This window comes from uncultured Phascolarctobacterium sp., from assembly GCF_934190775.1.
In the GTDB taxonomy this organism is placed as follows: domain Bacteria; phylum Bacillota; class Negativicutes; order Acidaminococcales; family Acidaminococcaceae; genus Phascolarctobacterium_A.
On the sequence record NZ_CAKPTG010000001.1, the window covers coordinates 115343 to 173013 of the forward strand.

56 protein-coding genes, 1 pseudogene and 1 riboswitch (2 of these 58 running past the window's edge) are annotated in these 57671 nt (G+C 46.4%); of the genes and pseudogenes, 12 read left to right on the forward strand and 45 right to left on the reverse strand.

Annotation, left to right across the window (positions count from 1 at the left end; all coding sequences use genetic code 11):
• A protein-coding gene (locus Q0G26_RS00450; RefSeq protein WP_293827520.1) for a MurR/RpiR family transcriptional regulator crosses the window boundary here: on the forward strand, positions 1-188 show its 3' portion. The gene continues 658 nt to the left of window position 1, outside the view; 188 of the gene's 846 nt are visible here — the last part of the coding sequence; the start codon falls outside the window, past its left edge; its stop codon occupies positions 186-188.
• A 75-nt stretch (positions 189-263) separates the two neighbouring features.
• Here Q0G26_RS00450 and Q0G26_RS00455 read toward each other — a convergent pair whose 3' ends face one another.
• The 3 genes from Q0G26_RS00455 to Q0G26_RS00465 form a co-directional block, all read right to left on the reverse strand.
• Positions 264-1172: an exonuclease domain-containing protein gene (locus Q0G26_RS00455; RefSeq protein WP_293827522.1), complete on the reverse strand. Its 909-nt coding sequence runs from the start codon at positions 1170-1172 to the stop codon at positions 264-266.
• A gap of 49 nt (positions 1173-1221) precedes the next feature.
• Complete coding sequence (locus Q0G26_RS00460; protein ID WP_293827524.1) at positions 1222-1842, reverse strand: hypothetical protein; 621 nt, start codon at positions 1840-1842, stop codon at positions 1222-1224.
• A 224-nt stretch (positions 1843-2066) separates the two neighbouring features.
• Positions 2067-3245 (reverse strand): phosphoribosylaminoimidazolecarboxamide formyltransferase, encoded by a 1179-nt coding sequence (locus tag Q0G26_RS00465; protein ID WP_040564796.1) that lies wholly within the window; start codon positions 3243-3245, stop codon positions 2067-2069.
• A gap of 70 nt (positions 3246-3315) precedes the next feature.
• Positions 3316-3394: riboswitch (ZMP/ZTP riboswitch) on the reverse strand.
• Positions 3395-3588: 194 nt separating this feature from the next.
• Here Q0G26_RS00465 and Q0G26_RS00470 point away from each other — a divergent pair.
• Positions 3589-4485, forward strand: coding sequence for a radical SAM protein (locus tag Q0G26_RS00470; RefSeq protein ID WP_293827526.1), 897 nt, complete (start codon positions 3589-3591; stop codon positions 4483-4485).
• Between the two features lie 121 nt (positions 4486-4606).
• Here Q0G26_RS00470 and Q0G26_RS00475 read toward each other — a convergent pair whose 3' ends face one another.
• Complete coding sequence (locus Q0G26_RS00475; RefSeq protein ID WP_293827528.1) at positions 4607-5836, reverse strand: M20 family metallo-hydrolase; 1230 nt, start codon at positions 5834-5836, stop codon at positions 4607-4609.
• Positions 5837-6053: 217 nt separating this feature from the next.
• Between Q0G26_RS00475 and uraA the strand changes: the two genes are divergently transcribed.
• Positions 6054-7301, forward strand: a complete 1248-nt coding sequence (gene uraA, locus Q0G26_RS00480) for a uracil permease (RefSeq protein ID WP_210684027.1) — start codon at positions 6054-6056, stop codon at positions 7299-7301.
• Positions 7302-7370: 69 nt separating this feature from the next.
• Here uraA and Q0G26_RS00485 read toward each other — a convergent pair whose 3' ends face one another.
• The 8 genes and pseudogenes from Q0G26_RS00485 to Q0G26_RS00515 all read right to left on the reverse strand — a co-directional run bounded on the left by Q0G26_RS00485 (position 7371) and on the right by Q0G26_RS00515 (position 13974).
• Positions 7371-7628, reverse strand: a complete 258-nt coding sequence (locus Q0G26_RS00485) for a JAB domain-containing protein (protein ID WP_293827531.1) — start codon at positions 7626-7628, stop codon at positions 7371-7373.
• 54 nt (positions 7629-7682) lie between these two features.
• The gene (locus Q0G26_RS00490; protein WP_293827697.1) at positions 7683-8051 is read right to left on the reverse strand and encodes a hemagglutinin repeat-containing protein; all 369 of its coding nucleotides are present in this window, start codon (positions 8049-8051) and stop codon (positions 7683-7685) included.
• 19 nt (positions 8052-8070) lie between these two features.
• The gene (locus Q0G26_RS00495) at positions 8071-8520 is read right to left on the reverse strand and encodes a hypothetical protein (protein WP_293827533.1); all 450 of its coding nucleotides are present in this window, start codon (positions 8518-8520) and stop codon (positions 8071-8073) included.
• 8 nt (positions 8521-8528) lie between these two features.
• Complete coding sequence (locus tag Q0G26_RS00500) at positions 8529-9833, reverse strand: hypothetical protein (RefSeq protein WP_366517708.1); 1305 nt, start codon at positions 9831-9833, stop codon at positions 8529-8531.
• 345 nt (positions 9834-10178) lie between these two features.
• Positions 10179-10502: pseudogene (locus tag Q0G26_RS11435) on the reverse strand (hemagglutinin repeat-containing protein); the annotation flags it as partial.
• A gap of 584 nt (positions 10503-11086) precedes the next feature.
• Complete coding sequence (locus Q0G26_RS00505) at positions 11087-11812, reverse strand: hypothetical protein (protein ID WP_293827535.1); 726 nt, start codon at positions 11810-11812, stop codon at positions 11087-11089.
• 427 nt (positions 11813-12239) lie between these two features.
• Positions 12240-13655: a [FeFe] hydrogenase H-cluster radical SAM maturase HydG gene (gene hydG / locus Q0G26_RS00510; RefSeq protein ID WP_021720037.1), complete on the reverse strand. Its 1416-nt coding sequence runs from the start codon at positions 13653-13655 to the stop codon at positions 12240-12242.
• A gap of 61 nt (positions 13656-13716) precedes the next feature.
• Positions 13717-13974 (reverse strand): TM1266 family iron-only hydrogenase system putative regulator, encoded by a 258-nt coding sequence (locus Q0G26_RS00515; RefSeq protein WP_293827540.1) that lies wholly within the window; start codon positions 13972-13974, stop codon positions 13717-13719.
• Between the two features lie 160 nt (positions 13975-14134).
• Between Q0G26_RS00515 and Q0G26_RS00520 the strand changes: the two genes are divergently transcribed.
• Positions 14135-14335 carry a hypothetical protein gene (locus Q0G26_RS00520; protein ID WP_009144888.1) on the forward strand — a complete coding sequence of 67 codons (201 nt, stop codon included), beginning with the start codon at positions 14135-14137 and terminating at the stop codon, positions 14333-14335.
• A 188-nt stretch (positions 14336-14523) separates the two neighbouring features.
• Here the strand turns inward: Q0G26_RS00520 and rbr are convergent, their stop codons facing one another.
• From rbr to tnpA, 9 genes are all read right to left on the reverse strand, one after another.
• Positions 14524-15063 (reverse strand): rubrerythrin, encoded by a 540-nt coding sequence (gene rbr / locus Q0G26_RS00525; RefSeq protein ID WP_293827543.1) that lies wholly within the window; start codon positions 15061-15063, stop codon positions 14524-14526.
• A 66-nt stretch (positions 15064-15129) separates the two neighbouring features.
• A complete protein-coding gene (locus Q0G26_RS00530; RefSeq protein ID WP_246869331.1) occupies positions 15130-15564 on the reverse strand; it encodes a transcriptional repressor in 435 nt (144 codons plus the stop codon).
• 281 nt (positions 15565-15845) lie between these two features.
• On the reverse strand, positions 15846-16910 hold the full coding sequence (locus tag Q0G26_RS00535; protein WP_293827544.1) for a hypothetical protein: 1065 nt from the start codon (positions 16908-16910) through the stop codon (positions 15846-15848).
• Between the two features lie 93 nt (positions 16911-17003).
• Positions 17004-17648 carry a fructose-6-phosphate aldolase gene (fsa, locus tag Q0G26_RS00540; RefSeq protein WP_293827545.1) on the reverse strand — a complete coding sequence of 215 codons (645 nt, stop codon included), beginning with the start codon at positions 17646-17648 and terminating at the stop codon, positions 17004-17006.
• 344 nt (positions 17649-17992) lie between these two features.
• On the reverse strand, positions 17993-18610 hold the full coding sequence (locus Q0G26_RS00545; protein WP_293827547.1) for a hypothetical protein: 618 nt from the start codon (positions 18608-18610) through the stop codon (positions 17993-17995).
• 89 nt (positions 18611-18699) lie between these two features.
• The gene (locus tag Q0G26_RS00550) at positions 18700-20001 is read right to left on the reverse strand and encodes an amidohydrolase (RefSeq protein WP_293827549.1); all 1302 of its coding nucleotides are present in this window, start codon (positions 19999-20001) and stop codon (positions 18700-18702) included.
• Positions 20002-20014: 13 nt separating this feature from the next.
• A complete protein-coding gene (locus Q0G26_RS00555; protein ID WP_293827552.1) occupies positions 20015-20209 on the reverse strand; it encodes a hypothetical protein in 195 nt (64 codons plus the stop codon).
• Positions 20210-20417: 208 nt separating this feature from the next.
• Positions 20418-21521 carry an RNA-guided endonuclease TnpB family protein gene (locus tag Q0G26_RS00560; protein WP_293827553.1) on the reverse strand — a complete coding sequence of 368 codons (1104 nt, stop codon included), beginning with the start codon at positions 21519-21521 and terminating at the stop codon, positions 20418-20420.
• 14 nt (positions 21522-21535) lie between these two features.
• Positions 21536-21904, reverse strand: a complete 369-nt coding sequence (gene tnpA, locus Q0G26_RS00565) for an IS200/IS605 family transposase (RefSeq protein ID WP_293827700.1) — start codon at positions 21902-21904, stop codon at positions 21536-21538.
• Between the two features lie 264 nt (positions 21905-22168).
• Here tnpA and Q0G26_RS00570 point away from each other — a divergent pair, with 264 nt between their 5' ends.
• The gene (locus tag Q0G26_RS00570; RefSeq protein WP_293827554.1) at positions 22169-22882 is read left to right on the forward strand and encodes an SIMPL domain-containing protein; all 714 of its coding nucleotides are present in this window, start codon (positions 22169-22171) and stop codon (positions 22880-22882) included.
• A gap of 89 nt (positions 22883-22971) precedes the next feature.
• Here the strand turns inward: Q0G26_RS00570 and Q0G26_RS00575 are convergent, their stop codons facing one another.
• Complete coding sequence (locus Q0G26_RS00575) at positions 22972-23274, reverse strand: hypothetical protein (RefSeq protein WP_293827557.1); 303 nt, start codon at positions 23272-23274, stop codon at positions 22972-22974.
• Positions 23275-23642: 368 nt separating this feature from the next.
• Here Q0G26_RS00575 and Q0G26_RS00580 point away from each other — a divergent pair, with 368 nt between their 5' ends.
• The 4 genes from Q0G26_RS00580 (at position 23643) to trpS (ending at position 27358) form a co-directional block, all read left to right on the forward strand.
• Complete coding sequence (locus tag Q0G26_RS00580; protein WP_293827559.1) at positions 23643-24005, forward strand: helix-turn-helix transcriptional regulator; 363 nt, start codon at positions 23643-23645, stop codon at positions 24003-24005.
• 273 nt (positions 24006-24278) lie between these two features.
• Complete coding sequence (locus Q0G26_RS00585; protein ID WP_293827562.1) at positions 24279-24713, forward strand: DUF3887 domain-containing protein; 435 nt, start codon at positions 24279-24281, stop codon at positions 24711-24713.
• Between the two features lie 119 nt (positions 24714-24832).
• Positions 24833-26203 (forward strand): sodium-dependent transporter, encoded by a 1371-nt coding sequence (locus Q0G26_RS00590; protein ID WP_293827564.1) that lies wholly within the window; start codon positions 24833-24835, stop codon positions 26201-26203.
• A 72-nt stretch (positions 26204-26275) separates the two neighbouring features.
• Positions 26276-27358 (forward strand): tryptophan--tRNA ligase, encoded by a 1083-nt coding sequence (trpS, locus tag Q0G26_RS00595; RefSeq protein ID WP_293827566.1) that lies wholly within the window; start codon positions 26276-26278, stop codon positions 27356-27358.
• 131 nt (positions 27359-27489) lie between these two features.
• On the opposite strand, the gene rnc is transcribed toward trpS, so the two are convergent.
• The 12 genes from rnc to Q0G26_RS00655 all read right to left on the reverse strand — a co-directional run bounded on the left by rnc (position 27490) and on the right by Q0G26_RS00655 (position 37532).
• Complete coding sequence (gene rnc, locus Q0G26_RS00600) at positions 27490-28209, reverse strand: ribonuclease III (protein ID WP_293827568.1); 720 nt, start codon at positions 28207-28209, stop codon at positions 27490-27492.
• An 18-nt stretch (positions 28210-28227) separates the two neighbouring features.
• Positions 28228-29487, reverse strand: a complete 1260-nt coding sequence (fabF, locus tag Q0G26_RS00605) for a beta-ketoacyl-ACP synthase II (RefSeq protein ID WP_293827571.1) — start codon at positions 29485-29487, stop codon at positions 28228-28230.
• Positions 29488-29504: 17 nt separating this feature from the next.
• Entirely contained in the window at positions 29505-30455 is a 951-nt protein-coding gene (locus Q0G26_RS00610) for a nitronate monooxygenase (protein ID WP_293827574.1), read from the reverse strand.
• A gap of 86 nt (positions 30456-30541) precedes the next feature.
• On the reverse strand, positions 30542-30772 hold the full coding sequence (locus tag Q0G26_RS00615) for an acyl carrier protein (protein WP_021720057.1): 231 nt from the start codon (positions 30770-30772) through the stop codon (positions 30542-30544).
• Between the two features lie 56 nt (positions 30773-30828).
• On the reverse strand, positions 30829-31572 hold the full coding sequence (fabG, locus tag Q0G26_RS00620; protein WP_021720058.1) for a 3-oxoacyl-[acyl-carrier-protein] reductase: 744 nt from the start codon (positions 31570-31572) through the stop codon (positions 30829-30831).
• A gap of 108 nt (positions 31573-31680) precedes the next feature.
• Positions 31681-32622 carry an ACP S-malonyltransferase gene (gene fabD, locus Q0G26_RS00625; RefSeq protein ID WP_293827576.1) on the reverse strand — a complete coding sequence of 314 codons (942 nt, stop codon included), beginning with the start codon at positions 32620-32622 and terminating at the stop codon, positions 31681-31683.
• Between the two features lie 64 nt (positions 32623-32686).
• Complete coding sequence (locus tag Q0G26_RS00630; RefSeq protein WP_293827579.1) at positions 32687-33676, reverse strand: beta-ketoacyl-ACP synthase III; 990 nt, start codon at positions 33674-33676, stop codon at positions 32687-32689.
• A 4-nt stretch (positions 33677-33680) separates the two neighbouring features.
• Entirely contained in the window at positions 33681-34694 is a 1014-nt protein-coding gene (gene plsX, locus Q0G26_RS00635) for a phosphate acyltransferase PlsX (RefSeq protein ID WP_293827583.1), read from the reverse strand.
• Positions 34691-35278, reverse strand: coding sequence for a transcription factor FapR (gene fapR, locus Q0G26_RS00640; protein ID WP_210684007.1), 588 nt, complete (start codon positions 35276-35278; stop codon positions 34691-34693). The genes plsX and fapR overlap by 4 nt, the downstream gene beginning before the upstream one ends.
• A 220-nt stretch (positions 35279-35498) precedes the next feature.
• Positions 35499-35678, reverse strand: coding sequence for a 50S ribosomal protein L32 (gene rpmF, locus Q0G26_RS00645; RefSeq protein WP_021720064.1), 180 nt, complete (start codon positions 35676-35678; stop codon positions 35499-35501).
• Between the two features lie 35 nt (positions 35679-35713).
• Positions 35714-36217, reverse strand: a complete 504-nt coding sequence (locus Q0G26_RS00650; protein ID WP_293827586.1) for a DUF177 domain-containing protein — start codon at positions 36215-36217, stop codon at positions 35714-35716.
• 106 nt (positions 36218-36323) lie between these two features.
• The gene (locus Q0G26_RS00655; RefSeq protein WP_021720066.1) at positions 36324-37532 is read right to left on the reverse strand and encodes an acetate kinase; all 1209 of its coding nucleotides are present in this window, start codon (positions 37530-37532) and stop codon (positions 36324-36326) included.
• A gap of 159 nt (positions 37533-37691) precedes the next feature.
• Between Q0G26_RS00655 and Q0G26_RS00660 the strand changes: the two genes are divergently transcribed.
• Positions 37692-38870, forward strand: a complete 1179-nt coding sequence (locus Q0G26_RS00660) for a nucleotidyltransferase family protein (RefSeq protein WP_293827589.1) — start codon at positions 37692-37694, stop codon at positions 38868-38870.
• A 104-nt stretch (positions 38871-38974) separates the two neighbouring features.
• On the opposite strand, the gene Q0G26_RS00665 is transcribed toward Q0G26_RS00660, so the two are convergent.
• The 3 genes from Q0G26_RS00665 to rsmD form a co-directional block, all read right to left on the reverse strand.
• Entirely contained in the window at positions 38975-39574 is a 600-nt protein-coding gene (locus Q0G26_RS00665; RefSeq protein WP_293827592.1) for a hypothetical protein, read from the reverse strand.
• A 20-nt stretch (positions 39575-39594) separates the two neighbouring features.
• Entirely contained in the window at positions 39595-40086 is a 492-nt protein-coding gene (gene coaD / locus Q0G26_RS00670) for a pantetheine-phosphate adenylyltransferase (protein ID WP_293827594.1), read from the reverse strand.
• Between the two features lie 119 nt (positions 40087-40205).
• The gene (gene rsmD, locus Q0G26_RS00675) at positions 40206-40763 is read right to left on the reverse strand and encodes a 16S rRNA (guanine(966)-N(2))-methyltransferase RsmD (RefSeq protein WP_293827598.1); all 558 of its coding nucleotides are present in this window, start codon (positions 40761-40763) and stop codon (positions 40206-40208) included.
• 219 nt (positions 40764-40982) lie between these two features.
• Between rsmD and Q0G26_RS00680 the strand changes: the two genes are divergently transcribed.
• Positions 40983-42641 (forward strand): DUF4127 family protein, encoded by a 1659-nt coding sequence (locus tag Q0G26_RS00680; RefSeq protein ID WP_293827601.1) that lies wholly within the window; start codon positions 40983-40985, stop codon positions 42639-42641.
• 92 nt (positions 42642-42733) lie between these two features.
• On the opposite strand, the gene thrS is transcribed toward Q0G26_RS00680, so the two are convergent.
• On the reverse strand, positions 42734-44644 hold the full coding sequence (thrS, locus tag Q0G26_RS00685) for a threonine--tRNA ligase (protein WP_293808027.1): 1911 nt from the start codon (positions 44642-44644) through the stop codon (positions 42734-42736).
• Between the two features lie 531 nt (positions 44645-45175).
• On the opposite strand from thrS, the gene Q0G26_RS00690 reads away from it, so the two are divergent.
• Positions 45176-46750, forward strand: coding sequence for a DUF4127 family protein (locus tag Q0G26_RS00690; protein ID WP_293827602.1), 1575 nt, complete (start codon positions 45176-45178; stop codon positions 46748-46750).
• Between the two features lie 213 nt (positions 46751-46963).
• Here Q0G26_RS00690 and Q0G26_RS00695 read toward each other — a convergent pair whose 3' ends face one another.
• From Q0G26_RS00695 to Q0G26_RS00725, 7 genes are all read right to left on the reverse strand, one after another.
• Positions 46964-48238, reverse strand: a complete 1275-nt coding sequence (locus Q0G26_RS00695) for an SLC13 family permease (RefSeq protein ID WP_293811003.1) — start codon at positions 48236-48238, stop codon at positions 46964-46966.
• A gap of 428 nt (positions 48239-48666) precedes the next feature.
• A complete protein-coding gene (locus tag Q0G26_RS00700) occupies positions 48667-49941 on the reverse strand; it encodes an SLC13 family permease (protein ID WP_210683997.1) in 1275 nt (424 codons plus the stop codon).
• 383 nt (positions 49942-50324) lie between these two features.
• Positions 50325-51593, reverse strand: a complete 1269-nt coding sequence (locus tag Q0G26_RS00705; protein WP_293827604.1) for an SLC13 family permease — start codon at positions 51591-51593, stop codon at positions 50325-50327.
• A gap of 521 nt (positions 51594-52114) precedes the next feature.
• A complete protein-coding gene (locus tag Q0G26_RS00710; protein ID WP_293827609.1) occupies positions 52115-52801 on the reverse strand; it encodes a Crp/Fnr family transcriptional regulator in 687 nt (228 codons plus the stop codon).
• Between the two features lie 508 nt (positions 52802-53309).
• Positions 53310-54677 carry a DNA repair protein RadA gene (radA, locus tag Q0G26_RS00715; RefSeq protein WP_293827610.1) on the reverse strand — a complete coding sequence of 456 codons (1368 nt, stop codon included), beginning with the start codon at positions 54675-54677 and terminating at the stop codon, positions 53310-53312.
• Positions 54664-57396, reverse strand: coding sequence for an ATP-dependent Clp protease ATP-binding subunit (locus tag Q0G26_RS00720; RefSeq protein ID WP_293827612.1), 2733 nt, complete (start codon positions 57394-57396; stop codon positions 54664-54666). The genes radA and Q0G26_RS00720 overlap by 14 nt, the downstream gene beginning before the upstream one ends.
• A 4-nt stretch (positions 57397-57400) precedes the next feature.
• Positions 57401-57671 carry the 3' portion of a CtsR family transcriptional regulator gene (locus Q0G26_RS00725; RefSeq protein ID WP_293827614.1) on the reverse strand. It continues 143 nt past the right edge of the window, so 271 of the gene's 414 nt are visible here — the last part of the coding sequence; its start codon lies beyond the right edge, outside the window; it ends in the stop codon at positions 57401-57403.

A 57671-nucleotide genomic window follows, 5' to 3' on the forward strand; every position in this document is an offset into this window, starting at 1 on the left:
CTTTAGCAGCTTATGCAGACTTCATCGTCACCACTAACGTAACAGGCTTGAGCTTTACTAACTCTTATGTTGTGCCACTGTGTTTGGCTGAAGCTTTAGCTGTGATAATCAGCAAGAAAGTAGAAAATATTTCTACTGAACGCTTGGAGCTGCTGGATGAAAATATTTATAAAGCAAACCTATACTAGCTTTTAGTAATGGCAAAAAGCCCAGACACCTGTCCGGGCTTTTTTATTTGTTTCAAAGCTTTTGCGTTTGTTTAATTAATTATCCACACCCCTCAGCCAGCCTTTGGCCAGCAACGATTGGCAAAATACATCCTCTTTAAGAATATAGATATTCCTGCCCGTACTTTTCATACTGATGGCAAGCTGCAAATCAGCACCGTCACACACGGAAGCATCCGCTGTGCCAACAATAACCATATCAGCACTGGCTGTAACGTGCTGTGCAACGCTTGCACCAAGCGCAGTCAGTATCTCCCGAACATTTTTAACATAAAGACTATCAAAAGAGCCTAATAAAACTATCTGCTTATCGGCCAGCGGTTTTAAGCTGCTGGCACTCTGCGCAAGCACAAGCTCTCTTTGCTGCGGTGGCAGACGGTAATCAGCCACTGCCAGCTCCTTCAGCTTCTGGTAGCAGCCATTGCAAATATTGCAGTCAACCAGCGCCCTATGCGCACCTGCTGTAGCAATATTAAAGTATTCGGCGACCGCAGTCTGCTTATACCTGCCTAAAAACGGCAATTCATTCTGCGCCAGCTTCATTACATCAACATAATCATTGGTCAATCTTTTAGCATAATAGCCTGCCAGCTTTTCCGCAATAAAGCTCAAATCAAAGCCCACATTGTAGCCTGCAATAATATCATCAGCCAAAAAATCCATAAAGGATAGGATAACCTCATCGATTGACGGAGCATCTGCTACCATAGCATCATCGATACCGGTAAGACGTGTAATATAATACGGAATAGATAATTCCGGCTTAACTAAACTGGAAAATTCATCTACTCTGCGATTATTGCGGTATTTTATAGCCGAGATTTCCGTTATATAATCATTTTGCGGATTCAGGCCGGTAGTTTCAATATCTAAAACAGTATAATCATCAGGATAGCCTACAAGGAGCTTGCCATCTATATACCTATCTCTTTTTATAGAACTCAAAATATCACCTTGCCAAGCCTAGCTCAGCATTTCTTCCTTTCTTTCGTAATCACTCCAGCACCTTCATACACATAATACCCTTTTCGTTACGCACCAGATAAAAGCTAATTACATCACCCTTATGCAGACCGAAAGCCTTTTGAGGCTCGGAAAGCAACGTGCCTATGATATTTACCTCGCGTACTTCCTTAAGAAGCACCTGAACCGCTTCAGCTTCATCGCCGCGCACCAGATAAACCGTGACGATATCCGGATGCGTAGCAATTCTTACAGGATCTAACGAAGTAAGCTTACGCATCGCTTCTGTCGCTTCGTCTGCCTTATAAGCCTTTTGCACCATTGCCACTTTGCTTTGGAACTCGCTCAGGCGAGGCATTTCGCTCGGCAGCACAGCTGCCTGCGCTTCCAGCAGCTCAGCTAAGTGTATCTTCGCTAATTGCTCGTCATTACCATGCAACAGCTTCAGCGTCTTTTTAGCTGCATCATATACGGCACAGCATAATATTTCAAAGCTGATACCTGCCTGTTCATCTATATAACCATAGCAAAGCAAACCGGTGACATCGTCGGTTACCTCAAAAATGCTGCCAAGCTTTTGCGCCACGCTGGCAGCTTCTATGTAAAGATATTTATCCACGATGTCGCGGAAATTCATTCCTTTAAGAAGCATATTATCACCTCATAGGAATGGAGTTAGTTTTAATTATGATATAGGCATTTTATTTTACTTTATTGTAAAAGACTGCCTATATTCAATCATACATGCAAATCATGTAATTTGCAATAAAGCAGCAAGCATTTTTAAGTGTGTTTGGTTTGGCCAAACTAAAAGAGAAGAAATTAAAACGTCCCACCCGTCAAACGAGTGGGACGAAAGTTCATTATAAAGCTATCTTAGTGATGGAACAGGCGCAGACCAGTGAAGGCCATGGCAATACCGTACTTATCGCAGGTCTCAATAACATTGTCATCACGGATAGAGCCGCCAGCCTGTGCAATATATTGCACGCCGCTGCGATGCGCACGCTCAATATTATCGCCGAACGGGAAGAATGCGTCACTGCCGAGAGCAACGTCCTTCAGCTGTGCAACCCAAGCCTTTTTCTCTTCGCGAGTCAGCGGTTCCGGTTTTTCAGTGAAGAAGTTTTCCCATACGCCATCAGCCAGTACATCTTCATAATCATCGGAGATGTAAACGTCGATGGTGTTGTCGCGGTCGGGACGGCGGATGCTGTCCTTAAACGGCAAAGCCAATACCTTCGGATTTTGGCGCAGCCACCAAATATCAGCTTTACCGCCTGCAAGACGGGTGCAATGCACGCGGGATTGCTGGCCGGCACCGATACCGATAGCCTGACCATCTTTTACATAGCAAACGGAGTTGGACTGAGTGTATTTCAAAACGATTAAAGAAATCAGCAGGTCGCGTGCTGCGCCTTCCGGAATTTCCTTATTCACGGTCGGACGGTTTTGCAGCAGATCAGCGGTAATTTTAGCTTCGTTGCGCTCCTGCTCGAAGGTAATACCGAATACCTGCTTATGCTCCAGCAGCTCCGGCTTGTAGTTTTCATCAATTTTAATGATGTTGTATGTGCCTTTGCGTTTACCCTTCAGAACAGTAAGAGCTTCTTCGGTATAACCGGGTGCGATAACACCGTCAGAAACCTCACGCGCCAACATTTTAGCGGTCTGCACGTCGCAAACATCGGACAAAGCAACAAAGTCGCCATAAGAGCTCATGCGGTCAGCGCCGCGAGCACGTGCATAAGCATTTGCCAGCGGAGAAAGCTCCAGATCATCTACATAATAAATTTTCTTCAGAGTATCGCTCAGCGGCAGGCCTACTGCAGCACCTGCAGGGCTTACGTGCTTAAAGGATGCTGCTGCCGGCAGGCCGGTTGCTTCCTTCAGCTCCTTTACCAGCTGCCAGCTGTTGAAGGCATCGAGGAAATTGATATAGCCCGGACGGCCGTTCAGTACCTCAATCGGCAGCTCGCTGCCATTGTTCATGTAAATACGTGCGCTGCCCTGATTAGGATTGCAGCCATATTTTAATGCTAATTCTTTCACTATAACTCCTCCTCTTCTGTATAGTGCCAGTCACTTAGACAAACAAAAAAACCGACACACTGGCACAAGAAAAAATCTTTGCCCAGACGGTCGGCGTGCTACCGGTCATACTCCCCTGTGGTAACCCACTTCCGTCAGTTATATGACCTAATACTAAAATTATAAGATGCCTCGTTGTTTTTGTCAATACCGGGCGATTGTGGTAGAATAAGTGTATGATGAATTAGAGTTTTGCCCCCTTTAGTCTCGCTATCACTCGACAGTTCCCCCAAGGGGGGAACCAAGTATTCTTGTCTATACATATACCGAAAAGGCACGGCAAGCTCTTTTCAAAGGAGGAAATAATATGACTCTCTGTTATGTATGTCCGCATCGCTGCGGCATAGACCGCCCCGCAAATATGTCTGATACTACCGGCTGCTTCGGCAGCTGCGGCGTCGGCCTCGCTCCGATTGTTGCCCGCGCCGGCCTGCATATGTGGGAAGAGCCCGTCATCAGCGGCACTAAAGGCAGCGGTACTGTTTTCTTTTCCGGCTGCAACCTGCACTGTGTTTTCTGCCAGAACTATGACATCAGCTGCAAGGGCTTCGGCAAGGAAATTACCATTGAACGCCTGAAGGAAATCTATCACGAGCTTATCGCCCAGGGTGCGCACAATATCAATCTTGTTACGCCCACCCATTTTACCGAGGCAGTACTGCAAAGTCTGGAAGAGCCGCTGCCGGTGCCTGTTGTTTATAACACCAGCGGCTTTGAAACGCAGGATACGCTGCGCCGCCTTAAAGGCAAGGTTCAGATTTATCTGCCGGATTTAAAATACAGCGACGATATGGCTGCTATCAAATACAGCAACGCGCCCTACTACTTCCGCATCGCAACCGAAGCAATTAAGGAAATGTATAATCAGGTCGGTGACTATCATATTGATGATAACGGTATTATGACTAAAGGCGTTATTATCCGTCATCTGATTATGCCCGGCATGCCGGACAACACCAAGAGAATTATCGACTGGGTTGCTGCCAACTTCAAGCCGGGGCAGGTAATGTTCAGCCTGATGCACCAGTATGTTCCCTGCGGCCGCGCCAACGAATATCCTGAAATCAACCGCAAGGTTACAGATGAGGAATACAAGGAGCTGGAAAGCTATCTGCTGCAAAGCACTATCGAAGACGGCTTTGTGCAGGAGGGTGATGCAGCCTGCAAAGATTTCATCCCCTGCTTTGACGGCACAGGAGTGTAAAAGGCATGAAAAAACCGCCTAATGGTTAGGCGGCTTCCTTCAAACTACACATTTGCGAGGAAAGCCGACCTACCACAATCGGCTATCTCTATACTTTATTATAGCAGTTTTTGCGTTATTGTCAATTTGCCTCCCGGCGCAAAACCTCCGCCAGCACCTCAATGCCGCGGCAGATATCCTCAGTTGAAGCATACTCTGCCGGATTATGGCTGATGCCGGCGCGACAGGGAACAAACAGCATTGTCGTGGGGCAAATTTTCGTCATATGCATAGCATCATGGCCGGCGCCACTGTTCATATGCAAGAAGCTAAAGCCCTTTTCCGCGCAGATTGCTTCGCTCTGCGCCGCCAAGGCCTTATCCAAAGCAACAGGGCTGTCTGCAGTCAGCATTTCCATCTGCACACCGACGCCGTCGCAAACAGCAACGTTTTCAGCCTGCTCGCGGATGCTTTGCAGCACGCGCTCAATGCTGGCTTTATCAACGCCACGCACATCAACCCACAGCGTAACTGCTCCCGGCACAACGTTAATTGAACCGGGCTCTACATCCACTACGCCAACGGTACCGACACTGCCGTTGGCTTTTTCTGTTTCCGCAGCCTCGTTCACCGCTAAAATGAGCTTAGCAGCGCTGACGAGCGCATCATGGCGCATGCCCATCGGCGTTGCACCGCTATGGTCAGCCACACCTTGAATATGAATCTTAAAACGCGTCGGTGCCGCAATATTATGTACGATACCGAGCTGATGCTGCGTCTGCTCCAACACCTTGCCCTGTTCTATATGCAGCTCCGCAAAGCATTTATAGCTGCCAGGAGCAATTACGGCATCACGGTAAGCGTCAGGATTGCAGCCCCATTCACGCAAGGCCTCGATAAAGCTGATATCGCCCTTCTTAGCGCCTTTGTTCAGCTGCTCCGGCGCTGCGCTGCCTGTCAGCAGCTTGCTGCCCATAGTCGCAAAGCCGAAGCGGCTCGATTCCTCCGCACGGAAAATAATCACCTCAATGCTGCGCTCAAGCTCCTCGTCCTGCAGCATATACAGCGCCTCCAAAGCGCCTACCACACCGCACATGCCGTCATAGGCACCACCATGGATAACAGTGTCCAGATGCGAACCGCTAGCCACCGGCGGCAGCTGTGGCTGTTTGCCCTCACGACGTAAGAATACATTACCCACAGCATCGGTGCGGATTTGCAAATGCAAATCCTGCACCTGCTCCAACAGCCAGCTCTGAGCTTTTTTATCCAGCGGACTGTAGGCAAGACGGGTAACGCCCTCTTCACTGTCCGTAAAAGCAGCCAGGCCTTGTAAAAGCTTAGCTACACGTTCATGATTTACCTGTAACATTTTTATTCCCCCTTCATTCGGAAATAGCAACAAAAAAATATAATAAAGATGACAGCTTTATTATACTTGCTTCTTAAGCATCACACAAGAGCGGCACTTCATCTGAAAATCCGAGATTATGGAAAGTTTTTTACACTTTTGCTAAAAACTCCTTGCAATTAATGTGAAATCCACGTAAAATTATCATAGCAAAATTTAAGAAAAGAGGTTATTTATTTTGGAACGCAAAGTTATTCAAGTTGAAGAACGTCCGCCATTACTACTTAATATTCCGTTAAGTATTCAGCATCTGTTCGCCATGTTCGGCTCCACCGTGCTGGTTCCATTTTTATTCAAGGTCAACCCTACCACCTGCCTGTTTATGAACGGCCTGGGCACCCTGCTCTACATCTTTATCACCAAAGGCAAAATCCCTTCCTATCTCGGTTCCAGCTTTGCCTTCATTTCTCCTGTACTGCTGATTATGTCCACCTCTGCCTATAATCATGCACAGTCCGGCTTCATCGTTTTTGGTCTGCTGTTCATGCTCTTCTCGCTGATTATTCACTGCGTAGGCACCAAATGGATTGATGTCATCTTCCCGCCGGCAGCAATGGGCGCAATTATTGCTGTTATTGGTCTGGAGCTGGCACCTGTTGCAGCCAACATGGCAGGCTTGACCGGTGATAAAATCGACATGGTCAACGTTGCCATTTCTATGTTCACGCTGGCAGTCGGCGTTATCGGCTCCGTTGCCTTCCGCGGCTTTATGAGTATCATCCCGATTCTCTTCGGCGTTGTCTGCGGTTATGTTTTTGCAGCTATCATGGGTATCGTCAACTTCCAGCCGGTAATTGACGCTCCCTGGTTCCAGGTGCCGCATTTCTACGCTCCGGTTTTCGATATCAACGCTATTATGATCATTGCTCCGGCAGCACTCGTTGTTTTGGCTGAGCATATCGGCCATCTCGTAGTAACAGGCAACATTGTTGACCGCGACCTGATTAAGGATCCTGGCCTGTCCCGTTCTCTGTTCGCCGACGGCCTTTCCAACGTTATCAGCGGCTTTGCCGGCGCAACTCCGAACACTACCTATGGTGAAAACATTGGCGTTATGGCAATCACCAAGGTTTACAGCACCTGGGTTATCGGCGGCGCTGCTGTCATGGCGATTATTCTTTCCTTCTGCGGTAAGCTCAGCGAGCTGATTCACAGTATCCCCGTTCCTGTTATGGGCGGTATCTGCATCCTGCTGTTCGGCGTAATCGCTGCCAGCGGTATCCGCGTACTGGTTGAACGTCAGGTAGATTACAGCAAATCCTCCAACCTCGTAATGACCTCTGTTATTATGATTATCGGTCTTTCCGGTGCGAAGCTCTCCTTCGGTGCCTTTTCCGTACAGGGCATGGTGCTCGCAACCGTTGTTGCTATTATTATGAGCCTTGCCTTCAAGCTCTTTGAATACCTGCACCTCCTGAACGAATAAGAAATTTAAAGCACAAAGAGGCTGGGACAAAACCCAGCATTGAACAGAAAAACCAGTGGAATTTTACCGTCAGGTAAATATCCGCTGGTTTTTTAGTGCAAAAAGAGAACCAGTAAGTGTGCCTACAGAAACAACTACTGAAGCTATGATTCTGTTCTTAGTATTCAGAGCAAAAACCATACATACTTCTTTTTCCATATAACGTAGATCAAGCATCAGATATGCAGCTGCTTTCTTAGGATTACCTAAATACACCTTTTCACAAGTGTGTGAAGCCCCCTTTTCAAAAGCTCCATACAAGCCGAAACCTTTTCTGCCTGCATTCAAGTCAAACCTATTGCATTAAGCTCGTCTACAGTTCTGTTCAGCATTTTAAATACTTCATTGTTGTTGTCGCATGTTTACAGATTTAATATATTCGCTTTCGCTTGTCTGCTCCGCACTGCCGATATTCAGACTGCCGCCGGTTTTTACGCTTACGTCATTATCTGCAACTACGTTGTTGCCTGTAATATTCGTATCTTTTTTACTGCTCATCGCAAGCTCTCCGGCAGAAAGATTGCTGCCGACAACAGTATTCTGCTTACTGTAATCATAAATATCCGTTGTTTTGGATGAAAGCAATCCACTGACCTTGTTGTGCTCTTCATGCAGGCGCTCGTGGTATTCTGTTGCATTAGTGATATTTATATTATTTTCGGCAATCAGGTCGGCTTTTCCTGCTTCACTGGCTACATTGCTGCCTTTAATATTGTACTCAGCAAGTTTTTTACTCTTGTTTAGTTCTTATATTGTCTAATATGTATCTTATTGTATCATCAAATTTTTCGTTATATTCCTCCTTAGTGAATTTGAAATCAAAACAAACTATAGTATTTCCAAAAGACTTGGTTTTCTTTTCCCTTTCTGGCAATCTGATTTCATATACTTTCCCTTTCATATCATATGACACTTCTATAAGATAATTATTTGAAAAGAACTTATTCCATGTTTTGTACTTCGTTTTTTTAAAAGGATCTACATCTTCAATATTATCATCTTTGTATTTAGATATACTGTAATTTAAATATTGATCAACAGAGTTTTTTAAATTATCTAAACTATCTATTTCTTTTATATATCCCATACTCTCATAAAAGCCAATCGTAGTAACATGATATACTAAAATAGAAATTTTTTCTGTTTGCTTATCAACGAATAAATTAACTAGTCCTCTCATATAATCACCTACTCTATAATAGTAATTTTCACCTTTATGCCTTTGTTTCCTGCATATTGTATAGCTCTATCAATACCATATTTCTGTTCTTTAGAAATTATCGTTTTTGAAATTGCTATCTCTAGTTCTTTGGAGTCATAATCATTTAAGCCAATAAATTTTCTGTTCCATGATTTATATGTGAACTTATCTAATGCATCAATATTTTTCACCAAAGTATTATAAATGCCTTTACCAGTTTGATAAGTAGGTAATGTTAAGTCCATACTTTTTATACTAGTAATAGTTCTATCATTTAATTTATCAACAACAGGAAAATTGTAGCCTAAATTGTTGCCCAGTGCCTTATCTATAATTTGTCCTCTTTTAAACGCCCCCTTAGTCCACAGGTTATCTCCTACATAAATTATATCATTAGTTAATTTAGTAGTCGATATACTCTTAGCTGTGTACTTTTCTAAACTAGAAACAATCTTGCCTACTCTAGGAAATTTAGTTAATATTTTGCTACTCCCAGAAGCAACACATAAAGAAGCTATATCAACACTAATACGACCTAACTCGTAACCTGTTTCTTCTGCTGTACCATTTTCAAATTTATCCAACCTCTCGTTGAATACATCTACAAATTGCTCTTTTATTTCATTCGCTAAACTAGGTTCTTCATATACAGCTTGCAAGAATTGATACATTTCATTAAGAGTACCAAGAGGATCTGAAGAAATAGCAGATATATCTTCTATTTCTTCAATACCTCTATCTTTTAATCCTTCTCCATATCCATTTAATACACGTTTAGGATTAAATATTATATCTGCTGCCTCATTGTTCTTCGTTCCGCTCGCAGCAGCACTTGCTCCAGCTTGCGCATTACCAGATACAAATTCAGCCACAACTGCTCCTAATGCTGCACTTACCCATTGCATTTTATCAGGCTCATAATTAGCCGCTTTTTTAACTTCTTCAATAACTAGCTTATTTATTCCAGCAGCACTTGCTCCCGCAAGAAAATCACCGCTAGTAAGCTTACTCATAATCCCGCCAACAACAGCATGATAGAGTGCTTTCTGTTCGCTACTACCATCCATGTAGTGAATCTCATTATACGCCAATTCGCCAAACAAATTTGCTAATTCCTGACGTTCTTCAATTTTTGTCTTGTCAAAAATCTCACCAAGCTTATTTAGTCTGTTGGCATTATCACGATTCAGCTTATTGATATCCTGCTTCTGGTTTTCTTTATCACGGATTTCAATAGCACCTTTGCTAATAGTAGCTTTCGTCGTACTTTCAGCTTCTCCGCTTGCAGGCATGCCAATATCAGGTGTTATACCTTTTTCATTGTATTCTGCATCATTGTTTTTATTTATTTTGATGCCAGCTCCGCCTGCTTTATAATCCGCTTTATTTTGGATGTCTTCAAAAGTCAACGTACCTGTCGAAAGCTTATTCTTGTCAGCATCAGCAGTACTTGAAATAATACCACCCTCCAAGTCAGTGTTATCTTCTACACGGATATCAAAGCCTTCTTTGCCTGCGTAAATACCGCTCTGATCTGTTACGCTTTCATATTTGCTGTCAATCTTGCCTACGCTTGCACTGCCACTGACGGCTTTATTACTGCCAAGCCCAACACTCGCACCAACGGATTTATTGTTTTCCTTATAGCTGTTGCTGTCCCGCTTGCTTTCAATATTAAGGTCTCCGCCTACGTTACTGGTAACCTTTTCACCGCTCAGCATACCGCCTTTAATGTTGGTGTCCTTACCACTGGCAAAACTCAAATCTTTGTTGGCGGTCAAATTGCTTTCGTTAAAAGTTGTGCCATTTGCAGACACTTCTCCCTTGGACATACTGCCAGAAATGCTGTAGCTTGGGCCTTTGCCAAGTTCTAGGCTTGCGCCAACGCTCGCACTGCTGGATTTACTGTTTTGCTCCGTTATATTCGTATTTTTGGACGCATTTATATTAAGGTTTTCTTTAGCGTTATTGTGCCACTGCCACCGACAGCCACCAAACCATCTTCGTTCAGGAAATCGCCAATGCTGTTGATTGTCAGATTTCTGGTGACCAAAATATTACCGAAGTTTTGTAATCATAGTGCCCAGGAGAAGGTAGCATATATCTTCATCTGACAAAAGTATTTGTTTGGTATTGTTCACCCACTTTTGTTGATGAAGGCTCTTAAGTATTTTAAAGCATAAATTAGAATACAAGTATGAACTAATACAATCTCAGCATAAACCATAACAGTCCACATATTGCTACAATTATAATATATATATCCAATTGATACGACCAAACATAAAATGCTCATGATGGTTAATAGATATGATATTCTTATTTCCTTCAACACGCTATGATTTATAAATGATAATATTATGAATGCTAAAACAATCTCTAAAAAAACAACTAATAGTATCACAATAGAGCCTTGAAAGTTGTTTAATATCGGAAATAATTTAAATAAATTAATCATTATAGCAATAAATATTTTTTCAACAATAAAATACGAAAGTGATCCTAAAAGAATACCAACAATCGAATTTATTATTCTCATCAATTATCACCTTCTCATAAAGTCTTCATTCTTAAAAGAACTTACTTTGGCGCTGCTTTGTCCGATGACAGATTTAACAAAGCTCAAACAATTTCTATTCATTATTCCATAAATTGAAAACTCTCCATTTGGCATATACACAGAGTCTATATCCTCTCTATTATGAGCTATAATAACACTACTGCGCAAATCATCAATTGTCACTTTCTCTGACGCAAGCATATAAGCATTAGCTGTCTCTACTATTTTTTGCAAATGATTTATATCTGTAATTTTATCCAAAATATATGCGTTACCTTTCAATAGATCCTGATCTATATATTTTGTAGAATTTACGTCCAATATCGTTCCTCGCCCAATTGGTAAAGCAATTGCACTCGAATAATTACCAAAATGAATCTCTTCATTATTTCCATCATCATAAACTATTTTTAGCCCTATATGTGGAATTTGGTACTCTTCGTTATCTTTACAAGGCCATACAACTACATCAATACATTTAGGAATCCTATCTGTCCTTAAAAGATTGTTCTTGGTTCCACTTACTGTAATGCTAGCAGCTACTTGGATATTGTTCCAAAAACTACCTACAGCTGCTCCCACACCTGCACTAAGCCACTGAATAAGATAAGGATCTTCCCCAGCAAACTTCTCTATTTCTTTAACAACAATCTTATTTATTGCTGCTGAAGAAGCGCCACTAATATAGTCACCATTAGATATTTTTTCCAAAATACTACCTACCAATGCATGATACAACACCTTCTGCTCATCAGACGCCTTTATATCATGAATTTGGTTATAAGCTAACTCCCCAAAAAGTCCAGCCAGCTCTTGACGTTCTTCAACCTTTGTCTTGTCAAATATTTCACCAAGCTTATTAAGGCTGTTTTGGGTATCGCGATTAAGTCCGGACAGGTCTTGTTTCTGATTATCTTTATCCCTGATTTCGATCTCACCTTTAGAAATAGTTGCCTTGGTTGTGCTTTCTGCATAATTCTTGGCACCTACGCCGCTGAAAAAGGCTGGGACAAAACCCAGCCTTAAACAGAAAAACTTAGACTCTAGCGATTCTTTAATTTGTCGAAGTTAGTTTTAGCATAGCCTTTTTTACTGTTTACTATGCAAGCCTGCACCCGCAGGCTTGTCTTTTTTTATTTTAGAAGCGGAAATCTCTTTCGCCTTGAGCAATTTTTTGCAGACGCTCTACGCAAACCTCACGCACCTTTTCCTGCGGAATGTTCGGCAGCTCAGCCTGCACCAGCTTTTCGCCCAAAGCCTTCGTTGCCGGGGAAGCATAATCCTCAAGATATTCCTTCAGCGTCAGCAGTGCATTAGGATGGCAGCAGTTTTGAATTTGCTTAGACTTGCACAGCTCCATAAATCTGTCTCCGGTACGTCCAGCACGGTAGCAGGCAGTACAGAAGGAAGGCAGGAAGCCTAATTCCATCAGCCATTCGATTACTTCATCCAAAGAACGTTGGTCAGAAACGTCAAACTGCTCGGTATCGGTCGGGCGCACATCCTCGGTGTAACCGCCTACGGAAGTACGCGAGCCGCCGCTAATCTGAGAAATACCAAGATGCAGTGCCTTTTCACGCACAGCCTGATTTTCACGTGTAGAAATAATCATACCTGTATACGGAACAGCAATGCGGATAATAGCAATAATCTTGCAGAAGGTTGCATCATCAATGCCGTTGTCAAAAACGCCCGGGTCAATATCGTCGGCGCGTTTGATACGCGGTACGCTGATGGTATGCGGACCTACGCCATGCACCGCCTCCAGATGCTCGGCATGCATCAAAAGGCCGGCCAGCTCGTAGCGGTAACGCTCCAAACCAAACAGTACGCCCAAGCCGACATCATCAATGCCGCCTTCCATGGCTCTGTCCATAGCCTCCGTATGGTAAGCGTAATTGTGCTTCGGTCCACGCGGGTGCAGGTTCTCATAGCTTTCCTTATGATAGGTTTCCTGGAAGAGGATATAGGTACCGATGCCTGCTTCCTTCAGTTTGCGGTAATTTTCTACGGTCGTAGCCGCAATATTTACGTTAACACGGCGGATAGCGCCGTTTTTATGCTTAATGGAATAAATAGTCTTGATGCAGTCCAGAATATATTCAATCGGGTTGTTTACCGGGTCCTCGCCAGCCTCCAGCGCCAAACGCTTATGGCCCATATCCTGCAGTGCAATAACTTCAGCACGCACCTCGTCCTGCGTCAGCTTTTTACGTCCGATATGCTTATTAGTTGCATGGTAAGGACAATATACGCAGTGATTGATGCAATAATTGGATAAATACAGCGGAGCAAACAGCACTATACGGTTGCCGTAAAAGTCCTTTTTAATCTGCTCAGCCAGAGCAAACATCTCCTGCACCAGCTTTTCGTCCTCACAGGCAAGCAATACGCTGGCCTCACGATGACTCAAGCCCTTGCGCAGCTTGGCTTTGGCAATAATCTGCTCCAGCAGCTCCTTGTTGTTTTTGTTGGCCTCAGCATAAGCAAGTGTGTCGAGGATTTCCTCATGACAGATAAATTCTTCAGCCTTCATTGATTTTGCATTATACATTTTGTCTCCTCCTTACAGGTCAGTAGTATCTTTCCCGTCAGATAGTTTGTATCCAGCAGTTTTATTCCTTGGCAGTTACGTTGGAATAAGCAGTTTTGGCATTCACACCGGCAAGCAGCCCCAGCTTACCGCTCATAGCGCTGATAATATCCTGCGGCGCATCAACGGCAACGCAGATAATATTAACATTCTTCTGGCGATAGGGCAGGCCCATACGGCCGATAATATAACTGCTATAGGTGTGTAAAATTGCGTTAAGCTCTTCCACAGCCTGAGGCTGCGTTACAATCAGAGAGATAACAGCTACTCTTGTTTCCATACTAATCACCCTTCTCTTTTGGAACATGGCAGAATCTGATTCTGCTATATTTTGCTGAATATATCTATAATAGTATACCATATTTCACGAAAAGTGTGGTATACTTATTCTATAAATATTTATCTGCTCGTAAACAGCTTATAAAAAAGGAGCCATTATAATGCTGAATATATTTTTCTCTTTATTTCTCTTGGGCATGCTGATCGTTTTATGCGGCAAGGCAATCAGCCGCGCCATGCACCAGCAGCAACCATTAAACAGCAAGGAAGCTGCTCTGCTCATAGCGCTTTCGCTTGGTTGCCTCTTTGCTCTGAATGCCGGCGTCAGCGCCGTCTACAAAACCCAGCTGCTTTTCTACTGAAAAGAGCGCAGCCCGGCTGCCGCAAATGCGGCAGCTTTTTTGCTTTACGCAAAAAAGAGGCAGACAGCAGGCTTGCGCCTCGCTGTTTGCCTCTTATGCTGCTATTTTGTTTTACGTTCTGTCGCAGAAATCCCCATTAAAGCCTTTTAAAGCTTCTATAATTAATTCTGCTTCAGCAAATTAATAGATTAATAGTTGGTTACCTTCAGCTCGAAATAACCTTGAGGATGGTCGCATACCGGACATTTTTCCGGAGCCTTTTCAGCAATAACAATCTTGCCGCAGTTAGTGCAGATCCAAACCTTTTTCTCTTCGCGCTGGAAGACACGATCATTTTCAATGTTTGCCAAAAGCGCACGATATCTTTCCTCATGCTCTTTTTCAATCTTGCCTACTTCTTCAAACAGGAATGCAATTTTATCAAAGCCTTCCTCTTTGGCAACCTTGGCAAATTCGGCATACATTTCGGTCCACTCATAGTTTTCGCCTGCAGCTGCATCCTTCAGATTTTCAATAGTCTGGGGAATAGCGCCACCATGCAGTGCCTTGAACCACAATTTAGCATGCTCTTTTTCATTACCTGCAGTTTCGGTAAAAATAGCGCCAATCTGATTGTAGCCTTCTTTTTTGGCTGCACTTGCATAATATTGGTACTTAGTATGAGCCTGAGACTCACCCGCAAAAGCGGTCTGCAAATTTTTTTCAGTCTTGCTGCCTTTTAAATCCATTTTCAATTCCTCCTCTTGAAAACGACGCAACAGCCTTCCCAAACTAAAGCTTATATAGCCTTAGAATCAGTTTTGGTCATCACCCAAAACATCTTCGCTTACAGGGTGTTCTGCCATTTCCTTTTGGCATTCAGGGCAGATACCGCTGAAAACAATATCATGGTGATTCATTTTGTAGCCGGTTACAGCAGCTACCTTTTCATCCATATCCGGAATATAATCAAAGTTTTCTACGTTCATGAACTTACCGCATTCAGTGCATTTGATGTGGTAATGTCTTGCGAGGATATGATCAAAACGATCAGCACCGCTCGGAACGGAAACCTTGCTCAGCAGACCGCTTTCAACCAGAGAATTAAGGTTGCGGTAAACGGTACCTTTGCTGATATCAGGATACTCCATAGTAATGCGATCATATACTTCTTCAGCAGTAGGGTGATCTGCTAAAAAACGTACAGCCGCGATAACAAGTTGTCTTTGAATAGTGTTTCTTTTAGCCATTTTCATCATCCTTTATCAAAAATAATTCTCATTTAGAATTATACACCCTCCGTCAAAAATGTCAAGTATTTTTAGTACCAATCTACAAAATAATCACAAATAACTTCCTACTTTTTTTACTGTTATCTTGCAGGTAATCAATCTATTCTTAATTCTAAATTTACTCAATAGGCAAAGCATCACTAAGGGTAGATATTGCTTCTCGCTAACCAAATAAACAAAATGATAAAAAAATACTGTCGAAACTGTGTCCGACAGTATTAGTTAACCTATCTCATTATTTATTCAACTTTCTCCCAAATCAGCTGCACCGGCAGATTAGATGCACCAGGAGGCGACCAGATAAAGCTGTAGTCGCCGGCCTTCAGCTGAGCAAGCTCAATTGCTTCCTCTATCTTTGAGCCTAAGCATACTGTCTGCTCCGGTAATGCCACCAGCTGACGTTCTCCCTTAGTTTTGTTTTCCAGTACGCCGTAACCGGCAAACGGTCCGCCGATAGGATTCAAAATAAAGCTTATGGGCTTTTTGCCGGCTACAGTAAAGTTCACCTTGTAGATAACACCATAATTACCATAGTTTTCCGCAGGCAGTCCGGTGGTTGCGTCAACGCCCTTAGCATAGCCCTCCTGCGAGGTTGCCAGCTCCAGCATCAGCGGTTTTTCCGGATCCTTAACAGGTTTCTTCAGCGTATAGTTCCAGTCAGCTGCCGCAAAGGTTCCACGCAGCGGATGCTCGTCCATCGGCTGAATCGCAGCGCCTTCGTTAAACAGCTCCAGATCGCTCTTAGTTTCACACATCAGTACGCTCACCTCAACCGGCTTGTCAAAGTGCAGGTCGATTGTTGCTGTATACAGCTTATCCTGCGGCAGAATAATACCGCGGCCGCTGAGCAGCTCATGGCTATTACCAAAGCCCAGCTTGCCATCCTGTAGCTTTTGGCTGCTGTCATCAAAATATTCTTTTTGGGAATTTTTACCGTCGCGCATATAATCATAGGCAAAGCCTGCTACACCACTACGCGTTACCTTATAATGCACCGGACGCAAATTATCAGTGTTCTTCAGCATTACCGCCAGCTTTTTCTTATCAGCAACGCCATTAACATGATGCACAAATAAACGCACATCACCCGCAACCTTATCGCGATACAAGATGCCGTTATGATAAACAGTTTCCGGGCTGTCGCTAAAAAGCAGCTTCGGACCGTTGGCGACAAAATCCGCCTGCGCCTGCTCTGTAACATAATCCTCAGGAATAAACACCGGTCGTTGCTGTGCGCCTGCTACGTTCAGCATGCCACAGGATACAGTAACAAGAAAAGCCTGCAAGGCCTTTTTTAAATTCATCAAATCCCTCCCTCAAACTCAAAAAACTTTCCGCAGCCAAAATTATTCCATATAATTAAGGCTGCGGACTCAGTAACAATATTCTAAGACTTTTTACTTCAGGCTGTTTTGGTAATCAGCCATAAACTGCGCTAAGCCTTTATCTGTCAGCGGATGAATAATCATCTGCTCCAGCACTTTAGTAGGAATAGTTGCAATTTGGCAACCGGTCAGCATAACCTTTTCTACGTGCTCCAGATTACGGATGCTGGCAGCAATTACCTCGGTAGTAATGCCATACAGCTTAAAGGCTTTGACAATGTTTTCTACCAGCTGTACGCCGTCTTCACCGATATCATCCAAACGGCCGATAAACGGGCTGACATAGCTGGCACCTGCGCGTGCAGCCAGCAAAGCCTGAGCCATGCTGAATACCAGCGTTACATTGGTTTTAATGCCTTCAGCGCTTAAAATTTTTACTGCCTTCAGGCCTTCCGGAATGCAGGGAATTTTGATAACGATGTTATCTGCAATCTTTACCAGCTTGCGTGCTTCCTCTACCATGCCAGCACATTCGGTGCTGATAACCTCGGCACTGACGGGACCGGCAACCAGCTTGGCAATTTCCGGGATAACCTCAGCCTGGGTACGGCCGCTTTTGGCAATCAGGCTCGGGTTGGTCGTAACGCCATACACAACGCCCCAATCAACAAATTTGGCAATCTCTTCTACATTAGCAGTATCCATAAAAATCTTCATTTTTAACTAACCCTCTTTACAAATCAAATTCATATTTTTTATTTATATGGTGCTTTATCGCGCGTCCTTACAGTACTTTTCCTTCTCCCTCGCCAGACGCGGGAGAAAGTATCAGAGGCGACGCGACGGCGACGACTCATCGCAAGCGATATTAGCACGTCCAACAGCTTCTCACTTCGTTACACTCGTGACAAGCTGGGACTTTGCGTCGCGTACGCCCTTGTACTCCTAGGAGCCGTCGCAAAGCTCGCCGCAAGCGGCATTAGCACGCCCAAACAGCTTCTCACTTCGCTTCACTCGTGACAAGCTGGGGCTTTGCGTCTATGATGCTTTATCGCGCGTCCTTACGGAAGTACGACTACCTTCTCAGCGTGAGTCTGAGCAGGCAAGCTCATAGTCATCATGCTGCTCCAAACCAGCAGCTTATCACCTTTTTTAATCTTAGCGAAGTCTTTGCAGGCAGCTGCGTCAATCGTTGCAATAACATCATTATTAGTGTTGAGTACGGTTACATAGCTGCCATCCTTAGCGAGGCTTGCCTGCGCTACCTCAAAGAAGCTTGCAGATTCTTCGCTGTCTTCAAGCACAATCGCCAGAGCATGGCTTTGCGGCGGCAGGCTGCGTGTCATGGTTGCGGAATAATAGGCAGTAACCTTTTGGCCAACCTTCAAAGCATAGGGCAGACGCAGTTTACCGCTGGCACCCTCCACAATGTAGGTATCACGGTCAACAATGGCTGCAACCATATTTCTGCTGCCCTCGCCCTTAATAACGTAAAAGCCGTCTTCTACAGCAATGATTTCGCCACGGGTGATGTAAGTTCCCGGTGCACGCATTATCTCAGGATTAGCCTGTACCTCATCTAAGGGAGCGGATTGAGCCGCGTCAGCGGCGAAAGCACTGCCAGCACCCAAAAGTGCCATGCAGGAAAATACTAAAGCGATTTTTTTAAGTGATTTCATGATATATACCTCCAGGATATTGCTTTTGTTTATGCTCATAAGTATAACATATGATTATGGCAAAATCATGGCGGATTTGCTTAAATTATTTACTTATTGCTGAAATGCACAGCAATTTCCGTAATTGTTGCTGCAGCCTTCCACAAGCAGTTCTCATTGAAATCGAAGTGACTGTTGTGATGACCTGCGGCAATCTTGGTGCCATACATCATATACAGAGCACGACCACCATGCTGCTGTACGCGCTCCATGAAGTAACCGCAGTCCTCGCTACCGCCCATGTCTACATATTCCAATACCTCATCATAGTGGCATTTTTCTTCAATCAGCTCTGCTACCTCGTGTCCCAGCTCCTTGTCTGCAAAGCAGGCAGGTGCAGCACCGGCCATAGTGATTTTTACCTTAACGTCATACATAGCAGCGCAGGCATTAAGAATGCGCTTAGCTTCTGTAACCATGTATTCATCAATTTCGGTAGTAGCACCGCGGGTTTCCAGCTTAATAGAAGCGATATCAGGCACAACGTTGCGGCCGGTGCCGGCGTTGAGCACACCTACATTGATACGGCTGGAGCCCTTGCTGTGACGGGGAATGGTATTCAGGGAAGTTGCAGCCTGTGCTGCTGCCAGCAAAGCATTCTTGCCCTGCTCCGGAGCAGCGCCTGCGTGGGCAGATACACCGGTGAATTCCGCATCCAGCTTAGTTGTTGCCAAAAAGCCGTCAGTCATCGTTACCAGGCAGTTGTCAGTAGTAGCCTTAAAGCCGATGTGCCCACCGAACAGATAATCTACATCATCAACTACACCGGCGTTCATCATAGCGAAAGCACCGCGTACACCTTCCTCTGCCGGTTGGAAAATCAATTTAATGGTGCCTGCCAAACGTGCTTTATTGGCGGCAAGCAGCTTTGCTGCCGACAGGCCGATGGTTACGTGACCGTCATGACCGCAGGCATGCATAGCCTTTTTGTGCTCGGAAGCAAAACCCTCCTTTGCCGGGCGATGCTCCTCGCTACGCTCCTCCTCTACATCGTTGCAGTCCATATCAAAGCGGAAGGCAACTGTTTTACCGGGTTTATCTGTTTTAAGAGTTGCCACGATACCGGTCTTGCCGCCTGCCATCTGCTTTACCAGCTCCGGATCCGCACCTTCGCTGATAGCTCTTTGCATATAATCAGCCAGCTCTGCCTCGCTCGGCACGCCCATCATAGATTTTTCGTCAATAACGTCAGCGCCAAATTTAACGTCATAGCCCAAAGCTTGCAGTTCACCGATAATCATGCTTGCCGTGCGAAATTCCGTCCAGCCTGTTTCCGGATGTCTATGCAAATCTCTGCGGCGCTCGACCATTTCAGCCTTCAAGCCTTCAGCCTGTTGCCAAATAGTTTCCATATTATTACCCCCATTAAAAAAGTACAGTCTGCTCACTGTCCAAGGGCAGATAAACCTCGCTTTTATCTTTTAAGCGATTGTTATTATCTACCCACTGTCCGCATGGACATTGTATTACAGCGGTAGGCAACGCCCAAGCTAAATGTTTGCCGCAAGCCGGGCAGATATATTCTACCTGCAACCTGCCACGCTCTTTTTCCTTTGCCAATTCAGCGCACCTCCTGCTTCTTATTGCGTTTTTTATTATAGCACATTTGTACCATTAAGAAAATGCTTTGACGGCAGTAAGTGTTAAAACTGACATACTCCCCACGGCTAAAGCCGGGAGATTCTGGGATATTAGCGAACCTTGCCTACCGGAATAGCAGATCTTACGAGTTCTCTCCACAATGGACAATGCCCTGCCCATTTTTATTTCATGCAAAGAATATCCTTATTCCTTCCCGTTCAATATTTATCGAAGCGTTCCTGTCCCGATTATGAGTGCTGCCACATTCAGGACAAACCCACTCTCTGATTTCCAGATTTTTGATTTTGGTGTTCTGGTATCCGCATGCTGAACATATTTGGCTGGAAGGGTAGAACCTGTCTATTTCTATAACAGACGAACCTGTCTTGTTTGACAGGTATTTCAGCTTGTCTACGAAATCAGCAAAACCTAAATCAGATATTTTCCTGCCAAAACGCTTTTGCATAGCCTTCAAGTTTAAGCTTTCAAGGCATATCAGGGCATATTCGGCAACGAGCCTGTGAGCCACCTGCCAGTGAAAATCATTTCTCTGATTTGCTATCTTTTTATGCAGTCTTGCCAAAGTTAGTTTTGCTTTTTGACGATTATTAGAGCCTTTGACCTTACGGGACAGATTTTTATTAGCTCTTTTTACTGCATTGGCATTTTGCTTGAAGAATAGTGGAGAAGCAATATCCTTCCCGTCAGAAGCATTAAGAAACATCTTCAGGCCGAAGTCAAAGCCGACACTTTTACCTGTTCTTGCCAAGACTTCATTTTCTGATGTTTCGCAGACGAAATATAAATATATATCGCCTAATGCGTCACGTTTAATAGTCAGGATTTTTATTTTTCCGTCTATTTTTCTTGATTTTGCATAACGATAGCGTTGTTTACCGATTATGATGCTTTTATCAGCTTCGTTAAGTTTCCAGCCGCTCTGTTTCAAAGTGAAAGATTTATATTTTTTTATTTTCTTGAAAGATGGCGGCGCTGTGCGGATTTTATGTTTTAAGTTGCGAAAAAAGAGTTTATATGCTTTGTCTATCCTCTGGGTTATATCCTGTACAGCCTGGGAGCCGATTTCTTTCAGATAGGTAAACCTGGAAATTTTCTTCAATTTGCTCAGATGCTTTTGCAGTCGATATATGTTCAGAGATTTCCCGAACAATCTATAGTATCGCTTATGCAAAGCAATGCAGTGATTGTAGACAAGGCCTGCCGCATTAATCTGACTATGGAGTTTCCTGTTTCTTTTTGAATCATACAGCTTAAAACAATATGTCTTCATCTACAATCACCACCTTATTTTGATTTCTGATTTTCAATGTATTGTTTAATAACAGACAACGGAGCACCACCAATAGTAGAACAAAAATAATTGTTTGTCCATAATGTTGGTATCCGGGAACGCAACCACGGAAACTCTTGTCTTAAAATACGGGATGTAGTTCCTTTAATAGTTTTTACTGCTTTATGAATTCCAAATTGCGGATCTACTCCTAGCAGAATATGTACATGATCTGGCATTATTTCCATTTCGATTATATCGACCTGGAGTTCTTCACATATTGAGTTAACCAGCTCCTTTAGTCTGGTATCAACGCCATTAACCAGTACCTTTCTACGGTATTTGGGGCAGAACACGATATGATACTTGCATGAGTATACTATAGATTAGACTTATATATTATTTTACCCATAGCTATATAATAATATAAAGATATATAATTTGCAACCGTATTGGCAAACGTGCCTTATATCCCCATGCCTAAAGGCAGGGCTTTACGGCACTTATGGTAAGTTAAGCGTCTTTTCCTATAGATCTGCCAAAGTCTTATATCTGCAAATTCGTGTTTTTTCTGTGTCTTTCAGGTTAAAATTGTATTTATATGCTATAATTAAGCTGATTAAATTAGCATCAGGAGGTTAGAAAATATGACTAAGATTAAACAAATGCTTTGTGCTCTGATTGCTATCTGCCTGCTGTTTATCGGCAGTACAAATGCCATGGCAGCACAGCCTGATACACCGTGCATCAGTGTCAGCGCCAACGCAACTATCGAGGTCGCACCGGATACCGCCGTTATCAGCTTCGATGTCAACGGCAAGGGACGTACCGCTGCCGAAGCAACAAGTGCATCTGCCGCCAAAATGGATAGTGTTAAGCGTAATCTGCTTGGCTGCAATATTTTAGGTAATGATATTACAACAACAAGCTATACTCTTTATCCAGATACCGATATCAAAGGCAAAATCACCGGTTATACCGCCAGCAACAGTGTGCGCATCAAGCTCAAGGATATTGCGAAGCTTGGCCCGGTAATCGACAAAATCAGCGCTGCCGGCGTTGACACGATTAATAATATTTCCTTCAGCGTCAGCAGCAGAGAGCTTTACCGCAACAGGCTGCTGGCTCAGGCTGTAGAAAACGCACGCCAACAGGCTGCAGTTGTCGCCAATGCCGGCGGCCGCACACTAGGCAAGCTGCTAAGCGCCAACATCAGCAGTTACAGCGGCGGCATGGAGCGCTCCTATGGCAATATGAAGCTGATGGCTGCTGCCGACAGAGCTGCTGCCCCCGAAACAAGCATCGCTGCGCAGGAGATTACGATAAAAGCCAGCGTTGATACTGTTTTTGCTATGGAATAAATTGCTGCACGCTAAAAACTGCTGCCGCGCGTCACAGACGCAGGGCAGCAGTTTTTGCGTCAGAAGGCAAGCCTTCCGCATTAGCAATTTTATTTTTTCGGCAGCTTATATTCCTTCAGTGCCTGAAAAAGTTCTGCACTTCCGGGTGCATATTGAACAGACAGCTCCTTGAGCGCAGCAAAGTTTTTCAGCTCTACGCCCCACAAAAAACAGTCAGCCTCATCATAGGCAGCAACAACGATAAACCTTTTGGCGTCCAGCGGTGTTTTGCCCAAATCATCCGTCAGCATAATATAATCCGTGCCAAAATCCATACCATAAACCGTAATATTTTCTTCCGGAGTAGAATCCTCCCAAAAGCCCAACTTATCAAAATCAGCAGCAGTAAGCATAATACACCTCGTTTTCATATAATCTAGCCTTAATATAACACGTTGCGCTGTCATTTGCAACTTTAGCTGTTGCGGCATACAACTTAAATTAACGCTTCACCTTACTGCTATTCCTATAGCAAATGCGTAGTACACCATTTTTTACTATAAGTTAACAAGAAAATATCAAGCATAAAATACATTTTGTAAATAAAATTAGCGTTTTTTTTATAAAATTCTGCCCTACCCTACCCGAAATTGCCATTTAGGGTAGGGACATTTTCGCATAAACATGTCATAATATACTTAAAGAACGAAACAACTGCTTCCGTTCATGTAGAGAAATATAAAAATGTTCTATTGTTGAATAACATCTGGAGGTGCAATTTATGGCAAGCTTAACTGTAAACCCCGACTATAAGCTTATCGGCAACAATATCAAACAGATGCGTACCAAATCGCAGGTATCTCAACAAAGTCTGGCAAAGGCAATTAATATTTCGCAAACACACATGAGTAATCTGGAAAACGGTAAAACCGGCGTGAGCCTGGCTATTGCTATCCGTATCGCCCAGCATCTGCGTTGCAGTCTTGATGCGCTGATTTTTGGTGAAAATAATAAAACTTATGCGGTAGAGGCCAAGCCGTTGAGCGCCCACACGGCTGATGAATTCAACCAGCTTTTGAAGCGCTCGCTGGCAGAAATGATGTTTCAATGCCTGCAGAAACCGGAAGTCCAAAATGAAAAATAAATTGAGCTGCTTTTCAGCTCCATCTTTAAAGCCGCTGTGTCCCTTTAGGCGCAGCGCTTTTTTTCTAGTGAAGCAACTATAAAATAGCTGTTATCGAATACTGGTGTCATCTGCGTGACACCAGTATTCTTATGTAAGGATAATAATGCTTGCCAAAATTTAAAATCGAATTTTTCTTAAAATGCTTTTAAAAGACTTTACTAATTAAGAAAAAACAGTTATGATTATATATAGAATAAGCTTTTAAGCTATGTGTTACTGGAGGTAATGAAGATGAAAAAATTAGTATTAGTATTAACCATGCTGCTCGCCTTTGCTTGCAGCAGTCTGGCATTTGCTGCTGACGGCGGTGACCTGAACAAGGAACAAAAGGCTGCTGAAAAAATGATGACCTCTCTGGCTGGCGACGCTGCTACTGAATATGCAGCTCTTGCTCCTTCCCTGAGCGCTGAGCTTGGCAAAACCATGGACCAGAAAAACTTTGCTGCTATCCAAAAACAGGTTAAACAGCAATTCGGCTCCTTAAAAGAAACCAAATTCTTCAGCTTTGAGCGTTATGACCAGGCTGATAAGGTAACCTATATCGCAGGCTTCTCCAAAGAAAAAATCGTAGTTATGTCCTTTGTCTTCGGCAAAGATGCTAAGCTGCAAAACTTCAGCTTCTCTCCGTACAAAGCACCAGAACAGGCTCCTGCTGAAAAGAAATAAGACCTTTTGCACTGCATCCTGCTGCCAAGGCAGCGGGATGCAGTTTTTTTATTGCTTATAAGTCTCCTTTAGCTTATAATTAGATTATCCAAAATTTTTTAGGGAGTAGGTATTTATTTATGGAAAGAGAAAACTTTTCCTCACGCCTTGGCTTTATTTTAATATCTGCCGGCTGTGCAATCGGCTTAGGCAATGTCTGGCGTTTCCCGTTCATTACGGGCTTATACGGAGGTGCCTCCTTCGTTTTAATTTATCTTTGCTTTTTGCTGCTTTTGGGACTGCCCATCATGGTAGCAGAATTTGCTGTTGGCCGCGCCAGCGTGCGCAGTGCAGCAAAATCCTTCGACGTGCTGGAGCCTGCCGGTACAAAATGGCATCTGTATAAATACGGTGCCATCGCCGGCAACGTCATCCTGATGATGTTCTACACCACGGTTTCCGGCTGGATGCTGTATTACTTCTACAAAATGGCTGTCGGTGGCTTCGTAGGCCTGGACGCTAAAGGCGTCGGCAACGTTTTCGGCAGCCTTCTGAGCGACCCGGTAACCATGGCAGGCAATATGATTATTATTGTTCTCTCCTGCTTTGGTGTTTGCTATCTGGGCGTCAAGGCCGGCGTTGAACGCATAACCAAAAACATGATGGCCTGCCTGCTGGTGCTCATGCTGATTCTGGCAGTAAACTCCATTACTCTGCCCAACAGTGCCGCAGGTCTTAAATATTATCTCTATCCTGACTTCAACAGAGTGCTGGAGCACGGTATCCACGAAGTAGTCTTCGCTGCTATGGGACAGGCCTTCTTTACGCTGAGCCTGGGCATCGGTTCGCTGGCTATCTTCGGCAGCTACATCGGCAAGGAGCAGCGCCTGACGGGTGAAGCAATGTGGATTATGGCACTGGATACCTTTGTAGCGATTGTTTCCGGCCTGATTATTTTTCCGGCCTGCTTCAGCTTCGGCATTAACCCTGACAGTGGCCCGAACCTGCTGTTCATCACCCTCCCCAACGTGTTCAACGCTATGAGCGGCGGCCGTATCTGGGGTACTCTGTTCTTCCTGTTCATGCTTTTCGCAGCTATGTCTACGGTCATCGCAGTATTTGAAAACATCACCTCCTGCATCTGCGATTTAACTGGCTGGTACCGCAAAAAGACTATTCGCTTTAACATTATTGCGATTATCCTGCTTTCCCTGCCCTGCGTGCTGGGCTTCAACCTGTGGGGCCACATTCAGCCCTTGGGCCAAGGCACCTGTATCTTGGACCTGGAGGACTTCCTCGTCAGCAACAACCTGCTGCCCCTGGGCAGCCTGATTTACCTCAGCTTCTGCACCAGCCGTTACGGTTGGGGCTGGGATAACTTCATTGCAGAGGCAGATACCGGTAAGGGCGTTCCCTTCCCCAAATGGATTCGCTTCTATGCTACCTACATTCTGCCGCTAATCGTACTGTATATCTTCTTTAACGGTTACTATGCAATGTTCGTAAAGTAAGCTTGCGTTGACAGTTTACGTCAGTGCATTTATAATTATTATATAAATAAGAACAAAAGAGGTAAGACTAACATGAGTAAAATTATCCTGACCGGTGACCGTCCTACCGGACGTCTGCATGTAGGCCACTATGTAGGCTCTCTGCGCCAGCGTGTACAGCTGCAAAATTCTGGTGCATATGATAAGGTATATATCATGATTGCTGATGCCCAGGCGCTTACAGACAACGCTGAGCATCCGGAAAAGGTACGTAAGAACATCATCGAGGTAGCGCTGGATTATCTGGCCTGCGGCCTTGATCCTGCTAAATCTACCCTTTTCATTCAATCCATGGTGCCACAGCTGACTGAGCTGACCTTCTACTATATGAACCTGGTCACTGTATCTCGTCTGCAACGTAACCCGACCGTTAAGAACGAAATCAAAATGCGTAACTTTGAAGCAAGCATTCCTACCGGCTTCTTCTGCTATCCTATCAGCCAGGCTGCTGACATCACCGCCTTCCGCGCTACTGTAGTGCCTGTAGGTGAGGACCAGCTGCCGATGCTGGAGCAGTGCAAAGAAATCGTGCACAAGTTCAATTCCGTTTACGGCGAAACCTTGGTTGACCCGGACATCATGCTGCCGCAAAACGACGCCTGCCTGCGTCTGCCCGGCATTGACGGCAAAGCCAAGATGAGCAAATCCCTGGGCAACTGCATTTATCTTTCCGATGAACCGGAGGATATCAAAAAGAAGGTTATGTCCATGTACACCGATCCTGACCATGTACGCGTAGAGGATCCCGGTAAGATTGAAGGCAACACTGTTTTCACCTATCTGGACGCTTTCAGCACTGAAGAGCACTTTGCCAAATTCCTGCCGGATTACGCTAACCTGGACAAGCTGAAGGCTCACTACCAACGCGGTGGCCTGGGTGACGTAAAGGTTAAGAAGTTCCTCAACAACGTGCTGCAGGACGTGCTGGAGCCCATCCGTGAGCGCCGTCACTATTGGGAACAACGCATCCCTGAGGTTTATGAAATCCTGCGTGCAGGCAGCAAGGAAGCTGAAGCTGCTGCTGCTGCAACTCTGCATGACGTACGCGAGGCAATGCGCATCAACTACTTCGATGACGAAGCTTTGATGAACCAACCCTACGAAAAACAACACTAAGCCATAAACAGCTATCCCCCTGTTCCTTAACCGGAACAGGGGGATTTTTTGTGCGCTGTGAAGCACGTAAAGCTACCTGAAGGCAAAATAAAAGACCTACGGTATTGTTACCGTAGGCCAATATTGTAATGTTATTCCTGATTCCTTACATGCAGCTGTGCCAGCGCTTGCTTAGCAGCATGCTGCTCCGAATCTTTTTTAGTACGACCACTACCTTCGCCAATAACAGTATTACCCAGCATTACCTGAGAGGTGAATACCTTATTGTGCTCCGGACCGGTGCTTCCTAAAAGAATATAGTGGATATCTGCATCACCGTCACGCTGCAAATACTCCTGCAAGCGTGTCTTGTAATCGTTAAATATACCATGGCGGCAGATGAAATCTATTTCCGACTGCATCATACCCAGCAGGTAGGTCTGTACGACCTCAAAGCCCTGATCCAGATAGATAGCACCCAAAACAGATTCAAAGGCATCAGCCAGGATGGAAGGACGCTCACGTCCTCCGCTCAGCTCCTCGCCCTTACCCAGCTGCAGATAGTCACCCAGATGAATCTTTTTGGCATATTCATATAGGGAGCCTTCGCAAACAAGGTAAGCACGCAACTTAGTCAGCTGGCCTTCAGCCAAATCAGGAAAGTTCTTATACATGTAGGTGCTCACGATAACGCTGAGCACGGAATCACCCAAAAACTCAATCCGCTCATTATGATGCGGTTTAGGATACTGCTTAGCTTCATGGGCATAAGATGTATGGGTCAGAGCCATATCAAGAAGCTCTAAATCATGCATATGGATACCCAGCCCCTGGCAGAAGCTCTGCAGCTGCTGTGTACGTTTTTCCTGCATTTTAATCAATCCTGCTTATTAATCAACGTATTTTTTGAATACGATAGAAGCGTTGTGACCGCCAAAGCCCAGGTTGTCGCTCAGTGCAACATTAACAACTTTCTTACGAGCTTCATTCGGTACATAATCCAGATCCAGCGGACCTTCAGGATCGTCCAGATCCTTATCCTGGTAGTTGATGGTCGGCGGAATGATATCGTTTTCGATAGTCATAACGGTAGCAATAGCTTCTACGCCGCCAGCAGCTCCCAGCAGATGGCCGATCATGGATTTGTTGGAGCTGATGCACAGTTCGTAAGCATGCTCGCCAAATACCTTCTTGAAGGCAATGGTTTCACCCAGGTCATTACGATGGGTAGAAGTACCATGAGCGTTGATGTAGTCAACCTCTTCCGGTTTTACGCCAGCGTCAGCAACTGCTGCAGCGATGCAGGCAGCCGGAGTTTCGCCTGTCGGGTCCGGAGCGGTGATGTGGTATGCGTCGCAGTTCATAGCAAAGCCAGCCAGCTCAGCATAGATGTGTGCGCCACGAGCCTTAGCATGCTCCAGCTCTTCGAGAACCAGAACGCCAGCGCCTTCGCCCATTACAAAGCCATCACGCTTTTTGTCAAACGGGCAGGAAGCTGCTTCCGGGTTTTCGTTGTTGGTGGACAGAGCCTTCATGTTAGCAAAGCCAGCAATAGCAATCGGAGAAACTGCAGCTTCAGTGCCGCCAGCCAGCATTACGTCAGCATCACCATATTGAATGGTGCGCAGAGCGTCGCCGATGCAGTTGGTACCGGTAGCGCAAGCAGTTACGATAGCAGTGTTAGGACCTTTCAGGCCGGTTGCAATAGCAATCTGGCCAGCAGACATGTTCGGGATTTCCATCGGAATGAAGAACGGGCTGATTTTGGACGGGCCCTTGGAACCAAGCTTCAGGGATTGCTCCAGGAAGGTGTGGATGCCGCCGATACCGCTGCCAACGCAAACGCCGCAACGCAGGGGATTTTCCTTGCTCATATCCAGCTTAGCGTCTTCGATTGCCAGCTTAGCAGCAGCAACTGCAAAGTGGGTTACACGGTCCATACGCTTGCCTTCTTTTTTATCAATGAAAGCAGTGTAATCAAAATCCTTAACCTCACCGGCAATCTTTACTGTGAAATCAGTAGTATCGAACTGAGTGATAGGGCCGATACCAGATTTACCGGCAACCAGGTTATTCCAGAAGGTATCTTTGCCGATACCGATAGGAGTTACAGGGCCAACGCCAGTTACTACAACTCTTCTTTTACTCAAAATAGTTCACCTCGTAATCAAATTTTTGAAATTTCATCCTTTATGCGCCTGAAGATTTCTTTTACAGGCAGTATTTCCTTGATTTTCCACATATTGGCACCGGTGAATACCAGGCCGGTTTCTACGTCACCCTGCTGTGCACGTGTCAGCGCTCTGATAATGCAGAAGCTGTGGGTGCAATGCTTTAAGCACAAATCGCAGGTAGTAGGTTTAGGAGCTTTATTATCTAAAGATAACTGTGCAAAGGGATTGCGGATAGCACGTCCCTTATAGCCTACAGGACTATCAATCTGCACAACATCTTCTTTAGTCATTTTAAGATAGAATTCTTTTAAAGCAGGTGCGCCGTTGGATTCCTCACTGGCAGCGAATCTGCTGCCCATCTGCACACCGCTTGCGCCCAGCTTTAAGAGCTCGGCAACATCACTGCCGCAGACAGCACCGCCGGCAGCAATAACAGGTATATTAACGGATTTAACAATCTCCGGAAGTATCTCTTTAATCGATTGCTGAGTTCCCAAGTGACCGCCTGCTTCGGTGCCTTCGACAACGATAGCAGAAGCTCCCAGCTTCTCAGAAATCTTAGCCAGTTTAACAGAAGAAACAATAGGTACTACTTCGACACCATATTTACGTCCGACGGCAAAAATATCTCTTGAAAAACCGGCGCCGGCTACGATTAAATCTATTTTCTCTTGTGCAGCGGTAGTGATCAGACCTAAAAACTCTCTTGCCGCAAACATTGCATTAATACCGATAATGCCTTTGCCGCCTGTAAGTTTTCTTGCCAGACGTATTTCTGTGCGCAGTTCGTCAAAGCTCATGCCAGACGCTGCGATAAGTCCTATACCGCCTTCTTTAGCTACAGCAGCTGCCAAACGGGCTGTAGACAGCCTGATAGCCATGCCTCCTTGTATAATCGGTACTTCAGCAACAAGCTTACCGATTTTCAGCACTGGTAGTTTCAACAAATATCCCCCATTTCAGGACTAGAATAAAGTAGCTTGTGCCAGGGAACCCTCAAGGGGTTCCCTAAACATAAGCAGGTAAAGCATTATTTTTCTTCATCCAGCAGTTTAACAGCGTCAGCTACAGTGCGGATTTTTTCAGCTTTTTCATCAGGGATTTCAACACCGAATTCCTCTTCGAAAGCCATGATCAGCTCAACGATATCGAGGGAGTCAGCGCCGAGATCATCGATGAAAGCGGATTCCATCTTTACTTCGTCAGCGTCAACGCTCAGTTGTTCAACAGTGATGTCTCTTACTTTTTCGAAAGTGCTCATTACGATTCACCTCCTTCCAATAGGTAAAGTTGCAGGTCTCCCAAACGGGCCCCCTATTACATTACCATACCACCGTCAACATGTAAAGTCTGTCCGGTAATATAATTGGCGTCATCGCTCACAAGGAAGACAACAGCCTTGGCAATATCAGTAGTTTCACCCAATTTGTGTAAGGGTATAGAAGTCAGCATACCTTCAACAACTTTGTCGGAAAGTACACTGGTCATATCCGTTTTAATAAAACCAGGAGCAACAGCGTTCACGTTAATGCCGCGAGCAGCAACTTCCTTGGCAACGGATTTAGTAAAGCCGATTACGCCAGCCTTAGCAGCAGCGTAGTTAGCCTGGCCTGCGTTGCCCATGAGGCCAACAACAGAGCTGATGCTGACAATTTTGCCAGCCTTTTGTTTCATCATGTATTTGACAGCGGCCTTGGTGCAGTTGAACACGCCCTTCAGGTTGGTGGTCAAAACTGCGTCCCAATCCTCTTCCTTCATACGCATCAACAGACCATCACGGGTAATGCCTGCGTTGTTTACGAGGATATCAATGCGGCCGAATTCTTTAACAACTTCATCTACCATAGCAGTAGCAGCTTCGTTGGAGGAAATATCTGCCTGTACTACGAAAGCCTTGCGGCCCATAGCTTCGATTTCTGCAGCAACCTCTTTAGCAGCAGCCTCACTGCCTGCATAGTTTACAACAACGTCAGCACCTTCAGCAGCGAGAGCCAGTGCGATTGCACGGCCGATACCGCGGGAAGCGCCGGTTACGAGAGCTTTTTTACCTTCTAACTTCATTGTAAGTTCTCCTTATCCTTCAATTCATCATCTGTCTGTTATGCTTCACAAATACATACTGCATGTACGTTTAGGGGAATTGCAAAGCTGACAGTTTAGCCTGGTGAATTATTTATTCAGCTCAGCTAAGGTTTTTTCCAGGCTGGCAGCGTCTTCAACGTTGAGAGCCATCATACCTTTGGCAATCTTCTTGGTGAAGCCGGTCAGAACCTTGCCCGGGCCAACCTCAACAAAAATGTCTACGCCGCCTGCAACCATGTTGCGTACGCTGGTTTCCCAGAGAACAGGCATAGCAGCTTGCTTAACGAGCAGCTTTTTGATTTCTTCGCCGCTGGTAACTTCCTGAGCGGTTACGTTAGCAACAACAGGAATGGTGATATCTTTAATTTCAATCGGAGCCAGAACCTCAGCCAGGCGGGCTGCAGCGGGCTGCATCAAAGTGCTGTGGAAAGGAGCACTTACGGGCAGCAGAACTGCGCGTTTAGCACCAGCAGCCTTCAGAGCTTCGATAGCCTTATTTACAGGATTAACTGCACCTGCGATAACAACCTGACCAGGGCAGTTGAAGTTTACTGCTTGCACTGCTTCGCCGGATTCAGCTTCTACGCTGCGGCAGATTTCTACGATTTTGTCGCTATCCAGACCGAGGATAGCAGCCATGCTGCCTTCGCCTACAGGAACAGCCTCTTGCATGAACTGGCCGCGTTTGTTAACGATGCGTACAGCGTCAGCAAATTTCAGAGCGCCGGTGTTAACCAGTGCGCTGTATTCGCCCAGGCTGTGCCCAGCAGCGATATCGCAGCTTACGCCATGCTCCTTCAGAACTGCTGCACAGGCAGTGCTGGCAGTCAGGATAGCGGGTTGGGTGTTAGCGGTAAGCTTCAGGTCTTCAGCAGGACCTTCGAAGCACATTTTGCTGATGGAATAGCCAAGAGCGTCATCAGCCTCTTCAAAAATCTGTTTTACAACAGGATATTCATCATAAAAAGCTTTGCACATGCCAACGGTCTGAGAACCTTGGCCAGGGAATACGAATGCGATTTTACTCATCGTGTAAAATACCTCACTTTCGATAAAAATCAAATACTATTAAGACAAACGAAAAATGTTTGGATTATTTACTCCACTTGAGGACAATAGCTGCCCAGGTCAAACCTGCGCCAAAGCCGTCAAGAATAATGTTGTCGCCTTTTTTCAGTGCGCCGGCCTTCTGAGCTTCGCACAGAGCGATAGGAATAGATGCGGCAGAGGTATTAGCGTATTTGTCTACGTTTACCCAAACCTTATCCATCGGCATCTTCAGACGCTTAGCAGCGGAGGTGATGATGCGGTAGTTAGCCTGATGCGGGAACAGCATATCCAGCTCTTCCGGCTTCATATTCGCCTTAGCCAGAGCACGCTTTGCAGTCTTGCCCATAATCTGGATAGCGAATTTGAAAACCTCCTGACCGTTCATATGAATGGTGTGGTCTTTTGCAGCAACGGTTTCTTCGCTTGCCGGATTACGGCTGCCGCCTGCCGGCTGCAGCAGGAACTTGCCGCCGTTGCCGTCGGCACCCATATCAATGCCTAATACGCCATAGCCTTCTTCAACCTCACCGATTACAGCAGCACCGGCGCCATCACCGAAAAGAACGCAGGTGTTACGGTCGGTCCAGTTCATGATGCGGCTCAGGGTTTCTGCACCGATAATCAGAATCTTGTTATACAGACCGCTCTTAACCATCTGGCTTGCTACAGCCAGGCTGTAAACAAAGCCGCTGCAGCCAGCAGCCAGGTCAAAGGCAGCTGCGTTTTTAGCACCCAGACGAGCCTGTACCAGGCATGCAGTAGACGGGAAAATATAATCGCTGGAAGCAGTACCTACGATAACGAGGTCCAGCTCTTCTGGAGCAACGCCAGCGTCCTTCAGTGCTTCTACAGCAGCATTGTACGCCAGATCAGAGGTTGCTTCTTCCGGAGCAGCGATGTGACGCTGCTTGATGCCAGTACGCTCAGTAATCCATTCATCACTGGTCTCAACGATTTTCTCCATGTCTGTATTAGTGATAATCTTCTCAGGAACATAATGTCCTAAACCTAAAATACCAACAGCTCTTGTCATTTATCTAATTCCTCATTTCTTTTGATTCCGCAATCTTATCTTTGATGATACTTACAACATCCTGCTCGGCAAAGTCCATAGCTACGTGAATAGCATTAGTAATTGCCTTAGCCTTGGAGCTGCCGTGGCAGATAATAAAAGGCGCGCGGATACCTAACAGCAGTGCACCGCCATATTCAGCAGGATCAAGACGCTTCTTCAGGCCCTTCAGTGCAGGCTTGATTAAAAGTCCGCCCAGCTTTGCCAGAATGCCGCCGTTCATAATTGCCTCCTTGATCAGCGTCATAATAGCCTTCGCCAGACCTTCACCGAACTTCAGCACAACATTGCCTACAAAGCCGTCGCAGACAACTACGTCTACCGTGCCTTTGTTGATGTCACGACCTTCAACGTTGCCGATAAAGTTTATCGTCTGAGTATCCTTTAAAAGCGGGTAAGTTGCCAGTGCTTGTTCGTTACCCTTAGTTTCTTCTTCACCGATGTTCAAAAGTCCTACCTTCGGCTGAGAAATTTTTAAAATTTTTTCTGCGTACACCGTACCCATGATAGCACTCTGTACCATATGCTCAGGCTTGGCGTCTACCTTGGCGCCACTGTCAAGCACTACAGTAGTACCCTTCAGGCTAGGAATCGGCGTTGCAATAGCAGGTCGTTCCACGCCCCTGATGCGGCCTACGCAAAAAAGCGCTGAAGCGACAGCAGCACCGGTGCTGCCGGAGGAAACAAGGGCATCACATTCCTTGTTTCTCAACAATCCTGCTGCAACTACAATAGAAGCGTCCTTTTTGGACTTTACTGCAATAGCAGGATGCTCGTCCATCGCAATTACCTCGCTGGCATGATGAATAGTAATCTTCGGATTTTTATCCGCACCGTATTTTACCAGCAGTTCACGGATTACTTTTTCATCGCCAACCAAAACAGTTTCGCAGCCATATTCCTTAACAGCGTTGACTGCGCCTAAAACAAGCTCCTTGGGACCATAATCGGTACCCATAACATCTACGGCGATTTTCATGCTTCCTGCTCCCCCTCATGCTTAGTTCTGTTATCCAAAGAAACAATAATGAACTTAGCGCGAAAAACCTCTTCGTTATTGTTTTTCACGGAAACAAAAATATAATACTTATCCATACGGCGGTGCGTAACTACTGCACGGGCTACAAGCACAGCTCCTGCATTGACAGGCAGCTTATACTTGACATTGCCTACAGCAGTCAGTGCATATTCCGCATCTACAACTGCCAAAGCCAACGTATTGGCCATAGCAAACATATAATAACCGCGGGCAATTCCGGTACGCTCAAGCACCATATCAGGTGTAATCTTCAGCGTGGAAATGCCGATTTTATTCAGCTCCAGATCCAGCAGCTCGCCCACGATATCCTTTTTATCAATGGCACGCAGCTTGGTCTGAGCTTCCTCGGCCATAGTACGAGTTCTGGCACGCAGCTCAGGAATTCCCAGAGCAACACGGTCCAAACGTATAGTCTGTACGCTGACATCCAGCATCTTTGCCAATTGCTCATCAGTGCTGAAGGGATTATCCCTAAGCAGCTTCTTCAAGCTTCTGTGACGTATTAATTTTTTAGAAGAAGTCATTCCATCACCTGCTTTTTAGTACCAGCTCATAATATCTGTTTTTATTATAAAAGCATAGCACGTTTTTGGCAAGGGGTTTTTAGCAAAAAAATTGTAACATCTCTTATATTTCAGCGATTTTTTTAATTACACAATTAAGTGCTGCTTAAACGATAAGCTTCAGCATATCATGTAAAAAGCCTCCGGAATTACTTCCGAAGGCCTTATCAACAGCTTAAAATTATTCAGCTTTAGCAATGACTTGTTTGCCATTGTAGTAACCGCATTCAGGGCAAACGCGATGCGGCATTTTCATTTCATGACATTGCGGGCATTCAACCATGCCAGGAACGCTCAGTTTCCAGTTAGCACGACGTCTGTCACGACGGGCTTTGGACATTTTTCTCTTAGGTACTGCCATTTCTCAATACACCTCCTCAGTGCTATGAAGTGAATTTAATTTTTGATGAATTGCTTCAATGCCGCCAGCCTCGGATCTACAGTGAACCTGTCGCATCCGCAGTCACCATCATTAAGATCAGCGCCACAAACGGGACAAAGTCCCCGGCAGTCTGGCTTACACAGAGCCTGCATGGGCTCTGCAAGCAGCAGCCCTTCACGAAGCGGTTCCGTTATATCAATAACGTCCGAATCGTAGACAAAAGCATCATTTTCAATATGTTCAGCACTTGCCGGATAAAACTTCTCGACAACCTCTGCCCTGGTTTTACCTGTAAAACCCTTCAGACAACGGCTGCAGGTACGTCGTACCTTAGCAGTCATTACAGCCTGCAGTAATAATACATCACCAGCGTTGCTCATGGTGCCTTCTAAATTTACTGTGCCGTCAACAGCAAGCTCTTCAGCTGCAATTTCCAGCTCAGCAGGCGAAAGCTCATAAGCAAGAGTTTTTTCACCGACTAGTCTTTTCTTGATTTCTGCGACATTTATTTTAATCATATTTCACCAATCGTTACAATTATAGCGGTATTACCGCTCTTTGTCAAGTAAAAATGCTTTGTACGGATAAAAACTGTTATCAGTTACTATAACCTCATGCAAATGACTACAGCTTGATGATTCTGCGACAGATGTTATAGGTATCGCGGGCAATAACCAGCTCCTCATTTGTCGGGATGACGAAAATCTTGACACGCGCACGACGCACGCTGATTTCGCGCTCCTTGCCGCGCACCTGGTTCAGTTCCGGATCAACGCGCGTGCCCAGATATTCCAGGCCATTGCAGATTTTGTCGCGCATAAAGGGAGAATTTTCTCCCAGGCCTGCAGTAAAGACAATCGCATCCACGCCGCCCATTGCTGCTACATAACCGCCGATATATTTTTTTACCTTGTAGGCAAAAACATCGATTGCCAGCTGGCTGCGGTCATCGCCGCGGTTAGCAGCACTTTCCAGATCACGGAAATCGCTGGACAGACCGCTGATGCCCAGAATACCACTGCGCCGGTTCAGATAATCATCTATCTGCTGCGCATTCATATTTTCCTTTTCCATCAGGAAGGGAATAATCGCCGGGTCAATCTCGCCGCTGCGGGTGCCCATAATCAGGCCTTCAAGCGGTGTGTAGCCCATGCTTGTATCAATGGATTTGCCGTATTTAATTGCTGCAATGCTGGCACCATTGCCAAGGTGGCAGGTAATAATACGCAAATCATTCATATGCTCGTGCATCAGCTCTGCAGCACGCAGCGCCACATATTTGTGCGAAGTGCCATGGAAGCCGTAACGGCGCACGCCATATTTGACATACATTTCATAGGGCAGGCCGTAAAGATAGGCAACCTTAGGCATTGTCTGATGAAAGGCTGTATCAAACACAGCAACCTGCGGTGTTCCGCGCATAATCTCCATGCAAGCGTTAATGCCGTACAGGTTAGGCGGATTATGCAGAGGTGCAATTTCACAGCAAGCCTCAATACCGTGCAACACATCACTGGTAATCAGCACGCTGTCGGTAAAGCGCTCACCGCCATGCACAACACGATGGCCTACAGCATCAATCTCGGACATATCCTTGATAACGCCATATTCCTTGCTCGTCAGCGCTTTAATCGCCAAGCGGATACCAACCTTATGGTCAGGAATTTCCTCTTTTATATCAATTGTGTATTTGCCTGCTGGCGTATGCTTCAGTGTGGAGCCTTCCATACCGATGCGTTCAATCAGGCCTTTGGCCATGACATGCTCGCCTTCCATGTTTATCAGCTGATACTTGATGGAGGAGCTGCCACAATTTACTACGAAAACAATCACAATAAACCTCCCGGTCAACGCCAAATTTAATTCTAGTCATAAATACCAATATATTATTAGTATACACTATTCGTGGCTAATTGAACAGAAATATTTTCTCAATTCCCAGCCTATGATATAATAATATTTATAGAGATAAGATATTGCGAGGTAAAATTTATGCAGGCTACAGGCATCATTGCCGAATATAATCCATTTCATAACGGTCATCTTTATCATATACAGGAAACGAAGCGTTTGACGCAGCAGCCAGTCATCGTCGTAATGAGCGGCAGCTTTATGCAACGCGGCGAGCCTGCCATTTTAAGCAAATGGCAGCGCGCCGCCTTTGCTGTGCAGGGCGGTGCTGACCTGGTGCTGGAGCTTGGCTGCGCCTTTACGCTGCGCAGTGCCGAATTCTTTGCCAGGGGCGCTGTAGAGCTTCTGGCAGCCACTGGCTGCGTCAATACGCTTGCCTGCGGTACAGAACACCCGCAAAGTGATTTCGTGGCCGCAGCACGCCTTGCCTGCAGCGCTGAAGCGCAGGCAAGGCTGCGTGAGCTGCTGCAAAGCGGCAGCAGCTATGCACAGGCCTGGGAAAAAGTTTTAGGCGCACACACCGCCTTCCGCTCTCCCAACGACATTTTGGCGCTGGAATATACCAAGGCCCTGCTGCAAACTGCTGCAAGCATCAAACCGCTTTACCTGCAGCGTACAGACGAAGGCTATAACTCCACCGCCATCAGCAGCAGTATAGCCAGCGCCAGCGCGATTCGCCAGGCTTTAGCGCTCGGCAATGGCAGCTGGCAGCAGGCCACGCCTGCATACACGCATGCAGCACTTACACTGGGCGGCTACGATGCGCAGCTTTTATGGCAGCTGCTGAAATACCGCCTGCTGCTGCTTACGCCGCAGCAGCTGGCCGAGCGCTGCGAGGCCAGTGAAGGTCTGGAGAACCTGCTCAGCAAGGCTGGCGACTGCGCTTGCCTGCAGGCAGCGCTCGCTGCCTGCAGCAGCAAGCGCTACACAGCCAGCCGCATCCGCCGACTGCTGCTGCAAATACTGCTGGACCAGTCCAAAGCAGTATGGCAGCAGCAAAAGCCCGCCTACCTGCGCGTGCTGGCCTTTAATGACAACGGCCGTCAGCTGCTGCACCAGATGAAGACAAGCGCCAGCCTGCCACTCATAACCAAGTTAGGTCAAAACGCCTTAAACAATGACAACGCTACCTACCAAACGCAATTAGCATTAGAAATAGCTGCTACCGACACATGGTCCCTGCTTCAGCATGACACCTCACTTAACCACAGCGGCAACGATTTTTATCAATCACCTATCTACGTCCGCAGCCAAAGCTAAACATCGCTGTCAAACAACTAAAATACTGCTTAAACAACAAAAAGCTGTAACGTCAGCATCACACATGTGATGCCTCGTTACAGCTTTTATAATGCACTTGTTTCTTATTCTTCTTCAGCAGCTTCCGGCTCCGGTGTCTCTTCCGGTACCTGCGGATGCTGTATGTTATTCATTTCTTCCTTAACACTTTGGATGTTTTCCTTAAGTCCGCCCAAAGCACTGGTCAGATTACCACTCAAAAATTCAAGCATATCATCAGCATACTTCAGTGAAGACTGCTTAACCTGTAAAGCATACTCATCAGCAGCAAGTTTGGTTTCCTCCTGATAGCGCAGTGCATTAGCCTTAACATCCTCTGCTACAGCATTAGCCTGCTTAACAATCTCCTCCTGCTGTACCTTAGCATCAGCCTCGGCCTGAGCAACACTTACAATACGCTCTGCCTCTTCCTTAGCCTGCTGCACAATACGGTCGGCATCAGCATAGGCCTTATCGACAATATTCTTCTGCTCCTCCAGCACCTGGTTGGCACTTTTGATTTCGCGCGGAATTGCTTCCTTGAGATCATCAATAATATTCAGCAAATCGTTTTCATCAAGCATAATCTTATCCATCAAAGGAACACGTCTTGCATTAGAAACCAAATCAAGAAATTCGTCAAAAAGTCCATCGAGTGCTACATTAGTTTTGTTGCGTTCAATCATGTTATCATCCCCACTCTAATCTATTCAAACTTTTGGTAAACGTGCTTACGAACGCGTTCTTCTATGCATTCAGGCACTAAATCCTTTAATTGACCGCCGAAGGTTGCCAGCTCACGCACACCGGAAGAGCTGACAAAGGAATATTTTGCATTTGTCATGATGAAAACTGTTTCCAAATCATTATCAATTTTTTTCAGCAGCAGCGCTCTTTGAAATTCGTATTCAAAATCAGTAAAAGCGCGCAGACCTCTGACAATAAAAGGAGCCTCTTCCCTTTTGCAGAATTCATTCAACAGACCGGAAAAGCAGGTTACCTTTACGTTAGGAATATGCTTAGTTGCTTCTTTAAGCATTTCCACACGCTCTTCCATAGAAAACATTGCCTTATCCTTACCAGGATTATGAAAAACGCTGATAATCAGCTCGTCAAACATCGCACTTGCTCTTTCAAAAATATCAATATGACCCTTGGTAACAGGATCAAAGCTTCCTGGACAAACTGCTCTGCGCATAGCCAGACCTCCTAATCTATCCTTAACCGGAACCCGATCAAAGAAAACCCTATTATATATCTTGTCTTTTATTCGACATAAAAGCTGATAATCCTTTTTATTTCCCAAAAATATTATAATTACAAAGGATTATAACAAATAAAATCTACCAACGTTTCGCCATAGCGGCTGCTACGCACCAGCTCACAGCCTACAGGCAGCTCCGGCAACGCATTATGCGCACTGCGCTCTACTACCAGATAGCCACCGGGACACAAAAAAGAGCGTCTGCCCAAAAGCGCAATAATCTGCTCTATCCAGCCCTTGTTGTACGGCGGATCGCAAAAGGCAAAATCAAACTGCTCCCCTGCTGCCGCCAGCCTTTCTGCAACAGCCGGAGCGCTGCCCTGCAGCACTCTGCAGTCAGCCTCTGCGCGGCACTTGGCAATATTGCTGCGCACCAGGCGCAAAGATTCCTTGCTGGCATCAATAAATGTAACAGCTGCAGCACCGCGGCTCCAGCTTTCCAGCCCCAGGTTGCCTGTACCTGCAAACAGGTCCAGCACTGTGGCACCAATAATTTTACTGCCTATAATATTAAAAACGGATTCCTTAACCCTGTCCGCAGTCGGCCGTACATCATAGGTTTTCGGTACAGTCAGCTGCAGGCCACGGGCCTTGCCGGTGATTATTCTCATATACTGCTCCTCTATGTTATAATTGTGGTGAGATGGCATTTCGCCCCCTTTCGCCTCACTTCGTTCGGCACCTTCCCCGTAGGGGAAGGCAAGCAGTCAGCTTTCGCAATCACTTTCTCGCCTGCCCCATCGGGGAAGGTGTCAGCGAATGTAATGAGCTGACGGAAGGGGGAAATTAATCTTAAACATTCTCTACATTTTCTTTCAAAGGACACCTTTATGCGCAATTCAAGCAAAATAATCTTAACAATTTGCTCCATACTGCTAGTGGCAGGCATCTGCTTACGCCTGTCGTTGCCCTCAAGCACTCCGCTCCAACTGGCGCAAGCGACGCCAACGCAAAGCGTCCTGCTGCTGCCGCTCGACAGCCGCCCTGTTTGTAGCACCATGGTGCAAAAACTGGGCGCGCTTGCAGGCCTAAATGTAATTTTACCGCCAAAAAGCTATCTTGACAACTACCAGACGCCCGCTGACAGACAAAAACTTTTCCAATGGCTGCAGACAAATCAGCTATTATGCGATTACAGCATCATTTCTGCCGACAACCTGCTGCATGGCGGCCTGCTGGCCGCCCGCATGAACACCGCCACTCCGTCTGAGGAAGATGCACTGCTCAAGCAGTTGCAGGAGCTGCCAATAACAAAGCAGCAGGCAATTTTTTCCGTCATTCCGCGCTTGCTCGTCAGTGACCAGCTTTTACCCGACCGCTGGTACCAATACCAGCTGATGCGTTATTCCCAGCTTGCCGATATGGTGCGCATCACCGGCAGCTTCGCCCTTACGCAGGAGCTGCGCCGCACCGAAGCTAAAATTCCCGCCAAGGTTTTGGATAAATATCGCAGCCGTTATCAGCAAAGCGACCGCTTTAACCTGGGCCTGCTTAAGCTTGCCACAGATGACAGACAGATAACCTTCGGTCAGGACGATGCTTCGCCCATCGGACTGCCGCACGCCAGTGCCGTCAGGCTGCAAAGCAGCATCACTGCCCAGCAAAAACAAAAGCAGGCACAGCTCACCTACGGCGCAGATGAAATCGCCACCCTGCTGCTCACGCGATACTATCTGCAGCAAAGCGGCTGGCAGCCCAAGGTTTACCTGCATTATGCTTCTCCTAAAGCGGAAGGTACAGATATGCCCTACATGGCAGTCTGCGTCGGTGCAGCACTGCGCAACCAGCTGAAGCTCATGGGAGCTTCAGAAGTAAGCACGCCGGATAGTGCAGACCTCATCTGCTATGTTAACTGCGGTAACGACGATTTCCGTCCGTCTGCCAAGCAGGTACAGGAGCTACTGCAAATGCTGGACCAAGGTTATAAGGTTGCACTAGTCGACAGCAGCGCCAATTTTGAAGCAGAAGAGCTGCTGCTGCCCCAGCTTTTGGCAAACAACGTGCAAGTCAATAAGCTCGCTGCTTACGCCGCCTGGAACACCTTCAGCAATTCGTCAGGCACAGCTTTGGCACAGGGACTGCTTTTCTGCGGCCGTCTGCGTCAGCTGCAGGCAGCAGGTGCGAACACCGAGCGGCTGGCAGCACTCTACGCTGCTAACCTGAGCTTCACGGCAGAACGTATCCTCGAGGATTACTATTACCAAAAGCTGGTGCATCCCAAACTGCGACAAACACTGGAAGCCTTTGGTACAAATCCCGTAAAGCTGGACAGCGAAGATAAAACGGCAACAGAGCAATATATTCAGGGAAAGCTCAGCCTGCAGGCATATAAGCTGCTACACGATAATTTGGGACGCACGCCCTTTTATCAGCAAAACGGGCAAAGCTATTATCTGCGTGATCTTACCGTCGGCGCCAAGCTCCCTTGGGCAAGAATTTTCGAGGTGGAGCTGCAGGTGTGGACGCATACAGGCGTAAAAACAGAATAAAATTTTACTTTGTACTTATTTTAAAGCAAGACAAAAAACTGCCCCGCTTGTAAGCGGGGCAGTTTCCTTCAGCTGTCGGCTATGCCGTCAGCTTATTTTTTCTCTTTAATTTCTTCTTGCAGCATGGAGATAAATTCATCCTGAGGCATAGCACCGATATCGCCTTCACCACGACGGCGTACATTTACAGTGCCTTCTTCCATTTCCTTGTCGCCAACAACCAAGGTGTAAGGAACCTTTTGTACCTGTGCTTCACGAATCTTATAACCAAGCTTCTCATTGCGGTCATCAAGGTGTACACGCAGGCCAAGGTCAAACATCTTGTCAGCCAGCTTTTTAGCATATTCAACATGCTTGTCGGTAATCGGCAGAATACGAACCTGGCAAGGAGCCAGCCAAGCCGGGAAAGCACCGGCATAGTTTTCAATCAGGATGCCAATGAAGCGTTCAATAGAACCATACACAACGCGGTGAATCATAACAGGACGATGCTTCAGGCCATCCTCACCGGTATAGGTCAGTTCAAAACGTTCCGGCAGCTGCATATCCAATTGGATAGTACCGCACTGCCAGGTACGGCCGATGGAGTCGGTCAGATGGAAGTCAATCTTAGGACCATAGAAAGCACCGTCACCTTCGTTGACTACGTAATCAAGACCGCAATCCTCCAACGCATCTCTCAGGCCTTGGGTTGCCAGCTCCCAGGTAGCGTCATCGCCCATGGAATTTTCCGGACGGGTAGACAGTTCTGCATGATATTTCAGACCGAAGGTTGCATAAACCTCGTCAAACAGACTGATTACATTCTTAATCTCGCTACGAATCTGGCTGGGCATCATAAAGATATGCGCATCATCCTGAGTAAAGCAACGTACACGGAACAGTCCGTGCAGAGCACCGCTGAGCTCATGACGGTGTACAAGACCAAGTTCACCGGCACGGATAGGCAGTTCCTTATAGGAATGCGGATGCAGCTTGTAAACCAGCATACCACCAGGACAGTTCATCGGTTTAATAGCATAATCCTGCTCATCAATCTGAGTGAAGTACATGTTTTCTTTGTAATGATCCCAGTGACCGGAGGTTTCCCAAAGCTTACGGGACAGAATCATCGGGGTTTTGATTTCTTCATAACCATAACGGCGATGAACCTGACGCCAGTAGTTAATCAGCTCGTTACGGATAACCATGCCGTTCGGCAGGAAGAACGGGAAGCCGGGGCCTTCATCCATAATAGCAAACAAATCCAGCTCCTTGCCCAGCTTACGATGGTCACGTTTAGCAGCTTCTTCCAGCATATGCAGATAAGCATCAAGCTCTTCCTTGCTGGGGAATGCAGTACCATAAATGCGCTGCAGCATTTTGTTCTTTTCGTTACCGCGCCAGTAAGCACCTGCAATACTCTGCAGTTTAAATGCTTTTACTCTGCCGGTAGACGGGCAGTGAGGACCGGCACAGAGGTCGGTGAAATCACCTTGGGTATAGGTGCTGATGATTGCATCCTCAGGCAGGTCATTAATCAGCTCAACCTTATATTTTTCATCTTTAGCAGCAAACATTGCCAAAGCTTCACTGCGCGGCAGTTCTGCACGCTGCAGAGGAATATTCTGTTTAACAATTTTTGCCATTTCCTTTTCGATAGCCTGCAAGTCCTCCGGAGTAAAGGTATGCTCGCTGTCCAAATCATAGTAGAAGCCGTTGGCAATAGCAGGACCGATAGCAAATTTAACATCCGGGAACAAATGCTGAATAGCCTGAGCCATAACGTGTGCAGCAGTATGCCGGATTGCATGCAGACCCTCCGGAGTATCCGGTGTAACAAATTCTACTGCTGCATCATGCTCCAGCTTATCGCTCAAATCCTTGTTGACACCGTCAACAACAGCCAGCAGAGCCTGTTTACCCAGCTTTTGGGAAATACTCTTGGCAATGTCCAGCAAAGTTGTGCCGGCAGCAAATTCCTTGACGCTGCCATCTTTCAAAGTAATCTTGATATCAGCCATAATTATCCTCCTCTAAATTACGCAGTAACACGCAATATTTTTCTTAAGCCTTCCGAAACCTCAGCTTACCCGCCTGTTATTTTTATTAAAAATAAAAATAACCCCAATCCCTCTGCAAAAAGGGACGGAGTTTTCCGCGGTTCCACCCTGATTGACTTATATATTAAGCCCACTCGGTACCGTTAACGCCGGTAATACGGACTGGCATACTTGCTTGCGCGTTCCGCAGTCAGTTTGAAGGCGGTGCGCCCTTCGTTTCCTTTCTGCTGCTCTCAGCCACGGCAGCATTTTCTGTAGAACCCTCCACGACGGCAATTCCTTCGCATTACTGTTAATATTTTTACTTACTCGTTTATTATAGCACACCGGCAATGCTTGTCAAGCTTGCACTGGAAAAAACTTTTATTTCATTGTATAATAATAGAATAAATTCTTCCACTTGTAAATATACTACAAATTTAGGCTTTTGAGTATGTATATTAACTATTGTAAAACACTATTTGAACTTTTAATAACAAAGGAGGCGTAAGCATGGCAAAATTAACTTTCCGCAGGCATAAATTAGCGGCACTCATCTGCACAGCTGCTTTATTGCTGCCAGCCTCAGTCCAAGCTAAACGCCTGACGATTCTTTATGTGCCCTTAGACAACAGACCAGTCTGCTCGTCCTATGTGCAACAGACCATGGAGGCAGCAAACTGCAAAATCATCCTGCCACCCGAAAAATATATTGCCAGCAACGAAAAAAACGGTAACCCTGACGGCATTTGGGAATGGCTGGAGCACAAGGCTCCCAAGGCCGATGCTGCTGTTATCAGCACCGACAGCCTGATTTATGGTGGCCTTGTTGCCTCGCGTACACACAACATCAGTCAAGAAGAGCTGCAAAACCGCGTTAAGCATCTGTACGCATTAAAAACCACTTTACCGATAAAACTCTACGCTTTTTCGACGATCATGCGCACACCACGTGCCAGCAAAGGGCGTGTAGAGCCGCCTTACTACAGTAGTATCGGCCCCAGCATCTTTGCCTACAGCCAGCTTTTAGACAAGCAGGACCAGGGCAAGCTGTCGCCCGCCGAAAGGCTGACCATGCAGGCACTAGAGCGCAATATGAAAAAAGCAGAGCTAGGCGACTGGCTCGAGCGACGCGAAAAAAATCTGCTTGTCAACCAGGAGCTTACACGCATGGCCCGCAATGGCAAATTTCATTATTTTGCCATCGGTAAGGATGACAATGCTACTCTTTCCGCTACGCACATGGAAGGACGCAAAATCAGCCTGAGCACCTTTGATATGAGCAGAGACAGCTTCCAGATTCTTGATGGTGTTGACCAGCTAGGCCTGCTTTTAATCGCCCGTGCCTACAACGAGGCTAGCGGCAGCAAGCCTTCTGTCTACCCAATGTACAGTGCGGGAGCAGGCGCTGCTACCCTGCCGCAATACAGCGACGCACGCCTGCAGGACAGCGTACCGCAGCAGATTATCGCTGCCGGTGCAGTACAAGCTCAATCTGCTGACAGTGCTGACCTGATTTTGGCACTCAACACGCCACAGGACGGCATCGTCAAGGATTCTACCGCTGACGACAATCAGCCCTTTGCTTCCGTTGCCAACAAAAATTTTATCGGACTTATCGGCAAGCAGCTCCAGGCAGGACGCAAGGTTTCACTGGCTGATATCAGCTATTCCAACGGTGCCGACAACGGCTTTATGCAGCTATTGTCAAATAGCGGTGAGCTTGAGCACCTAACGGCCTACAACGGCTGGAACACCGGCGATAACGCCGTAGGCTATGCCATCGCCCAGGGACTTATCGCCCGCGACATGAGCAGCGAAGCACGCAATCTGTTGCTGCGCCAACGCCTCATCGACGATTGGTTTTACCAAAGCAATGCGCGTCGCAGCATTTCCAACGAGCTGGAAAAGCATAACCGTGAGGATTTGAAATATGACCTTGCTACAGAAGAAAAAGTAATCCTGCAGCAGGTTACCGCAGACTGCCAAAGCATGGTTAATGATTGTCCGCTGACAAAAGGTACTAAGTTCTCACTTTCCTTCCCCTGGAAGCGTTTATTCGAGGTAGACGTGGAAATAAAAAAATAAGAAAACAAAGCGCAGAGCATTGCAGCCAAAAACTGACAAGCTCTGCGCTTTTATTATGCCAACGTTTGTATGTAACAGTCGATAAGAAAATTTTCTGCAACAAAAATCTCCCGTCACTTACGTGACAGGAGATTTTGTTTTTGGTTTCATAAAGCACGTTCCAGTACGTCAATTTGTGACGAAGCATATGGTGCTTTATTCGTCAGCCTGGTATTATTTGCCAGGGAAGAACGGCCATACCATCGGAATAACAACCAGGGATACTACGAAAGCTACCAGAACTAAGCCGGTACCAGCTTTAACATAGTCCATGAATTTGTAGCCGCCAGGGCCAAGTACCAGAGTATTCGGAGGAGTACCTACCGGAGTTGCGAATGCGCAGGATGCTGCAACAGCGATAGCCATCAGAACTGCCTTCGGGTCAGCGCCTAATTGTTTGGAGATTGCAATACCGATCGGGCACAGCAGAGCTGCGGATGCGGTATTGGACATGAACTGAGTCAGGCCGCAGGACAGGATGAACAGAACTGCGGTTACAACCAACGGAGAAGGAGAGCCGCCCATCAGGCTAACGGTCCATTCAGCGATGAGTTTGCCAGCGCCAGTTTTATCCATAGCGGTAGATACAGGCATCATACCTGCGAACAGGAAGATGGTTACCCAGTCGATAGAAGCATAAGCTTGTTTTTCAGTCAAGCAACCGGTCAGTACGCAAACCAGAGCGCCGATGATAGCGGCCATTTCCAGGGTTACGCCTTTGATACCCAGTGCCATTACGATAACAACTGCCAGCAGGATAATACCGGAGATAATCATTTTCTTGGAATCGGTGCTGTTAGCTTCGATTTCCTGTTCAATCTCCTGGTCAGCATCAAGCTCAACCTTCGGGAGCAGATGTTTACCGATGAACATCATGTACAGCATACCAGCAACAGATACCGGAATACCGATCCATGCGAATTCGAAGAAGCCGAATGCAGGGAGACCAGCAGCGGTCATTGCACCAGTAGCAATGATGTTAGGAGGTGTGCCAACCATGGTGATGATACCGCCCCAACCGCAGGCAAATGCCAAAGGCATTAACTGACGGGAAGCCGGAATCTTAGCTGCAGAGCAGATACCTAATGCTACAGGCAACAGGCAAGCTGCAGTACCAGTGTTGGAAAGCACGGAAGAAAGAACGGTACCAACAACCATCAGACCAAACATCAGGCTGTTTTCACCAGTGCCGCACAGATGAACTACTTTGTTACCGATAGCCTGAGCTAAACCGGTGTAGAACATTGCTGCACCAACAACGAACATGCCGGCGAACAATACAACGGTGGAGTTAGACAAGCCGCTAAATACTTGTTTAGCAGGAATCAGGCCTAACAGGCCGCACGCAATAGCGCCAGCGGTCGCAGTAATTGCCAAAGGAATGAGTTCGGTTACGAAGAATAACGCAACTACTGCCAAGAGGATTAAACACTTAATTGCAGGGGACATTTTAAGTTCCTCCTTTGTAAAAAAATTTTATATACAATGTCATCTGGACATTATATAACATTAAGTATAGCTTTGTGAAAGTACATATAAAAGCAATCTTTTTTACTTTATTAAGTATTGTTATTTGCTTTGTTGAGTTTATGATAACAGCATTTTTTCTGCACTTCTGTTGCTTGAGCAACACAATTTTTAGCACCTGCTCTTCATATCGCATATATGACCACGCCATCATAAATCTTTTATCATTATTTCAATCCTTATAGATTAATACTTATTTTCTTCTCCAAGGCGGTTATTAAGCACCTTTAATTGAATCTCTTTATTTTTATTAAAGCAAAAATGCCATGCAAATACGCACGGCATTTTTACCACTTTCTTTAGTTTTTTAAGTAAAGTAAGTACTAATTTGTCATAATATTATGTGTTGCTCACTTGCCTGGGAAGAACGGCCATACGATTGGAATTACAATCAGGGATACGATGAAGCATACGATTACCAGACCGGTACCAGCTTTAACATAATCCATGAATTTGTAGCCGCCAGGGCCAAGCACCAGAGTGTTCGGAGGAGTACCTACCGGAGTTGCGAATGCGCAGGAAGCTGCAACAGCGATTGCCATGATAACAGCCTTCGGATCAGCATTGAGCTGTTTAGCAATTGCTACACCAATCGGGCACAGCAGAGCTGCAGATGCAGTGTTGGACATGAACTGAGTCAGAATGCAGGAGAGTGCAAACAGTACAGCAGTTACAACCATCGGGGAAGGATCGCCGCCCATCAGGCCAACAGTCCATTCAGCAATGAGCTTGCCAGCGCCGGTTTTATCCATAGCGGTGGATACAGGCATCATACCTGCGAACAGGAAGATGGTTACCCAGTCAATGGAAGCATAAGCTTGTTTTTCGGTTAAGCAACCGGTCAGTACGCAAATCAGCGCGCCGATAATAGCAGCCATTTCTAGAGTTACGCCTTTGATATCGAGAGCCATTACCAGAACAACGGCAATCAGGATAGCACCGGAGATAATCTGTTTTTTGCTGTCAGTGCTGGTAGCTTCGATTTCCTGCTCAATATCCTGGTCAGCATCAAGCTCAACCTTCGGCAGCAGGTGTTTACCGATAAACATCATGTACAGCATGCCGGCAATGGATACCGGAATACCGATCCAGGCAAATTCGAAGAAGCCAAAGCTCGGCAGGCCGGCAGCAGTCAGAGCGCCAGTTGCAATGATGTTAGGCGGTGTGCCTACCATGGTAATGATACCGCCCCAACCGCAGGCAAATGCCAGAGGCATTAATTGACGGGAAGCAGGAATCTTCGCTGCGGAGCAGATGCCTAATGCTACAGGCAGCAGGCAGGCCGCAGTACCAGTGTTGGAAAGCACGGAAGAAAGTGCAGTGCCGACAATCATCAGACCAAACATCAGGCTGTTTTCACCGGTTCCGCACAGATGTACAACCTTGTTACCGATGGACTGTGCCAAGCCGGTGTAAAACATTGCTGCACCTACAACGAACATGCCGGCAAATAATACTACGGTAGAGTTAGATAAACCACTAAAAACTTGCTTAGCAGGCAGTAAACCTAACAGGCCACAGGCGATAGCACCGGCAGTAGCAGTGATTGCTAATGGAATGAGTTCAGTAATGAAAAATAATGCAACCACAGCCAACAGAATCAAACACTTAATAGCAGGGGACATAATAGTTTCCTCCTTTTGTAAGTATTTAGGAAATGTATAATTATAACTTTTTATGAGTTTTTTCTACATTCCCGTTGTCTTAATATTAACGTAAAAACTCTGCTTATAATGTGGCTTGAGCAACACTTTTATATGTTTTTCAGAATATTTTAACTGATTTTATTTACATTATATTTATTTAATTTTTTAAAGTTATTTTTAGTACCTGTAGTGCCATTATTATGTATCTAGATACTAAAAAGCTGCGACATATTATAAGCTGTCAACACTTTATTTTTATCATCTTCTCCCGCCTATATAACAGCAGAAGGCCGCTGCGCTTTTACAGCAACAGCGACCTTTCTGCAAGTGTTTGATTCAGGGAGTTGTCTAATATATGAGCATTAAGGGAAGAACGGCCATACCATCGGAATGACAACCAAGCTTACAACGAAGCATACCAGCACCAGACCGGTTCCGCATTTCACATAGTCCATAAATTTGTAGCCGCCGGGGCCGAGCACCAGAGTACAAGGCGGAGTGCCAACAGGAGTTGCGAATGCACAGGATGCCGCAACAGCAATCGCCATTACAACAGCCTTGGGATCTGCATTCAGCTGTTTAGCAATCGCTATACCAATCGGGCAGAGCAACGCAGCAGAAGCGGTGTTGGACATGAACTGTGTCAGGAAGCAGGAGATGGAAAACAGTACTATTGTTACAATAAGCGGTGTAGGTTCGCCGCCCATCAGTCCCACTGCCCAGTTGGCAATCAGCTTGCCTGCACCAGTTTTATCCATTGCAGTGGACACAGGCATCATACCTGCAAACAGAAAGATGGTTACCCAGTCGATAGAGGAATAAGCCTGTTTTTCAGTCAGGCAGCCGGTAAGTACGCATACCAGAGCACCGATAATAGCAGTCATTTCCAAGCTGATAAACTTCAAATCCAAGGCCATTACGATTACGCAGACCAACAGGATAATACCGGAAATCATTTGCTTTTTCTTATCATGGGTAGTAGCTTCAATTTCCTGTTCGATTTCCTGGTCTGCATCAAGCTCTGCCTTCGGCAGCAGATACTTGCCAATCAGCAGCATATAGAGAATACCTGCTACAGATAAAGGAATACCGATCCAGGCAAATTCAAAGAAGCTGAAGCCCGGCAAACCGGCAGCTGTCAGAGCGCCACTGCCGATAATATTTGGCGGTGTACCAACCAGCGTAATAATGCCGCCCCAACCGCAAGCATATGCCATCGGCAATAGCTGGCGGGACGCAGGGTTTTTGGAAGCAGCACAGATACCAAGTGCTACTGGCATCAGACAGGCACAGGTACCGGTGTTGGAAAGAACAGAAGAAAGAGCTGTTCCGACAAGCATTAAGCCAAGCATCAGGCTGTTTTCACCGGTGCCGAAAATATGCACTACCTTTTCACCCAAAGCCTGAGCTAATCCGGTGTAGAACATTGCCGCGCCAACTACGAACATGCCGGCAAACAGTACTACAGTAGAGTTAGAGAGACCGCTGAAAACCTGCTTAGCCGGAATCAAGCCCAACAAGCCACAGGCAACAGCACCGCCGATTGCAGTAATTGCCAAAGGTATAATTTCAGTCACAAAAAACAAAGCAATTACCGCTAACAGAATTAAACATTTGATTGCGGGGGACATAAGCAATACCTCCTTTAATCTTTTTTCGAAAGTCACATATCACCGAATTCTTATATGCTCTTCCGTTGATTTCATGATAGCATTCCTCCCCATCTCCGCGCCGTAGCCTAGGCAACAAATTTATTATATTTTGCATAATCTTTTTCATATTTTAGTTTCTAAATTCCATATTTTTTATTGTAACTTTATTTATAAAGTTACGTATCTTATTTTAGTTACTTAAGCGCCGTTTTAGGCTACACTGGTGCTAATTTTTAAAATAATTCAAGCAAATTAAAGAGACCATCAAGGATTTGAAAAACGCCTTTTTTCAGTGTCAAGACTTTGGAAAATCTCTCTTTTGGACTGTCAAGTACTATGGGTACAGTATGCCTGCCCAACGCGCCACCTCAGCCCCAACAAAAAAGACCATACAGAGTCATTGCAACTCCTGTATGGTCGTGTTCAGCAAACCCTTCTTACCAAGGCAGTACGCAAAGCCTGCTTTCCGCAGCTTACACTGCGCCTTTTAAAATATAAGCTTATAAATCCGTATGCGAATGCTCCAGAATCTCAAAAGTATTCTTTTCAAAGCTAATCACCCCATCAGCACGCATGCGCGCCAGCTCCCTAGTCAAAGCACTGCGGTCAGCATCAAGATAATTAGCCAGATCAGTGCGGTTAAAGGGAATAGTAAACTTGTCACTGCCATTGTACTTAGCTTCCTGCTCCAGGTACGCCATAATCTTACCGCGCAAGGTCTTTTTGCAAAGAATTTCCGTTTTCTCAATCAGACGCGTATTATTATCCGCCAGAATTGAAACGATATTACACATCAGACGTCTGTTGGTCTCATTATGATTTGTACCATCAAACAGCATTCTGCCTAACGGAAGCATCAGAATCTCGCTGTCGCTTGCAGCAAAATAGCTTACCACACTGCGGTCACTCAGCTTACCCAGGTAGTTTTCCGCAAAAACATCGCCTGCTCCCAAATTGGCAATAATGGATTTTTCACCCCAGATATCCTCTTTAATCATCTGAACAGTGCCTTCCATGACAACGCATAAATTTTCGATGCAGTCACCTGCCAGATAAATATAGTCAGACTTAGGGAAATGCTTAATCAGTCCATGAAACTTGTGCAGAACCTCGTTAATCTCTTCTCTGCCCAAGCCTTTAAACAACGGTATATCATGATAATTCGGTGCAAACATTTTTACTGCCATATTATCACCAGCCTTCTATTTCATATTAGTTATTCCGTATCCTTATTATACCCAAATTAAAATACATATGTAAATATTATGTAACTAAAGTAAACGTTTAGTAATTTTGTTGCTCAAGCAACATTTCCCCTGTTTTTTCATAGCGCCCAAAAGCCCCAAAGACTGCGGTTTCAGGCACTATCTGCCTTCACTTACATAACTTACAAAATTATTCTTTTCTGAGATGTTTTGTAAATAAAGAAAGCGCTTGTAAGCTGTAAAAACGTTGCAATGGCAACGCACGCAAATTGTCAGGCAATTTATAATATAACCATAATAACCTTAAGACATTTGCTGGGACGTTGTTCCTTATACCAATTACTTTGCCGGTACATTTTGAGGGAAGTGTACCGGAATTTTTTTGCTGTAACAGCATTGCTTAAGGCAAAACGCTTCGGCTATATAACAAAAACGCAGGCTTTCCGCAAGCCTGCGTTTTTTGCATCTGACTACTATATAAGCATTTACCTTAGCCGAACATAGCTGCAATCGCCTGCTCCAGCGTTTTGACGCGCACAATCTGCGCCTTGACAGCCGGCAGCTGCAGCTTGCTGTCCGGTACAATGAATTTGCTGAAGCCCAGGTTAATGCCATCCATAATCCTGCGCTCGGGCGCGCTAACGCGGCGCACCTCGCCGGTGAGGCCCACCTCACCAAAAACGAGTATTCCCTTAGGCAAAGGCCTGTTGCGATAGCTGGAAACAAGCGCTGCCGCCACCGCCAGATCCGCCGCCGGTTCATTGACCTTCATACCGCCGACTACGTTGACATAGGCATCATAAATGCCAAAATCCAGTCCAAAGCGTTTTTCCAAAATCGCCAGCAGCATATTCACCCTGTTATAGTCAAAGCCTACTGCTGTACGCCTGGGCATGCCATAGGGAGTTTTGGCTACCAGCGCCTGGAACTCCGCCATAATCGGCCTGTTGCCTTCCATGCAGGCACCGATAACACTGCCTGCAGCCTCACCGTCTCTGTCCTCCAGGAAAAGACCAGCAGGATTTGCTACCTCCTGCAGACCGCCTGCCTCCATCGAAAAAATGCCGCTTTCGCTCGTACTGCCGAAGCGGTTTTTTAATGCGCGCAGAACGCGGAAGGAATAGGAACGGTCACCCTCAAACTGCAGCACCACGTCCACCATATGCTCCAAAAGGCGCGGTCCGGCGATGGTGCCGTCTTTGGTAACGTGACCAATCAGCAGCACAGCAATGCCCGTACTCTTGGCAAACTGCAGAAGCTTGGCAGTACACTCACGCACCTGGCCCACACTGCCGGCAGCAGTCTGCAGCTCCGGATTATACATTGTCTGGATACTGTCGATAATCAAAAGCTGCGGCTTCAGAGCGTTGGCCTGCAGCAAAATTGCGTCCAGATCCGTAGCTGTAAGAATCAGCAGGTTATCATTGGCCTGCGCCCCACCCAAACGGACAGCACGCATCGCCGTCTGTTCCTCCGATTCCTCGCCACTGACATACAGCACCTTAATGCCACGCTGTCCAAAGCGCAGGCCCGCATCGAGCAAAATCGTAGATTTGCCGATACCGGGCGTGCCTCCCAGCAGCACAAGGCTGCCGGGCACGACGCCACCACCAAGCACGCGGTCAAATTCGCGAATCCCGGTCGCCAGGCGTTCTACCTTAGTCTGGGCAACACTGGCGATAGTACGCGGCCGCAGCTTTTCGTTATTGGTCGGCAGATAGCTTTTGCTGGTCTTGGCCGTCACCTCGGCCTCCTCCACCAGCGTGTTCCAGCCGCCGCACTCCGGGCAGCGTCCCAGCCACGAGGAAGCAACATAACCGCATTCCTGACAGACAAATCTGCTCTTAGTTCTGGCCATCAGGCTGCTCCTTTCCGCTGCTGACAGAAACTGCTGCTTCCTCCGTCACTGGCAGCTCCAGCAAAAGCTGTGCTTCTTCAATCGCAGTGTGAAAGTCCAGTTTTTTATCTGCAGCAGCCTCAGCAATAATCTTATCGCCGCTGTGGAATTTTCCTGCCAGGAACAAATCACTCAGCGGATCCTCCACCAGCTTGCGCAAAGCACGGCGCAGCGGACGCGCACCATACTTGCTGTCGCTGCCTTCCTTCAGCAGCAGCTCGCGTGCCGAAGCAGCAAGCTCAATACTGAGACCATTGTCTGCCAGACGCTGGTTCAGCTCACGCAGCATATTGTCGGCAATCAGCTCCAGCTCCTGTCTGCCCAAGGAATTGAAGACCAGGATTTCGTCCACACGATTTAAAAATTCCGGGCGGAACACGTTCTTGATTTCAGCAAGCACCTGCTCCTTACGGTTTTTGCGCTCGCCTGCCTCATTACCGGCAAAGCCCAGCGGTCTGGTGTTAGCCAAACGCTGTGCACCGGCGTTGCTCGTCATAATCAGTACAGCATTGCGGAAGTCTACCGTGCGTCCCTGACCATCAGTCAGACGACCGTCTTCCATAATCTGCAGCAGCAGATTAAAGACATCGGGGTGCGCCTTTTCAATTTCGTCCAGCAGCACTACGCAGTAAGGCTTACGGCGTACTGCATCTGTCAGCTGGCCGCCCTCGTCGTACCCTACATAGCCGGGAGGAGCGCCAATCAATCGCGCTGTAGTGTGCTTTTCCATGTATTCGGACATATCGAAGCGCAGCATAGCGCGTTCATCGCCAAAAAGCTCCTGAGCCAGTGCCTTCGCCAGCTCTGTTTTGCCTACACCTGTAGGACCAAGGAAGAGGAAGGAGCCAACCGGTCTGTTTTTATCCTTGAAGCCTGCGCGTGCACGGCGCACTGCCCTGCTTACAGCACTTACAGCCTCCTCCTGACCGATAACACGCTTATGCAGGCGCTGCTCCAACTGCAACAGGCGACTGCTTTCGGTTTCTGTCAGGCGTGTCAGCGGAATCCCCGTCCAAGAGGCAACTACCTCAGCCACATCCTCCGCAGTTACCGGCTGCGTCATAGCAACCTCCGCCAGGGCTTCAGCCAGCTGCGTCTGCAGCTCCGCCTCGTCGTCGCGCAGCTTGGCTGCCTTTTCATAATCCTGCTGCTCAACAGCCTCTTCCTTTTCCAGCTGCAGATATTCCAGCTGCTCCTGCAGCTCACGTGCCGGCGCAGATTTTTTATATAGCTTAATACGCAGACGGGCGCAGGCCTCGTCCATCAGGTCAATAGCCTTATCAGGCAGATTTCTGTCTGTAATATAGCGGTCGCTCAGCTCCACTGCAGCCTTAATCGCCTCAGGCTGAATCTGCAGCTTATGGAATTCCTCATAGCGCTTGCGCAATCCCTGCAGCATCGCTTCGCTGATTTCTGCGCTCGGTACATCAACAAGCACCGGCTGGAAGCGTCGCTCCAGCGCCGCATCCTTTTCAATATGCTTATGGTATTCATCAACCGTAGTCGCGCCAATAACCTGCAGCTCACCGCGCGCCAGCGCCGGCTTAATGATGTTGGCCGCATCAATACTGCCCTCGGCACTGCCCGCACCGATAATCGTATGCAGCTCGTCGATAAAGAGGATTATCCGCTTATCGTCGCGTACCATCTGCAAAATTTCCTTCATGCGGTCTTCAAATTCACCGCGGTATTTGGCACCGGCCACCAGCATTCCCAGCTCCAGCGAAAAAACAATTTTCCGCTGCAGAAAATCCGGCACGTCACCCTTGATAATCTTCTGTGCCAGGCCTTCGGCAATAGCAGTTTTACCAACACCGGCCTCACCGATAATTACCGGGTTATTCTTGGTGCGACGGCACAAAATCTGGATAAGGCGTTCTACCTCCTTATCGCGGCCAATCACCGGATCAATCTTGCCACGGCTGGCTTCCAGATTCAAATTACGTCCATATTCGGCAAGAACCTCTAAAACATCAGCCTGTTTTTCTTCTACCGGACGGCGCTGCTGATTTCTGCCCGGTACAGCTTTGCGCTGATCATCCAGCGTCTGCACCAGCTCCTTGACATACTCCAACGTAATATCAAACTTCTGCAGCACCTGATAGGCAATGCCATCGCCTGCTGCCAGCAAGCCTACAAGCAGCTGCTCGCTGCCTACGTATTCCTGCTCCAGCTCCTGCGCGTTCTCTGCAGCGCGCTCCATTACACGCTGCGCGCGTTGGCTGTACTGCGGCAGCTTAGTCTGCTTACTGCCCTTATCCAGCCAGCCTTCCAGCTCTGTCTGTATCTCTTCAAGATTATTATACAATCTGTGCAGCAGCCTTTTGCCGGTACAATCAGGGATTGTCAAAAGTCCCCACAAAATATGCTCCGTACCAATATGCTCGCTGCCACAATCCAAAGCCTTGGTTGTTGCCAGCTCCAGCACTTTGGCCGCCGCCTCGCTGAAGCCCTCACGGGTAACCTTTTTCTTAGGCTTCGGTCCGATGGTTCCGCCGCTCTTCAGCAGCTCATCTATAAAGCGTTTAGCACCCTCCGGTGTCAGCGGCATGCCCCCCATGCCCATCGGCATATAATCCTTGGCGCAATCACCGCAAAGCCATTTATCAATCTGTTTATCGCCTACCAGGCACACCATGTGCATGATAGCCTTCTTTTTATGACAATTTTCACAAAGCATCGCTTCACCTCCGTCCTGTACTATGCAACAAGCTTACAGCCTGCTGCAATATTTCCTTCTTCTTATCTTCATCAGCGTCAATAATCTGCAGCATATACTGCAGCAATGCGCCCTCTCTTGCCGTAATCATCTTTTGCTGCTGCAAATGCTGCACCAGCTGCAAAGCCGTAGGCGGCTTGGGTGTCTCCACAGCAGGCTGCATGCGTATAATGCGCACAAAGCCACCGCTGCCGCGCCGCGATTCCACCATAAAGCCACGCTCCGGCGTAAAACGC

Excerpts from the sequence above, each read along its gene's own strand:
- plsX (WP_293827583.1), bottom strand. The coding sequence starts at position 34,694 with ATGAAAATCGCCGTAGATGTTATGGGTACCGATTATGGTCCCAAGGAG.
- Q0G26_RS00695 (WP_293811003.1), bottom strand. The coding sequence starts at position 48,238 with ATGTCCCCTGCAATTAAGTGTTTAATCCTCTTGGCAGTAGTTGCGTTA.
- Q0G26_RS00520 (WP_009144888.1), top strand. The coding sequence starts at position 14,135 with ATGCTGAATATATTTTTCTCTTTATTTCTCTTGGGCATGCTGATCGTT.
- Q0G26_RS00700 (WP_210683997.1), bottom strand. The coding sequence starts at position 49,941 with ATGTCCCCTGCTATTAAGTGTTTGATTCTGTTGGCTGTGGTTGCATTA.
- Q0G26_RS00550 (WP_293827549.1), bottom strand. The coding sequence starts at position 20,001 with ATGGAAACTATTTGGCAACAGGCTGAAGGCTTGAAGGCTGAAATGGTC.
- Q0G26_RS00705 (WP_293827604.1), bottom strand. The coding sequence starts at position 51,593 with ATGTCCCCCGCAATCAAATGTTTAATTCTGTTAGCGGTAATTGCTTTG.
- Q0G26_RS00575 (WP_293827557.1), bottom strand. The coding sequence starts at position 23,274 with ATGCTTACTGCTGCTGATTTTGATAAGTTGGGCTTTTGGGAGGATTCT.
- rpmF (WP_021720064.1), bottom strand. The coding sequence starts at position 35,678 with ATGGCAGTACCTAAGAGAAAAATGTCCAAAGCCCGTCGTGACAGACGT.
- Q0G26_RS00580 (WP_293827559.1), top strand. The coding sequence starts at position 23,643 with ATGGCAAGCTTAACTGTAAACCCCGACTATAAGCTTATCGGCAACAAT.
- fsa (WP_293827545.1), bottom strand. The coding sequence starts at position 17,648 with ATGAAGATTTTTATGGATACTGCTAATGTAGAAGAGATTGCCAAATTT.
- thrS (WP_293808027.1), bottom strand. The coding sequence starts at position 44,644 with ATGGCTGATATCAAGATTACTTTGAAAGATGGCAGCGTCAAGGAATTT.
- fapR (WP_210684007.1), bottom strand. The coding sequence starts at position 35,278 with ATGACTTCTTCTAAAAAATTAATACGTCACAGAAGCTTGAAGAAGCTG.
- Q0G26_RS00615 (WP_021720057.1), bottom strand. The coding sequence starts at position 30,772 with ATGAGCACTTTCGAAAAAGTAAGAGACATCACTGTTGAACAACTGAGC.
- Q0G26_RS00500 (WP_366517708.1), bottom strand. The coding sequence starts at position 9,833 with ATGCCTGCAAGCGGAGAAGCTGAAAGTACGACGAAAGCTACTATTAGC.
- Q0G26_RS00470 (WP_293827526.1), top strand. The coding sequence starts at position 3,589 with ATGACTCTCTGTTATGTATGTCCGCATCGCTGCGGCATAGACCGCCCC.
- rsmD (WP_293827598.1), bottom strand. The coding sequence starts at position 40,763 with ATGAGAATAATCACCGGCAAGGCCCGTGGCCTGCAGCTGACTGTACCG.
- Q0G26_RS00515 (WP_293827540.1), bottom strand. The coding sequence starts at position 13,974 with ATGGAAACAAGAGTAGCTGTTATCTCTCTGATTGTAACGCAGCCTCAG.
- Q0G26_RS00710 (WP_293827609.1), bottom strand. The coding sequence starts at position 52,801 with ATGGCAGTAAAAATGTTTGCACCGAATTATCATGATATACCGTTGTTT.
- Q0G26_RS00530 (WP_246869331.1), bottom strand. The coding sequence starts at position 15,564 with ATGGCTAAAAGAAACACTATTCAAAGACAACTTGTTATCGCGGCTGTA.
- Q0G26_RS00460 (WP_293827524.1), bottom strand. The coding sequence starts at position 1,842 with ATGCTTCTTAAAGGAATGAATTTCCGCGACATCGTGGATAAATATCTT.
- radA (WP_293827610.1), bottom strand. The coding sequence starts at position 54,677 with ATGGCCAGAACTAAGAGCAGATTTGTCTGTCAGGAATGCGGTTATGTT.
- Q0G26_RS00665 (WP_293827592.1), bottom strand. The coding sequence starts at position 39,574 with ATGATTGAACGCAACAAAACTAATGTAGCACTCGATGGACTTTTTGAC.
- rnc (WP_293827568.1), bottom strand. The coding sequence starts at position 28,209 with ATGCAGGAAAAACGTACACAGCAGCTGCAGAGCTTCTGCCAGGGGCTG.
- fabD (WP_293827576.1), bottom strand. The coding sequence starts at position 32,622 with ATGAGTAAAATCGCATTCGTATTCCCTGGCCAAGGTTCTCAGACCGTT.
- Q0G26_RS00570 (WP_293827554.1), top strand. The coding sequence starts at position 22,169 with ATGACTAAGATTAAACAAATGCTTTGTGCTCTGATTGCTATCTGCCTG.
- Q0G26_RS00590 (WP_293827564.1), top strand. The coding sequence starts at position 24,833 with ATGGAAAGAGAAAACTTTTCCTCACGCCTTGGCTTTATTTTAATATCT.
- rbr (WP_293827543.1), bottom strand. The coding sequence starts at position 15,063 with ATGGATTTAAAAGGCAGCAAGACTGAAAAAAATTTGCAGACCGCTTTT.
- Q0G26_RS00585 (WP_293827562.1), top strand. The coding sequence starts at position 24,279 with ATGAAAAAATTAGTATTAGTATTAACCATGCTGCTCGCCTTTGCTTGC.
- coaD (WP_293827594.1), bottom strand. The coding sequence starts at position 40,086 with ATGCGCAGAGCAGTTTGTCCAGGAAGCTTTGATCCTGTTACCAAGGGT.
- hydG (WP_021720037.1), bottom strand. The coding sequence starts at position 13,655 with ATGTATAATGCAAAATCAATGAAGGCTGAAGAATTTATCTGTCATGAG.
- Q0G26_RS00660 (WP_293827589.1), top strand. The coding sequence starts at position 37,692 with ATGCAGGCTACAGGCATCATTGCCGAATATAATCCATTTCATAACGGT.
- trpS (WP_293827566.1), top strand. The coding sequence starts at position 26,276 with ATGAGTAAAATTATCCTGACCGGTGACCGTCCTACCGGACGTCTGCAT.
- Q0G26_RS00560 (WP_293827553.1), bottom strand. The coding sequence starts at position 21,521 with ATGAAGACATATTGTTTTAAGCTGTATGATTCAAAAAGAAACAGGAAA.
- Q0G26_RS00650 (WP_293827586.1), bottom strand. The coding sequence starts at position 36,217 with ATGATTAAAATAAATGTCGCAGAAATCAAGAAAAGACTAGTCGGTGAA.
- fabG (WP_021720058.1), bottom strand. The coding sequence starts at position 31,572 with ATGAAGTTAGAAGGTAAAAAAGCTCTCGTAACCGGCGCTTCCCGCGGT.
- Q0G26_RS00545 (WP_293827547.1), bottom strand. The coding sequence starts at position 18,610 with ATGAAATCACTTAAAAAAATCGCTTTAGTATTTTCCTGCATGGCACTT.
- Q0G26_RS00690 (WP_293827602.1), top strand. The coding sequence starts at position 45,176 with ATGGCAAAATTAACTTTCCGCAGGCATAAATTAGCGGCACTCATCTGC.
- Q0G26_RS00475 (WP_293827528.1), bottom strand. The coding sequence starts at position 5,836 with ATGTTACAGGTAAATCATGAACGTGTAGCTAAGCTTTTACAAGGCCTG.
- Q0G26_RS00495 (WP_293827533.1), bottom strand. The coding sequence starts at position 8,520 with ATGAGAGGACTAGTTAATTTATTCGTTGATAAGCAAACAGAAAAAATT.
- Q0G26_RS00680 (WP_293827601.1), top strand. The coding sequence starts at position 40,983 with ATGCGCAATTCAAGCAAAATAATCTTAACAATTTGCTCCATACTGCTA.
- Q0G26_RS00535 (WP_293827544.1), bottom strand. The coding sequence starts at position 16,910 with ATGAATTTAAAAAAGGCCTTGCAGGCTTTTCTTGTTACTGTATCCTGT.
- Q0G26_RS00630 (WP_293827579.1), bottom strand. The coding sequence starts at position 33,676 with ATGACAAGAGCTGTTGGTATTTTAGGTTTAGGACATTATGTTCCTGAG.
- Q0G26_RS00720 (WP_293827612.1), bottom strand. The coding sequence starts at position 57,396 with ATGCTTTGTGAAAATTGTCATAAAAAGAAGGCTATCATGCACATGGTG.